The organism is Sporosarcina sp. P3 (assembly GCF_002743415.1).
GTDB classification, from domain to species: Bacteria; Bacillota; Bacilli; order Bacillales_A; family Planococcaceae; genus Sporosarcina; species Sporosarcina ureae_A.
In genome coordinates this window covers 173,014-222,088 of sequence record NZ_PDZE01000006.1, presented here as the reverse complement: position 1 = coordinate 222,088, position 49,075 = coordinate 173,014, and the positions used below count along the sequence as shown (strand labels likewise).

Annotated in this window: 42 protein-coding genes and 1 other annotated feature (1 of these 43 cut by a window edge); of the genes, 33 read left to right on the top strand and 9 right to left on the bottom strand. The window is 41.2% G+C overall.

All coding sequences use genetic code 11. The features are described from left to right. Nucleotides 1-263: 263 nt before the first annotated feature. Nucleotides 264-1,745 carry a GGDEF domain-containing protein gene (locus CSV61_RS09965; RefSeq protein WP_158233827.1) on the top strand — a complete coding sequence of 494 codons (1,482 nt, stop codon included), beginning with the start codon at nt 264-266 and terminating at the stop codon, nt 1,743-1,745. A 59-nt stretch (nt 1,746-1,804) separates the two neighbouring features. Here the strand turns inward: CSV61_RS09965 and CSV61_RS09960 are convergent, their stop codons facing one another. Then, the gene (locus CSV61_RS09960) at nt 1,805-3,496 is read right to left on the bottom strand and encodes a M3 family oligoendopeptidase (RefSeq protein ID WP_099639091.1); all 1,692 of its coding nucleotides are present in this window, start codon (nt 3,494-3,496) and stop codon (nt 1,805-1,807) included. A 169-nt stretch (nt 3,497-3,665) separates the two neighbouring features. Between CSV61_RS09960 and CSV61_RS09955 the strand changes: the two genes are divergently transcribed. Beyond that, a complete protein-coding gene (locus tag CSV61_RS09955; RefSeq protein ID WP_099639090.1) occupies nt 3,666-3,953 on the top strand; it encodes a DUF6509 family protein in 288 nt (95 codons plus the stop codon). Nucleotides 3,954-4,061: 108 nt separating this feature from the next. After that, nucleotides 4,062-5,045 (top strand): NAD(P)/FAD-dependent oxidoreductase, encoded by a 984-nt coding sequence (locus CSV61_RS09950; RefSeq protein WP_083032182.1) that lies wholly within the window; start codon nt 4,062-4,064, stop codon nt 5,043-5,045. A gap of 117 nt (nt 5,046-5,162) precedes the next feature. On the opposite strand, the gene CSV61_RS09945 is transcribed toward CSV61_RS09950, so the two are convergent. Next, nucleotides 5,163-6,191 carry an NADP-dependent oxidoreductase gene (locus CSV61_RS09945; protein WP_233193571.1) on the bottom strand — a complete coding sequence of 343 codons (1,029 nt, stop codon included), beginning with the start codon at nt 6,189-6,191 and terminating at the stop codon, nt 5,163-5,165. 176 nt (nt 6,192-6,367) lie between these two features. Continuing rightward, entirely contained in the window at nt 6,368-7,342 is a 975-nt protein-coding gene (trhO, locus tag CSV61_RS09940) for an oxygen-dependent tRNA uridine(34) hydroxylase TrhO (protein ID WP_099639089.1), read from the bottom strand. 401 nt (nt 7,343-7,743) lie between these two features. On the opposite strand from trhO, the gene CSV61_RS09935 reads away from it, so the two are divergent. Further along, nucleotides 7,744-9,120: a polysaccharide deacetylase family protein gene (locus CSV61_RS09935; protein WP_099639088.1), complete on the top strand. Its 1,377-nt coding sequence runs from the start codon at nt 7,744-7,746 to the stop codon at nt 9,118-9,120. A 190-nt stretch (nt 9,121-9,310) separates the two neighbouring features. After that, nucleotides 9,311-10,126 (top strand): DUF368 domain-containing protein, encoded by an 816-nt coding sequence (locus tag CSV61_RS09930; protein ID WP_099639087.1) that lies wholly within the window; start codon nt 9,311-9,313, stop codon nt 10,124-10,126. Nucleotides 10,127-10,176: 50 nt separating this feature from the next. Here CSV61_RS09930 and CSV61_RS09925 read toward each other — a convergent pair whose 3' ends face one another. Then, nucleotides 10,177-11,601, bottom strand: a complete 1,425-nt coding sequence (locus CSV61_RS09925; protein WP_233193573.1) for a catalase — start codon at nt 11,599-11,601, stop codon at nt 10,177-10,179. A 335-nt stretch (nt 11,602-11,936) separates the two neighbouring features. On the opposite strand from CSV61_RS09925, the gene CSV61_RS09920 reads away from it, so the two are divergent. The 5 genes from CSV61_RS09920 (at nt 11,937) to cydC (ending at nt 18,779) form a co-directional block, all read left to right on the top strand. After that, nucleotides 11,937-12,431 (top strand): hypothetical protein, encoded by a 495-nt coding sequence (locus CSV61_RS09920; RefSeq protein WP_099639085.1) that lies wholly within the window; start codon nt 11,937-11,939, stop codon nt 12,429-12,431. Between the two features lie 496 nt (nt 12,432-12,927). Beyond that, nucleotides 12,928-14,331 carry a cytochrome ubiquinol oxidase subunit I gene (locus tag CSV61_RS09915; protein ID WP_099639104.1) on the top strand — a complete coding sequence of 468 codons (1,404 nt, stop codon included), beginning with the start codon at nt 12,928-12,930 and terminating at the stop codon, nt 14,329-14,331. Further along, a complete protein-coding gene (gene cydB / locus CSV61_RS09910; RefSeq protein WP_099639084.1) occupies nt 14,318-15,334 on the top strand; it encodes a cytochrome d ubiquinol oxidase subunit II in 1,017 nt (338 codons plus the stop codon). The genes CSV61_RS09915 and cydB overlap by 14 nt, the downstream gene beginning before the upstream one ends. Beyond that, nucleotides 15,334-17,055 (top strand): thiol reductant ABC exporter subunit CydD, encoded by a 1,722-nt coding sequence (cydD, locus tag CSV61_RS09905; RefSeq protein WP_099639083.1) that lies wholly within the window; start codon nt 15,334-15,336, stop codon nt 17,053-17,055. The genes cydB and cydD overlap by 1 nt, the downstream gene beginning before the upstream one ends. Next, on the top strand, nt 17,052-18,779 hold the full coding sequence (gene cydC, locus CSV61_RS09900; protein ID WP_099639082.1) for a thiol reductant ABC exporter subunit CydC: 1,728 nt from the start codon (nt 17,052-17,054) through the stop codon (nt 18,777-18,779). Before cydD ends, cydC begins: the two co-directional genes overlap by 4 nt. Nucleotides 18,780-18,908: 129 nt before the next feature. Here the strand turns inward: cydC and CSV61_RS09895 are convergent, their stop codons facing one another. Together CSV61_RS09895 and asd are read right to left on the bottom strand one after the other, a co-directional pair. Then, a complete protein-coding gene (locus CSV61_RS09895; RefSeq protein WP_099639081.1) occupies nt 18,909-19,397 on the bottom strand; it encodes a DedA family protein in 489 nt (162 codons plus the stop codon). Between the two features lie 17 nt (nt 19,398-19,414). Further along, nucleotides 19,415-20,194 carry an archaetidylserine decarboxylase gene (asd, locus tag CSV61_RS09890; protein WP_099639080.1) on the bottom strand — a complete coding sequence of 260 codons (780 nt, stop codon included), beginning with the start codon at nt 20,192-20,194 and terminating at the stop codon, nt 19,415-19,417. Nucleotides 20,195-20,250: 56 nt separating this feature from the next. Here asd and pssA point away from each other — a divergent pair, with 56 nt between their 5' ends. The 3 genes from pssA to recQ all read left to right on the top strand — a co-directional run bounded on the left by pssA (nt 20,251) and on the right by recQ (nt 23,113). Continuing rightward, the gene (gene pssA / locus CSV61_RS09885; RefSeq protein ID WP_099639079.1) at nt 20,251-20,784 is read left to right on the top strand and encodes a CDP-diacylglycerol--serine O-phosphatidyltransferase; all 534 of its coding nucleotides are present in this window, start codon (nt 20,251-20,253) and stop codon (nt 20,782-20,784) included. Between the two features lie 107 nt (nt 20,785-20,891). Then, a complete protein-coding gene (locus tag CSV61_RS09880; protein WP_099639078.1) occupies nt 20,892-21,311 on the top strand; it encodes a hemerythrin domain-containing protein in 420 nt (139 codons plus the stop codon). Between the two features lie 29 nt (nt 21,312-21,340). Then, nucleotides 21,341-23,113 (top strand): DNA helicase RecQ, encoded by a 1,773-nt coding sequence (gene recQ, locus CSV61_RS09875; RefSeq protein ID WP_099639103.1) that lies wholly within the window; start codon nt 21,341-21,343, stop codon nt 23,111-23,113. A gap of 250 nt (nt 23,114-23,363) precedes the next feature. Here the strand turns inward: recQ and CSV61_RS09870 are convergent, their stop codons facing one another. Continuing rightward, nucleotides 23,364-24,530, bottom strand: coding sequence for an MFS transporter (locus CSV61_RS09870; RefSeq protein ID WP_099639077.1), 1,167 nt, complete (start codon nt 24,528-24,530; stop codon nt 23,364-23,366). Between the two features lie 156 nt (nt 24,531-24,686). Between CSV61_RS09870 and CSV61_RS09865 the strand changes: the two genes are divergently transcribed. The 5 genes from CSV61_RS09865 to CSV61_RS09845 all read left to right on the top strand — a co-directional run bounded on the left by CSV61_RS09865 (nt 24,687) and on the right by CSV61_RS09845 (nt 30,329). Continuing rightward, nucleotides 24,687-25,673: a diaminopimelate dehydrogenase gene (locus CSV61_RS09865; RefSeq protein ID WP_099639076.1), complete on the top strand. Its 987-nt coding sequence runs from the start codon at nt 24,687-24,689 to the stop codon at nt 25,671-25,673. A gap of 47 nt (nt 25,674-25,720) precedes the next feature. Continuing rightward, nucleotides 25,721-26,806: a M42 family metallopeptidase gene (locus tag CSV61_RS09860; RefSeq protein ID WP_099639075.1), complete on the top strand. Its 1,086-nt coding sequence runs from the start codon at nt 25,721-25,723 to the stop codon at nt 26,804-26,806. Nucleotides 26,807-26,954: 148 nt separating this feature from the next. Next, complete coding sequence (gene argF / locus CSV61_RS09855) at nt 26,955-27,920, top strand: ornithine carbamoyltransferase (RefSeq protein ID WP_233193570.1); 966 nt, start codon at nt 26,955-26,957, stop codon at nt 27,918-27,920. A 106-nt stretch (nt 27,921-28,026) separates the two neighbouring features. Continuing rightward, nucleotides 28,027-28,482 (top strand): small multi-drug export protein, encoded by a 456-nt coding sequence (locus CSV61_RS09850; protein ID WP_099639073.1) that lies wholly within the window; start codon nt 28,027-28,029, stop codon nt 28,480-28,482. Between the two features lie 224 nt (nt 28,483-28,706). Further along, nucleotides 28,707-30,329 carry a long-chain fatty acid--CoA ligase gene (locus tag CSV61_RS09845; protein WP_099639102.1) on the top strand — a complete coding sequence of 541 codons (1,623 nt, stop codon included), beginning with the start codon at nt 28,707-28,709 and terminating at the stop codon, nt 30,327-30,329. 139 nt (nt 30,330-30,468) lie between these two features. On the opposite strand, the gene sspI is transcribed toward CSV61_RS09845, so the two are convergent. Further along, on the bottom strand, nt 30,469-30,684 hold the full coding sequence (sspI, locus tag CSV61_RS09840) for a small acid-soluble spore protein SspI (RefSeq protein ID WP_099639072.1): 216 nt from the start codon (nt 30,682-30,684) through the stop codon (nt 30,469-30,471). An 83-nt stretch (nt 30,685-30,767) separates the two neighbouring features. Here sspI and CSV61_RS09835 point away from each other — a divergent pair, with 83 nt between their 5' ends. The 3 genes from CSV61_RS09835 to pheT all read left to right on the top strand — a co-directional run bounded on the left by CSV61_RS09835 (nt 30,768) and on the right by pheT (nt 35,362). Next, nucleotides 30,768-31,538, top strand: a complete 771-nt coding sequence (locus CSV61_RS09835) for a TrmH family RNA methyltransferase (protein ID WP_099639071.1) — start codon at nt 30,768-30,770, stop codon at nt 31,536-31,538. A gap of 53 nt (nt 31,539-31,591) precedes the next feature. Beyond that, nucleotides 31,592-31,828: a binding site (T-box leader), on the top strand. A gap of 72 nt (nt 31,829-31,900) precedes the next feature. Beyond that, entirely contained in the window at nt 31,901-32,938 is a 1,038-nt protein-coding gene (pheS, locus tag CSV61_RS09830) for a phenylalanine--tRNA ligase subunit alpha (protein ID WP_099639070.1), read from the top strand. A 12-nt stretch (nt 32,939-32,950) separates the two neighbouring features. After that, complete coding sequence (gene pheT / locus CSV61_RS09825) at nt 32,951-35,362, top strand: phenylalanine--tRNA ligase subunit beta (RefSeq protein ID WP_099639069.1); 2,412 nt, start codon at nt 32,951-32,953, stop codon at nt 35,360-35,362. Nucleotides 35,363-35,425: 63 nt separating this feature from the next. On the opposite strand, the gene rnhC is transcribed toward pheT, so the two are convergent. Beyond that, nucleotides 35,426-36,355 (bottom strand): ribonuclease HIII, encoded by a 930-nt coding sequence (rnhC, locus tag CSV61_RS09820; RefSeq protein WP_099639068.1) that lies wholly within the window; start codon nt 36,353-36,355, stop codon nt 35,426-35,428. A gap of 176 nt (nt 36,356-36,531) precedes the next feature. On the opposite strand from rnhC, the gene zapA reads away from it, so the two are divergent. From zapA to uvrC, 12 genes are all read left to right on the top strand, one after another. Next, nucleotides 36,532-36,792: a cell division protein ZapA gene (zapA, locus tag CSV61_RS09815; protein WP_083032103.1), complete on the top strand. Its 261-nt coding sequence runs from the start codon at nt 36,532-36,534 to the stop codon at nt 36,790-36,792. 10 nt (nt 36,793-36,802) lie between these two features. After that, the gene (locus CSV61_RS09810) at nt 36,803-37,342 is read left to right on the top strand and encodes a CvpA family protein (RefSeq protein ID WP_099639067.1); all 540 of its coding nucleotides are present in this window, start codon (nt 36,803-36,805) and stop codon (nt 37,340-37,342) included. Between the two features lie 86 nt (nt 37,343-37,428). After that, nucleotides 37,429-39,135, top strand: coding sequence for a DNA polymerase/3'-5' exonuclease PolX (gene polX, locus CSV61_RS09805; protein WP_099639066.1), 1,707 nt, complete (start codon nt 37,429-37,431; stop codon nt 39,133-39,135). A gap of 16 nt (nt 39,136-39,151) precedes the next feature. Then, complete coding sequence (locus CSV61_RS09800; RefSeq protein WP_099639065.1) at nt 39,152-41,509, top strand: endonuclease MutS2; 2,358 nt, start codon at nt 39,152-39,154, stop codon at nt 41,507-41,509. 63 nt (nt 41,510-41,572) lie between these two features. After that, nucleotides 41,573-41,986, top strand: a complete 414-nt coding sequence (locus CSV61_RS09795) for a DUF350 domain-containing protein (RefSeq protein WP_083032091.1) — start codon at nt 41,573-41,575, stop codon at nt 41,984-41,986. Between the two features lie 389 nt (nt 41,987-42,375). After that, the gene (locus tag CSV61_RS09790) at nt 42,376-44,079 is read left to right on the top strand and encodes an AMP-binding protein (protein WP_083032088.1); all 1,704 of its coding nucleotides are present in this window, start codon (nt 42,376-42,378) and stop codon (nt 44,077-44,079) included. A gap of 90 nt (nt 44,080-44,169) precedes the next feature. Next, nucleotides 44,170-44,754 carry a fatty acid metabolism transcriptional regulator FadR gene (locus tag CSV61_RS09785; protein WP_083032085.1) on the top strand — a complete coding sequence of 195 codons (585 nt, stop codon included), beginning with the start codon at nt 44,170-44,172 and terminating at the stop codon, nt 44,752-44,754. Between the two features lie 26 nt (nt 44,755-44,780). After that, the gene (locus CSV61_RS09780) at nt 44,781-45,554 is read left to right on the top strand and encodes an enoyl-CoA hydratase (protein ID WP_099639064.1); all 774 of its coding nucleotides are present in this window, start codon (nt 44,781-44,783) and stop codon (nt 45,552-45,554) included. A gap of 23 nt (nt 45,555-45,577) precedes the next feature. Further along, the gene (locus CSV61_RS09775; RefSeq protein ID WP_099639063.1) at nt 45,578-46,351 is read left to right on the top strand and encodes an electron transfer flavoprotein subunit beta/FixA family protein; all 774 of its coding nucleotides are present in this window, start codon (nt 45,578-45,580) and stop codon (nt 46,349-46,351) included. Between the two features lie 36 nt (nt 46,352-46,387). Further along, entirely contained in the window at nt 46,388-47,362 is a 975-nt protein-coding gene (locus CSV61_RS09770) for an electron transfer flavoprotein subunit alpha/FixB family protein (protein ID WP_099639062.1), read from the top strand. 85 nt (nt 47,363-47,447) lie between these two features. Further along, nucleotides 47,448-47,762 (top strand): thioredoxin, encoded by a 315-nt coding sequence (gene trxA / locus CSV61_RS09765; RefSeq protein WP_029052960.1) that lies wholly within the window; start codon nt 47,448-47,450, stop codon nt 47,760-47,762. A gap of 52 nt (nt 47,763-47,814) precedes the next feature. Then, on the top strand, nt 47,815-49,075 hold the 5' portion of the coding sequence (gene uvrC, locus CSV61_RS09760) for an excinuclease ABC subunit UvrC (protein WP_099639061.1). Its footprint extends 542 nt past the window's final position; 1,261 of the gene's 1,803 nt are visible here — the first part of the coding sequence; its start codon is at nt 47,815-47,817; its stop codon lies beyond the right edge, outside the window.

Sequence of the window (49,075 nt, the reverse complement as noted above, 5' to 3'; positions counted from 1 at the left end):
ACATACTACAATCATCATCGTGCTCAGTGGAATTTAAAAAAGCTGCCGCCTGCAAAATACAGACAACAGCTTCAACTAATAGCCTAGACTTTTTTATCATTGTCCTTTACAAAGGGTACACTTCAATTATGGCTTTTTGCTTTTTTTATAATAAGAAGTAAAAAAGTAAATAAATAACACTGCACACGGTTCTAATGGCCTATTTTTATGGTATACTATTACTAGATGTTTTGACGAGTGAAATCATGAAGGAGTGCCATGAAGTGGATAAAAATTTTCGTTTAAAGTTAACTGGCATCCTGATTTCATTCACGTTGCTATTGTCTTTGATTATTGTTGTGGCAGACTATATTCGACTGAAAAAGAATGTAGAGACAGGTTTAGAAATACAAATTCAAATGGCGGAAGATGAGATTATAACGAGCCTGGCTACGGTCGATAAAGTATATAATTTACTAGATATAGAACGCGCAGAAAGCATGAAAGAATACTCACAAACTTTACTAAAGAAATACGAGAAACAACCTGACTTCTCAAAATGGGATTTTCAATCATTGAAAACGCAAAGTGGTATGGACGTCTTTATTATAGATAGAAATAACGAAGTGATCGCAAGTAGTTATACACCGGATATTGGATTAAACTTTAATGAATGTTGCCCAAAGTTCAGTTCTTTATTAACGGAACGAAGGAAACTTGGGATATTCTCTCACGATGCACTTGATATTCACCAAGAAACAGGTGAATTTAAGAAATTCAGCTATATGCCAACACTGGATAAGGATTACATAATCGAGTTAGGCTATTTCTTGGAAGATAAATTGGTCTTTCAGGAATTCAATTTTTTAGATACGATGAATAGATTAGAAAATGAAAATGAACAAATTAAGTCGATAAATGTCTATAATTATTTAGGGTTGTTGTTGGGTGAGCGGGGAGTAGGCAAAGAAGACAAAATCAATGCTTCTAGAAGAGCGGTCTTTAAGGCATCCTACAAAGATTTCGAAATAAAAGAAACGACTGTAAAAGAAGATGGTACACTCATAACCTATAGATATATTCCGTATAAAGCGGATACAGTACCTGGACTATCGATGAATAGAGTGGTCGAAATTGCATATCATGATGTTCCTTTCTCAAGTGTTCTCACTTCGTACCGAAATCAATTTCTTTTCCAAACGGTAGCCATCTCTTTTATCACCGTGATCATGTCTATTATTTTAGCCAAAATGATCGCAAGACCTGTTTACCTGGCATTCCATGATGTGTTGACAGGATTAAAAAACAGGGCGGCTTTTGAAGATGCTGCGGTGAAATGGCTTCACCAAAAAAGAGGTCCATTACAGTTGATGATTATTGATTTAGATAATTTTAAAACTGTAAACGATTCTTTGGGTCACGGAGAGGGCGATAAAATACTAGTCCAAGCGGCTAAAATTATTGATCATGAAAGCGGGAAAGATCATTTGGCTGCTCGAATCGGTGGTGATGAATTTGTAGTTTTATTCTCACATATGACCGAGGAACAAGTTATAGAGCGGGCGAACAGTATGCTTGAAAAAATGAGAGAATCGTTCAGCTATTTGGAAGAGGACCATATTCATTTATCTGTAAGTATTGGAATTGCAACAGCTGAAAAGAAGGATACCATGCATACGCTTTCTCATAAAGCGGACTTAGCTTTGTATGACTCAAAGAAAAAAGGCAAAGATCAATATTCTATATATCATTCGGTTGAATCATAAAAAGGATGTACAGAACGTCATTAACATGACATTCTGCACATCCTTTTGTATGCCTTATATTAAAAAATCTTATGATCAACAAGCCATTGACTAATGAAATCCATGATCGATTCAACAGTCCCATCTTCAAATGGCGATCTCAAATTGGCCGTTGCAACGAGCTCTAAAAATGATTGACTTCCACCCAATTGACACAGTGCCAAATAATCTGTCCATGCATCTTCAAAGTCGTTTAATGAGCGTTGCCAAAACTGGAGAGCACAGATTTGTGCTAAAGCATAATCAATATAATAAAACGGTACTTCATAGATATGACCTTGTCTCTGCCAAAAACCGCCTTGTTCCAAATAAGGATGTCCGTCATAATCCCGGCTAGGTAAATAGATGTTCTCAAGATCTTTCCATACGGCTTTACGTTCACTTGGAGTCATTTCAGGCTGGTCATAGATGCGTTGTTGAAACTCGTCGACTGCCACTCCATAAGGTAAAAACAGTACACTCTCAAGTAAGTGTGCATAGCGATATCGTTCTGCCTCGTTACCAAAGAAGCGATCCATCCAAAACCAAGTAAAGAACTCCATACTCATAGAGTGAATTTCCGCCGCTTCAGTCGTTGGCCAAATATATTCAGGGATCCCAATTGAACGACTAGAATACACTTGGAAAGCATGGCCTGCCTCATGTGTCAAAACATCAATATCACTTGAAGTTCCATTGAAATTAGAGAAAATAAACGGTGAATCGTAATTGTCTATGAATGTACAATAACCGCCTGCTTCCTTGCCTTTTTTCGCCACCAAATCCAATAAGTTTTTACGTTTCATATAATCAAAAAAACGTCCGGTTTCACGCGACAACTCTTGATACATTTTTTGGCCATTTTCCAAAATCCATTCAGGAGAACCTGTAGGTTGAGGATTACCCTCTGCATAATGTAATGGTTCATCATAAAATTTCATTTGCGAGATGCCTATTCTACGACTTTGCATTCCTCGAATCTTCCCTGCTAGAGGCACCACATGCGTACGAATCTGATGACGGAAGTTTTCCATCATAGGTGCATCATAGCCGATCCGGTCCATACGTATGTATCCCAGTTCTGTAAAGCTTTTAAACCCAAGTGTCGTAGCGATTTCATGACGTACTGCAACAAGACGATCAAAAATTCTATCGAAATCCTCTTCATGCGAAGCGAAAAAATCAGCAGTGGCATTCATTGCATCTTTTCTAACGGAACGATCGAGTGACTCCTTAAATGGTCCAAGTTGTGCCAAAGTCAGCATTTCGCCTTGGAACTCGATTTGTGCTGAGGCGACGAGCTGTGCGTACTCGGAAATAAGTTTATTCTCTTGCTGTAAAAGTGGTAAGACTTCGTCGGAATAAGATTGGACGGCATTCTCTGCAAGTTTAAATAGCTGAGGGCCCCATCTGTCTTCCAATTGAGCTCGAAAAGGCGTCGAGATAACAGCTTGGTAGTAATCGCTTTGCAAAGCTTGGAATTGAGGTCCAATTTCATCAAAATACTCTCGTTCCTCTTGATAGAAGGGGTCATTCGTATCAATCGAAGAGCGGATATACATAATGTTTTCCTCTGTACTGTAATCACTCGTCAACATGTTGATATGCTCAATAATTTGGGCTTGCTCCTCGAATGAGTTTGCTTGCTTAAACTGTCCAAGTGCAGCCTGGAATTCTATTTTTAGCTTATCGATATCCGGGCGAGTATACTCATAATCTTCAAAAGTCAGCATTGTACTCCTCCTAGTTCGTATGTATTGGGCTATCCCCTCATTTTCTAGCAACCAGTAATAAAAAGCAAATAATTTATTAGTAATGACGTTCATAAATTGCCACATACTTATAAAATGATGTAGGATAGAGAGAGTAAACTCTAAGTGAGCGGGAAGAAGGAGAAATTGAATGCAAATAATCAATCATACAGTACAAGAACTGGTCGATCCGACAGGTATTATCGATGGTCAGCGCTACGAATTCCTATTGACAGTTAAGTTTGATGAAGAAGATGAACTGTTCAATGAAGAGGGTACTGGCTTACGTATGTTATATTCTGCGAAGGATGGCCAGCGAAAGATGTTAACCTACCAATTTTATGAATTGGCAACGGAAAGTCCATTTGACGTTGAATGGGACGAAGAAGAACAAACGTCAGCAGAGCAATACTGCATGGAACATTTTCCTGAGATCTGAATACAAAATAGATGTTATTCTCTTTAGAATAGGGGATAATAGACTAGAGAAACACAAGTGGTACACCCAAAGCATTTCATCAAAGAATTAAATATAGGAGTGTTTTAAATGAATCATGAAATAGTGGATATTACGATTATCGGCGGAGGTCCAACTGGATTATTTTCTTCGTTCTATGCAGGCATGCGTGAAATGTCTGTTAAAATTATCGATAGTTTGCCGCAGCTTGGTGGCCAATTGATCGAGCTATATCCAGATAAATATATTTATGATGTTGGCGGATTCCCTAAAATTTTGGCAAAAGATTTAGTGGCAAACTTAGTAACACAAGCGCACTATGCAAAACCTGAAATTTGTTTAGGGGAAGCGGCAATGTCCATCGAAAAGAAGGACGATCACTTTGTTTTAACGACGGATAAAGGTCAGCATTTGACACGTACTATTTTATTGACTGCAGGAATCGGTGCTTTTCAACCACGTAAAATTGGATTGAAGGAAGAACCTACTTTTGAAGGCAAAACATTACACTATGGTATAAAAGACTTGTCTATGTTTAAAGATCAAAACATTTGTGTGTGTGGTGGGGGAGACTCTGCACTGGACTGGGCATTGATGCTTGAAGATATCGCAAGCCAAGTTACACTAGTTCACCGTAGAGAACGTTTCACTGCGCATGAAACCAGTGTGAATCAACTTCGCGAATCTAGTGTCAATATTTTAACTTCGCATGCTGTCAGTGAATTACAGGGTGACGGAGACACATTGGATAAAGTGATATTGAAAGAAAAAGATGGTAGCGTGAAAGAACTTGAATTCGATCATGTTGTAGTGAACTACGGCAATATTTCTTCACTCGGCCCATTGAAAGACTGGGGCTTAGATATGGAGCGTAATTCTATTGTAGTCAACTCTCGTATGGAAACGAATATCGAAGGCATTTATGCAGCTGGTGATGTCACAACATACGACGGCAAAGTGAAATTGATTGCGGTAGGTATGGGCGAAGCACCGGTTGCCATCAGCCACGCGAAAGCGTTCCTAGATCCGAAAGCTAAAGTGCAGCCATTGCACAGTACGAGCATATTCGGTTAATAGAATACTATGCACCTTGTATGGAGAGTTTTTTCACTGTACAAGGTGTTTTATGTACGTAATATAAAAGGCTATCTCAAGAGAAATCTCGAGATAGCCTTTTTCATTGAAAACCAATTATCGCTTTGTTGTTTCATAATCAGCGACTTTGACTAGTTGCTTACCTAAATTTGTTCCATCGAATAAACCAAGAAATGCATGTGGAATATGGTCGAAGCCTTCTACAATTGTTTCTTCATACTTCAATTGGCCTTCTGATAGCCATTTACCTAAATCAGCAGATGCAGTAGCGAAGTCTGTTGCATAATCTCCTACAGTAAAGCCTTTCATCAACGCGCTCGTTTTGATCATCGTAGATTGAAGACGAGGCCCTATATCTTGCTCTTCTTTATTGTAAGATGAAATAGCGCCACATAGTGCAATTCGTGCGTGTTTATTGAGTAATGTAAAGACAGCATCCGTCACTTCACCACCGACATTGTCGAAATAGACATCTACACCGTCAGCTGCAGCTGTAGCTAAGTCTTCTTTAAAGCTATCCAGTTTATAATTGACTGCCTCGTCAAAGCCGAGTTCATTTTTTACGTACTCGATCTTCTCTTGTGAACCTGCAATTCCAATTACTTTGGCACCTTTCATTTTAGCGATTTGGCCCACTACTGAACCAACTGCCCCAGCAGCACCGGAAACGACGACTGTTTCTCCTTCTTGAGGTTTACCGATATCGAGTAACCCGAAGTATGCAGTGAGGCCTGTCATGCCGAGGATACCTAAATGTGTAGTAATTGGTGCGATATGTGGATCAATTTTACGTACTTCTTGCTCAGCAGCTGCCGTATATTCTGCCCAATTCAAGTTCCCTACAACAAAATCTCCGGGTTTGAATGAATCAGAAGTAGATTTTGTGACCTCACCCACAACTCCACCGGTAATCACTTCATTCAGTTTAAATGGGGGAATATAAGATTTTGCATCTATCATTCTTCCTCGCATGTAGGGATCAACCGATACATATAGCGTGCGAACAAGAACTTGATCGTCTTGTAGTTCAGGCATCGGTTTTTCCACAAAATCGAACGTTTCCATAGTAGGCAAGCCTTTCGGTCGGTTAGCTAAATGAATTTCTCTGTACATCTCTTGTGTCATACAAACTCCTCCTATTTTTACATCATATTTATATACAAACTTACTAATAGTAAGCTTAAGTTTAAGGGTACTAGCATGCAGTATTAATGTCAATTAATTGCGTTGATGAGAAGTAGACGCTCTTGATAGAAATAAAAAAGCCAGCTTCCTATAAAAGGAAGCTGACCGTTTGTGTTTTAAGAAATTGTTTCGCTTGCACGTGAAGCTTCAATTTTCGCCATTCGTGCGTCGTATTCATCCACTGTCATGTCATGTTCCACAAAATAACGATTACGAGGATGTGTACGGCAATCGTCTGAACAACTGCGCATATAGAAATGTTCATTTTCTTCTGAACATAGAATTTTCGCATTGCACTCAGGATTTGCACAGTTTACATAGCGCTCACAAGGTGTGCCGTCAAAATGATCGCGTCCTACGATGACATGCTCTACTTGGTTGATTAGAACTGCGATCCGCTCATCAAATACGTAGCATTGACCGTCCCATAACTGTCCTTTTGCTTTAGGGTCTTTACCGTAAGAAACAATACCGCCGTGCAAATGCGCTACATCTTCAAAACCTTCGCGTTTCAACCAGCCAGTGAACTTCTCACAACGAATTCCACCCGTACAATACGCAAGAATTTTCTTACCTTCAAGCTGTTCTTTATTTTCAATTACCCATTCTGGAAGATCACGGAAGTTTTCAATATCCGGGCGAATCGCACCACGGAAATGACCTAGGTCATACTCATAATCATTACGAGCATCTAATACAACGGTGTTTTCATCTTGCATTTGCTGTAAGAACTCTTCAGGTTCTAAATATTCACCTGTAAGTTCTAACGGATTCACATCTTCAGGTAAGCTAAGATTGACAATCTCCGGACGGAAGCGAACGTGCATTTTTTTGAATGCGTGGCCATCTGTTTCATCAATTTTAAACCATACATCAGCAAAACGTGGATCAGCTTTCATATGTTCCATATACGCGTCTGTTTGTTCAATTGTTCCGGAACAAGTACCATTGATGCCTTCAGCACCTACAAGAATACGCCCTTTTAATCCAGTTTCTTTACAAAATTTCAAGTGTGAAGCCGCAAACTCTTCAGGCTCCTCAATCGTTACATACTTATAAAACAATAATACTCGATAGTCTTTCTTTTCCATATAAATTACCGCCTTCTGTTTGATCTTTGCAATAGACAACAGCCGAGATCGGTGTGTACAAAGGGATCGTGCGTCCCTTGAACCCGAATTTGCAAGAATCGAGCCCTGAATAGTATAGCATAATTTTATTTTCGAGAAAAGGAATCAAAACGGTATTTCACTTAAATGCCTTTTATTAAAGCAAAACGTGATTACACCTGGCTTTGTATCATGACTGATTTGTTGTATACTAAGAGATGGAAATACTTTCATACATATCAGTGGTAAGTGGAGATAGTTGATTGTGAAAAATATAAGTAGCATACAGAATACTTTTGAACGTGAAGGGTATAGTGGACCTGTTGCTAGTAAAATGTAATGTACAATCAATGCTAGGCAGTGTGAAGTAAAGGAGTCTTTTCATGAAAGATACAAATAAAAAACGTCGATCAGTTTGGATCGATCGTGCATTAATTATTACAATCATATCATTGGTATCTATTACGCTACTATTAATTGTAAATGTTATGAAAAATAAAGAAGCTAGCCCTGCTAAACAGGTAACACATGAAGTCATTCCTGCACCGAAACAGGAAGTGTCGGTAGAGTCAAGCACATCTCCTTACCCAGGCATTAAAATGTTGACAGAGAAAACAGATGACTCGCAGTATCCTTTTGTCATTCGTTATCCGGAAACAGAGTACGATCCCTTTAATCAGCAGGTGTTAGACTATGTTGATGAATTGAAAACGACATATGCCGCCCAGCAACAAAAGAAAAACAGAGTGTCCAAGTTAGATGTGTCTTTTGAAACGCTACAGCATCTATCGGGGAATTATTCTTTTGTCATGCAAGCCGTTACGTACTTTGCTGATCAAGATAGTCAAACGGAAATCCAAACATTTCATATCAATCCTGAAACAGGGAACGAGCTAACAATTGAAGATATTGTGGATCATAATCTGGAGAAACTCAAACGGATGGCGAGTGTCGTGCGTGACGAAATACATCATAGTCCTTCTTTAGAAGATGATGTGATTACGAAAAGTGTTTGGCATCCTACTGAGCCGATGTGGATTAACTATCGTAACTTCGCCTTAACAGACGATACACTCAATCTTTATTTTGGTACTGGTGAATTCACCAAAAGGCAAGCTGGACCGGCAACAGTAGAAATCCCGCTACGAAAATTGAATCCATACTTAGCAAAGGAATTCCAAGTAGCAACAGATGATGCTGAAAAGGAAAAAACCATTGCTTTAACGTTTGATGATGGTCCGGATCCAAATTATACGATAAGGATTTTAAAAACACTTGAGAAATACGATGCAAAAGCTACATTCTTTATGCTCGGTAATCGAGTAAATGCCTACCCTGACATTGCCAAGAAAGTAGCCGAAGCGGGTCATGAGATAGGTAATCACTCATGGAATCATCCTTCATTAACAGGTATACCCGATGAAGTTCTTCAAAGTGAGGTAAAAGGTACATCGGATATTATTGAAGCGGTAATTGGGCAGCCGGCAACTGTGTTTAGGCCTCCATACGGTGCGGTAGATGATCGCGTGCGAGAAAGCACAAAATTACCTGTAGTGTTATGGAATGTAGATACTTTGGACTGGGAGCATCATGATCCGGAGCTGTTATTAGAACATATTGTAGAAGATACACGTGCAGGTAGTATAATTTTGATGCATGATATTCATGAATCCACGGCAGAAGGACTGGACGCGGTACTTGAAAATTTGCAGTCTCAAGGCTATAAATTCGTGACTGTATCTGAAATGGATGATTATTAATAGGAAGTTGTTCCATTGTTTTGTTTAACAATGGAACAACTTTTGTTTTGTACAGTCCTATATACATACGGCTGTTCATAAACTGTTCAAATAGCTGTAACATGTAATGAAAAAAATAGTGATGAACTGTAATTAGTGAAACACAGCATGATATACTAAACCGAATGAAATCATTGGAGGAACGACGAGCATGGAATGGAGAAATTTATACCGTGGATTTTTGATGGGCATCAGTGACCTAGTTCCTGGCGTAAGTGGCGGAACGATTGCATTTATATTAGGGGTCTATGATCAGTTGCTTATTTCAATCAGCGGATTTTTTAGTAAAGAGTGGAAGAAACATATTGGATTCCTCGTACCTCTTGGTATCGGAATGGGCGCAACGATCATTCTATTTAGTAAAGTGATCTCGTATTTACTGAAGCATTATCATGAACCTACGCAATACTTCTTTTTAGGGTTAATTGTAGGTGTCATTCCATTTGTTTCTAAGCAAGCTGGATTGAGAAAGAGCTTTAAATTTCATCATATTATTCTCATGTTAGTAGTCGCAGGCGCACTAGCTTCTACTGCTTTTATAAATCCTATTGATCCCATAACGATTACACATCTGACAGTTAAAAATACCATTATTTTATTCTTATCTGGTTGGGCAGGTAGTATGGCGATGCTGTTGCCAGGAGTGAGTGGATCTTTTGTTTTACTATTGATAGGTGTTTATGCAACAGTCATTACGGCTATTTCAGACTTTAATATACCGATTATTATCGCCACAGGATGTGGGATAGCTTTTGGATTTATAATTAGCAGTAAATTAATACGCTACCTACTTTCCAATTTCCATACCGGAATGTTTGCCGTAATCATGGGATTAATCATCGGATCGGTTTTTGTGATTTTCCCAGGCATGCCTGAAAGTGGTACGCCGTTTGTCATGAGTGTGATTGCCATTATCCTTGGTCTATTGATTGCCAATATATTAAATGGTGTAGGCGAAAATGCGTAGAATGTAAAAACCGCTTGGAGTGAATCTCCAAGCGGTTTTTGTATAGGATTTTACTCCTCCACAATCGTTGTGGTATTTTCAATATCTACATCAGCCATTGGGATATCCAATGCTTTTGCTACACCTTCACCGTATTGAGGATCCGCTAAGTAGCAGTGACGGATATGCTTGATTTTGATCTCTTTTGGAGCGTCACCCATATTACGTGCAGTATTTTCGAATAAACGCTGTTGCTCTTCCGTGTTCAAAATGTTGAACAACTTACCAGGCTGTGTGAAGTAGTCATCGTCATCTTCACGGAAGTCCCAGTGGTCTGCATCGCCATGAATTTTTAGTGGCGGCTCTTTAAAGTCTGGTTGTTCTTGCCACTCACCATAGCTGTTTGGCTCGTAGTGAGTAGTAGAGCCCATATTGCCATCAACACGCATTGCACCATCGCGGTGGAAGCTGTGGAATGGACATTTTGGTGCGTTAACGGGAATCTGGTGATGATTGACACCTAGACGATAACGTTGTGCATCGCCATAAGAGAATAGACGGGCTTGCAACATTTTATCAGGTGAGAATCCGATACCCGGAACGACAGCTGCTGGTGTAAACGCAGCTTGTTCTACTTCAGCAAAGTAGTTTTCAGGGTTGCGATTTAATTCGAATTCACCGACTTCAATTAAAGGGAAGTCTTTTTTATACCAAACTTTTGTTAAATCGAATGGATTGTATGGCATGTTCATTGCTTCTTCTTCTGTCATCACTTGAATATACATTTTCCATTTAGGGAAATTACCTTCATCGATATTACTTAGCAAATCGCGCTGTGAACTTTCACGATCTGTTGCAATGGTTGCCGCAGCTTCTTCATCTGTTAAATTCTCAATACCTTGCTGGGAACGGAAATGGAACTTCACCCAGTGACGTTCATTGTTCTCGTTGATCATGCTAAATGTATGGCTACCGAAACCATGCATTTCACGGTATGAACGAGGAATACCGCGATCGCTCATTATGATAGTGATTTGGTGTAATGCTTCAGGTAGTCCAGTCCAAAAATCCCAGTTGTTTTTCGGGCTACGCATATTTGTACGAGGATCACGTTTTACTGCGTGATTCAAGTCAGGGAATTGCAATGGATCGCGGAAGAAGAAAACAGGTGTATTGTTTCCGACCATGTCCCAGTTTCCTTCTTCTGTATAGAATTTCAAAGAAAATCCACGGATATCGCGCTCCGCATCAGCTGCACCACGTTCGCCTGCAACAGTGGAGAAGCGTGCGAACATTTCCGTTTGTTTACCAATCTCGGAAAATAGCTTTGCTTTCGTATACTTTGTAATATCATGCGTGACAGTAAAAGTACCGTATGCTCCTGATCCTTTTGCGTGCATACGACGCTCGGGAATGACTTCGCGATCAAAGTGCGCTAACTTTTCAAGTAACCATACATCTTGTAATAGAAGCGGACCTCTTGGACCAGCGGACATAGAGTTTTGGTTATCAACTACAGGTGCACCTGCAGCGGTTGTTAATTTTCTCTTTTGAGAATTGTTCTCATTTTTATTCAAAATATATTCCTCCTCAGTTGTGGGTTCGTAACCTATGAATAGTATTATACCAGAGCTTAATCGAAAAATAAAGCTTTAATTATAATAATTATCATCTAACAATAATTATTAGTAAGTACAGGTTATTATGTACTGTGTATTTATCATAATTTGTCGCTAACTATTTGTCTAGAAATACGATTTAGATTAAGTATCATTGTAGAATGATGTATACTAACAGTAGAAAATGTTTTGTATAGAAAGGATATCAATATATGAGCACTATGAAAAAATGGATTCTTTACGCCATAGTACTGAGCAGTTTATCATTAGTATTAGTCGCATGTAGCGATGAAGAAGAAACAGCACCGCTAGAAAAAACACCTGAACTGACTCCTGAAACTCCAGAAGAAGAGGAAGTCGTTGTGGCAGCTGTGACAGACGAAGAGTTATATCAAAACGTAGTAAGTCGGCTGGAACAGGCGGGTTTAACGGTAAGTGAACCAGCAGAAGCTGCACTGGATATGTTTAAAGCAGAAAGTGGCATGATAGTCACGATCAATGGGGATACGTTACTTCCATTACATCTTTATAAATTGAATCCATCTGACGAGCGTCTTGGAATAGTAGAAGAGACAGGCACTCTTCCAGTGTATATCGGTAGTAAGACAGAGCAGTTAGCCGTGAAAAAAATAGATCACTTCATTATCTATCTTCACAAAGGACATCCTGACTACGATAAAGTTATGAAAATAATAGATACGTTATAAGTAAAACGACTTGCTTCCTTAAAGGAGGTAGGTCGTTTTTTTGTATATTCGAAGATTGACATATTGGATGAAGGGCTTAGTCATTTAGCAAATGATCATAACAGCAGCTCAAACGCTCATACCTTTCGTCAGGCGCTCATAGTTCATGCATACCCGCTCTATAGCATGTTCTAAACGCTCATACTTACAAAGCACCCGCTCTATCATACTCGTTAACCGATCAAAGTAGTCATCCGCCTGATACTACACATACAAAATCCGTCCTACCAATAGGAATCTCAGCCTACAAACCACGAAGCGTAGGAGAAAAACCACCGAAACTCAGTCAAACCGTCATTTTTCACGTGTTGTTACAAAGCCGCCATAACTTTTAGACAGTTTCGTCATAAGTTTGCAGGTTTGTAACAGGAATATCGTACATAGTTCACGAACTAATTTTTGTTCTGCGTTACTCTAGGTAATAGAGACACAGTTCGAAAGGAGATCAACAAAAATGTTGGAAGAAGTCTTATTAGCGAGAATCCAATTCGCATCAACTACATTGTTCCATTTCATTTTCGTCCCTTTATCCATCGGCCTAGCACTGATTATAGCGATCATGCAAACGATGTATGTAGTGAAGAAAGATGAAATGTACTTGAAAATGACGAAGTTCTGGAGTGTGTTTTTCCTAATTAACTTCGCGATCGGCGTAGTGACCGGAATCATTCAAGAGTTTCAATTTGGAATGAACTGGTCGGCGTACTCTAGATTTGTTGGGGACATCTTTGGTGCGCCACTAGCAGTTGAAGCTTTATTAGCGTTTTTCCTAGAATCTACATTTATCGGAATTTGGATATTTGGTTGGAATAAGCTTCCGAAGAAATTACATTTAGCTTGTATCTGGTTAGTATCAATCGGAACGGTTATGTCCGCATTCTGGATTTTGGCAGCTAATTCATTCATGCAAAATCCAACAGGCTATGTACTACAAAATGGCCGTGCGGAAATGAATGATGTAGTCGCCTTGCTGACGAATGAAAAACTATGGGTTGCATTCCCGCATACGATCTTTGGAAGTTTCGCTACGGGTGCATTCTTCGTTGTCGGTGTCAGTGCGTGGTATTTGATCAAGAAAAGAAAAGTAGACTTCTTTAAAAAGTCTTTGAAGATTTCATTAGTCGTTGGTATGTTGTCAGGTCTCGGTATTGCATTTACAGGTCACGCTCAAGCTCAATACTTGATGCATGCACAACCAATGAAGATGGCTGCGGCAGAAGCGCTTTGGGAAGATAGTGGCGATCCGGCTGCATGGACGTTGTTTGCCAAGATTGACGTGGAAAATAGAGAGACAACAAAGCGTATCGATATACCTTACATGTTGAGCTATTTAACATACAGTGAGTTTAAAGGGAAAGTACAAGGTATGAATGCATTAGAACAACAAATGATTGACCAGCATGGGGAAGGAGAATATCTTCCACCTGTTAAAACGACATTTTGGAGCTTCCGTATAATGGTGGTCACAGGCGGTACACTACTTGGATTAGGCGCACTTGGTTTGTTCCTCATGTTCCGAAAGAAAATTATGGAGTCCGTTTGGTTCTTACGACTTCTAATAGTGGGGATTTTCCTACCGTTTATAGGTAACTCATTTGGTTGGATTATGTCTGAAATGGGACGGCAGCCATGGGTAGTAAATGGCCTGATGAAAACAGTTGATGGGATTTCACCAAACGTCTCAGCAGGACAGATTCTATTTTCACTTATTTCCTTTTCTACCATCTATACGATCCTCGGTATCATCATGGTCGTATTGTTCGTAAAATTCATCCAGCGTGGCCCCGAAGAACAACCGGAAGAGGATGTATCGGCAACAGATCCATTTGAAACTGGAGGTGTAGGACATGCCATTAAGTGATATTTGGTTTATATTGATCGCTGTCCTATTCATAGGATTTATCTTCTTAGAAGGATTTGACTTCGGCGTTGGAATGAGCACGAAGTTCTTGGCGCGAAATGATTTGGAGAAACGTATTGTCATGAATACGATTGGACCTGTGTGGGATGCGAATGAAGTCTGGTTGATTACGGCGGGTGGTGCGATGTTCGCTGCATTCCCACACTGGTATGCGACCGCTTTTAGTGGTTTCTATTTACCATTTGTTGTCTTATTGTTAGCCTTCATCATTCGAGGTGTGGCATTCGAGTTTCGTAATAAAGTCGATTCCAACGCTTGGGTCAAGACGTGGGACTGGGCGGTATTCATTGGGAGTATCTTACCTCCATTCCTATTTGGCGTATTTTTCACGAGTTTGATTCGTGGATTACCGATTGATGCAGATATGAACATGTATGCAAGCTTTACGGACTTCGTCAATGTCTACACAGTTATTGGCGGTGTGACATTTGTCCTGTTGTCGTATCTGCATGGTTTGCTGTTTATCGGCTTAAAAACTGTAGACGAGTTACGTGAGCGTGCAAATGCCGCAGCACGTAAAGTGTATGCATTGTCTGGAGTATTCCTTGTTTTGTTTATCATCTTTACGTATTTGGATACAGACGCCTTTACAGATCATGGTACGATTCTGATCCCGTTATATAGTCTGGCGCTGGTCTTATACGGTTTACTGTTCTTCTTCTTGAAAACGAAGCGAGAAGGCCTGAGCTTTACGATGACTGGTTTAGTGTTAATCATGATTATGGCAAGCATTTTCATCGCGCTATTCCCGAATGTGATGATCAGTTCAATGGATCCTGCATTTAATATGTCGATTGCAGAGGCAGCTTCAGGAGACTATTCATTGAAGATCATGACAATCGTAGCATTTACTATGGTGCCAATCGTTTTGGCGTATACAATTTGGAGTTATTACGTGTTCCGTAAACGGTTGACAGGTGATAAGGAGCATCTAGAATACTAATGGATAAATACTTGCTTCAATACAAAGGAAGTAAACAAGTGATGGTGTTGATTGGACTACTTACTGTAGTTCAATCCATCGCCATTGTAATTCAAGCAATTTTTTTAGCGAAAGCCATTACACAATTGTTCCAAGGTGCAGACTGGAGTGAAGCACTTCGGTCATTTGTGATTTTTGTCGTCGCAAACAGTTTGCGTCATGTAATTCAATGGGCAAAAGAGCGGATTTCGTATCGCTTTGCCGATTTAACAGCAAAGGATTACGAGCAACAATTACTGAAGAAAATCTTTGATCTAGGTCCTCAAGTAGTTGGGAAATATGGGTCTGGACATTTGGTGACACTTGGTTTGGAAGGTGTCCCGAAGTTCAGAAAGTATCTAGAATTGCTAATACCGCGGACGTTAGCGATGGCTATTGTTCCGTTTGTCATTGTGGTATATGTCTTTGCATTAGATATCATGTCGGCTGTGACGCTTATTATAGTGTTGCCGATTCTAATCATTTTCTTAATACTCATTGGATTGGTTTCGAAGAAGAAAATTGATGAACAAATGGATACGTACCGTTTATTATCTCGGCATTTTGTCGATTCGTTGCGGGGGATTGTGACGTTGAAATATTTAGGACGTAGCCAAGCGCATGAGCAATCCATTGCGATAGTCAGTAATAAATATCGTGTGGCGACGAATCGTTCGTTGCGTTATGCGTTCCTGTCTTCGTTTTCATTGGATTTCTTTGCAAGCCTATCTGTAGCGGTAGTGGCGGTCGAACTCGGTCTGCGATTGATCAACGGACAAATTCTACTTGAACCGTCTCTTGCTATTTTGATTTTGGCGCCAGAATTCTTCTCTCCTGTTAGAGAGCTAGGGAATGATTTCCATGCGACCGCTGACGGTAAGGATGCAAGCTTACAAATTCACAGTATCTTGGAAGAGGAAACAACCGTTCAGCCAGTGATCGTTTCACCGATTGCCGCTTGGAACGACGAGTCGAAGATGGAATTACGCAATGTAGAAGTCAAAATCGATGAACAAACTATATTTGAAGGGTTGGACTTAGAACTGCATGGATTCACCAAAGTAGGCGTCATTGGTCATTCAGGAGCAGGAAAATCAACACTTATTGATGTTTTATCAGGTTTCACATTGCCGACTGATGGAAGTTGTGTGTTAGACGGACAAGAATTGCTGCACTTAGCTACTGCTGGTTGGCAAAAACAAATTGCGTATATCCCGCAACATCCTACGATTTTTCCCGATACGGTCATGGGGAATATTCGCTTTTATGAACCGGATGCTACATTGCAAGAAGTACAAGAGGCGGCAGAGCGTGTCGGGCTTGATCAGTTGATAGCTACATTCCCAGCAGGTTATGAAGAACGAATCGGAGCGGGTGGAAGGGTGCTGAGCGGTGGAGAAGAACAGCGGATCGCGCTCGCTCGTTCGTTACTGCAACGTCGCCAAATTTTATTATTCGATGAGCCAACTGCTCATTTGGATATTGAAACAGAGCATGAATTAAAGCAAATGATGTTACCGCTTCTCGAAGACAAACTCGTGGTGTTTGCGACGCATCGTATTCATTGGATGCAAGAAATGGATACGATTGTAGTTCTAGAAAATGGTAAAGTGGTGGAAACGGGCTCTCACGAACAATTATTGCAGCAAGACGGAGCCTATTGTCGTTTACTTGAAGCGCGTGGAAGGGGGCATGCTGTATGAACTTGTACCAACAACATATACTTCCCTACGCCCGTAAATACAATAAAACGATTTTATCGACTATATTGCTCGGAACATTGACCATTCTTTCGGCTGCGATGTTGACTTTTACATCAGGATACTTAATTTCTCGTACATCGGAAAGGCCTGAGACGATATTACTCGTTTATATACCGATCGTGGCAGTCCGGACATTTGGTATTTCGCGTGCAGCGTTACGATATGTAGAGCGCCTGCTCGGCCACAATGCCGTATTGAAGATTATTGCGGATATGCGCGTCCAGCTATATCACGTACTCGAACCGCAAGCATTATTCATTCGCTCCCGTTTTCAAACGGGCGATTTACTTGGTGCGTTAGCGGATGATATTGAACATTTACAAGATGTCTATATCCGTACGTTGTTTCCGACCGTCATCGGTTTGTTTCTATTCAGTTTTTCGGTAATTGTATTGGCCGTCTATGATTGGAAATTCGCGCTCATCATGGCGGTGTTGCTAGCGATCGTGACGTTCGTCTATCCTATGCTGTCACTCTATATGATGAAGAAAAATCAGCTGCAGTCGAAAAAACTTCACAGTCAATTATATAATACAATGACAGAAGGAATTTTTGGTTTGCGTGATTGGATCATCAGCGGAAGAAAAGAACAATTTCTTGCTTCATTCAAAGAAGAAAGTCATGCAAGTCATGATATCGATAAAAAACTGGCGTATTGGCAACAATCTCGAACGATGCAATTGCAAATTTTCTCCGGATTACTAGTTTTAGTTGTCGGTGTTTGGGCAGGACAGCAAGCGGCAACTGGTTCATTGGCACCTACGTATATCGCTGCATTTACATTGGTGACGTTGCCAATTTTGGAAGGTTTGATTCCTGTGTCATTCGCGATCGAACGTTTACCTGCTTATGAAGCATCATTGCAGAGAATTGACAACATTCATAAGCAAAACGCTGCAACGGAACAAATCGCACCGGAGCTAAATAATGTAGATGAAGTGTCTATAGTCCTCGATGATGTGAGTTATCGTTATGAAGGTGAGCAAGAACATGCGGTACGAAATATTTCACTTGTCATTCAACCAGGTGAAAAAGTTGCAGTACTTGGTAAGAGTGGCGCAGGGAAATCCACTCTTATACAGTTATTATTAGGCACTGTTCAGCCGACAAGCGGATATGTACATGTCAATGAACAATCCGCCTCACTCTATGGAGACTCTATGTATGAGATCATGAGCGTCTTAAATCAAAAGCCTTATCTTTTTGCCACAACAGTTCTGAATAACATAAAATTGGGTAAAGCGTCTGCTACTTTAGAGGACGTACAACGGGTAGCTGAACAAGTCGGTTTATATGAGTATTTGCAATCACTTCCCGAAGGCTTGAAAACTCAAATGGAAGAAACAGGACAACGATTCTCAGGCGGGGAGCGTCAACGAATTGCTTTGGCGCGAATTTTATTAAAACAAACGCCAGTTGTTATTTTGGATGAGCCGACTGTCGGTTTGGATCCGGTAACAGAGCACTCCCTTGTCGAAACGCTTCATCACTCGTTAGAAGAAAAAACGGTCGTATGGATCACACATCATTTAATGGGAATGGAAAAAATGGATCGTATTCTTTTCATGGATGACGGGGAAGTTGTCATGAACGGGACACATAAAGAACTATTAGCTACGAATGAGAGGTATCGTCAGCTGTATGCATTGGATCAAGGTATATAAATGGATTACATTATGGCGACTTGTATAAACGAAACCGACGATGTCATTTCTTTAATAGAAAAGACATCGTCGGTTTTGTTTCTGGATATAAAGAATCAGCTATTCTTATGGTGTTCATCTCATATTTGCTTAGAAAAAAGGTAGATGAATGAAATAACCGAGTAGCAAGCAAATGGTCGTGGAGACGATTACACCGGGTATAGCAAACAAGACATATCGTTTAACACTCATCCCGCTCATCCCCGAAATATAACAAATAAAATGCCGCATACCTGGAACAAAGTATCCGAATGTCACTGTCCAAGAGCCATAATTCATAAACCATCGCTCAATCTTGTGCATACGATGTGGCGTAAGGAATAAGTAATTTCCAAAACGATGAATCAATGGTTTACCAAGTTTCCTGCCGATCATATAAGTAAATAATGTGCCGACCATCACTCCAGATAGTGTGAAAATAATGGTGAATATAAACTGAAATGTACCTGCTGAAGTTAAATAACCGGCAAATGCTACAAGTACTTCATCCGGCATAGGAAGCCCGAAAATACCAAGAGCTAAAAAGAAAAATATTGAAAGATAGCCGTACTGCACTATACATTCTTGAAGATGTTCCATCCGAAAACCTCATCTACTTAAGATTGCCACTCTCCGATCCTATCACCCACTTGAACTTCTGTAAAAGGCATTTCTTCGGGCGTAAATGCATCATTCTGTTCAATGAATAAAATAACCGTGGACCCAAATGCAAAATGACCAAAATCGTGCCCCTTTACACAAGTCGTTTCAGAGCTTGCAATGCGAACACTATTTACATTTAAAGCACCAACTTTGACGATCGCGATATGTCCGAAATCCGTCGAGAGTTCCGAAATGACTCTATGGTTCGAAGAAAACACATCATGACGCATCCGAATTCCTAAATCATTTACAGGGTACGAGGTAGAACCTAATGCATAGCGGTTTACTAGCGTTCCCGAAATAGGATAATGGAAATGATGATAATGTCTAGGAGAAAGATAAAATAGATAATAATAACCATTCGTATAACGAGCGGCTTTTTCCGCATCCCCAAGCAAAGAGGTTAGACTGTATACTTTATCTTTCACACTAAATTGTTGTTGTGTATCGATACTGCCTGAGTCGCTCAAAACACCATCAACTGGAGAGATTAAAACTTTGTGATTGTGATCCATCTCTCTTTTGCCAGGCTGTAATGAACGAGTAAAAAAGTCATTAAGACTTTTATAATGTCCTATTGGGTATTCTGCTTCGTCTAGTTGAATATGATAGAACGAAGCAAATGGCTTAATTAGCGGTTGGCTAATGCGTGAGGTAGTTAGTAGTTTAAGTAAAGCCGAACTGACGGGTGATCCGGTTAATTCAACAAATGATGTAAAAATATGTTTTTTCATCTTTTCTTCCTTTCATTAAAAGCATATACTAAAGAAGTGTACGAGGAGGCCGTAACTTGTTTTCATTTAGATATTTTGATTATACTAAACTAAAATCTCAATTGGCGAATATCATCACACTTTTTAATTTGAGTTTAGGGATTATAGCGATATTACTTGTGCTTCAAGGTCATGCACATATGAGTTTAATGTTCATCTTTTTCGCTGCATTATTTGATCGGTTCGACGGAATGGTGGCTAGGCATTATCATGCAGAGTCGGCATTTGGTAAAGAACTCGATTCGCTCAGTGATTTAGTTTCATTCGGTGTCGCACCTGCTATTCTACTCTATGACACCGCGTTGACTGATACGATGTGGATTGGTTTGTCCGCTGTAATTTTTTATATTTTAGCAGGCGCTGTCCGTTTAGCCCGCTATAATGTAGAAGAATTCGATGGTTCGTATTATGGCATGCCCATAACCGCAGCTGGTGTCTTACTTACTTTGAGTTATTTTGCAGTTCCGTATTTGATTGCACCTTACATTGTGATTTATATGTGCGTACTCGCATGGCTTATGGTTAGTCGTATTCGTATAGCGAAAGTGTGAAAAGTGTCTTACAGAGAATTATTCTGTAAGGCTCTTTTCATTGTGGGAAGCTATCACTGGCATCGGAATTCTGTTATGCTTAAAGAAAACTAGAAGGAGTGGTCAGTATGTCAGGACCCGCGTTAAGGCAGCTTCATTCACATAAAGCGATTCATGAAGGTGGACTTTCTGGAGCCATAATGAAAACAGATGAGCTAATAGAATATGTAGAACAAGGTGAAACGGAAATGATTCAGCAAGCTTGCGATCATTTATTAGATTATTGGAAGACGCGCGTCATCAGTCATGCGGATGCCGAAGAAGACGGCTTTTATAAACAAGTAATGGAAGACAAGCCAGAGCTTAAGCGAGACATTATCCAGCTTACACGCGACCATGATTTGATGCGAATACTCGTTGCAGACATCGAGGCGTTACGTGAGGAAGACCCAACCGTGACACCTGAAATTATGCAGAAATTTAACGGCTTAATTGTAGTGAATGAATTACATAGCCGAGAAGAAGAGCGCTTATTATTTCAATCATAAAAACTACTAACTAAGGGAAGGTGGTGGCAATCATTCAAAATCCGTTAGATATATTGGATAAGTACTTTGGTTATTCAGCATTTCGAGAAGGGCAACGGCGAGTGATTGATCAAGTGCTACAAGGTGATGACTCACTTTGTGTCATGCCGACAGGTGGCGGTAAGTCCGTCTGTTATCAAGTACCGGCATTGGCGATGGAAGGAACCGTTCTCGTTATTTCGCCGCTGATTTCCTTGATGAAAGACCAAGTCGATGCATTGCATCAGTTAGGTATTCCAGCAGCCTATATTAACAGTACGTTATCGTCAGAAGAATACTTTGGCACAATGGATCACGCACTCGAAGGCAAGTATAAGTTGTTGTATGTTGCCCCTGAACGATTGGATTCCGAATCCTTTCTAAACCAATTGCAAAAAATGACGATTCCGCTCATTGCGATCGATGAAGCGCATTGTATTTCACAATGGGGACATGATTTTCGTCCAAGTTACCGAAATATCCACCGTATTTTTGATTACTTGAATAACCGTCCGATTGTTCTTGCACTGACCGCGACAGCAACGCCTGAAGTACAGGATGATATATGCCAGCAGTTACATATACCGCCTGTTAGCCGTGTTGTCACCGGTTTTGAACGGAGTAATCTATTATTTTCAGTGGTGAAAGCTCAAAATCGTGATCAATTCGTCAAAGAGTATACACAGAAAAACAAAAACGAAGCAGGGATTATTTACGCTGCCACGAGAAAAGCAGTCGAGCAAGTATATGCATTGCTTGAAAAAAATGGTATCCCAGTAGCGAAGTATCATGCAGGATTACCAGACTACGAACGACAACATCAACAAGATCGATTCATCATGGATGAGGCACGTGTAATGGTGGCAACTAACGCGTTCGGTATGGGAATCGATAAATCCAATATTCGCTACGTGATCCATTATCAAATGCCGAAAAACATGGAAAGTTATTATCAAGAGGCTGGGAGGGCAGGGCGTGACGGGCTCGACAGTGATTGCTATTTGTTATTCTCTTCGCAAGACGTCTTAACCCAACGCTTCCTCATCGAACAGTCTCCCGATCCTTCCCGTGTATCGAACGAAATCAAAAAGATGCAAGTGATGGTAGATTACTGTCATACAGAAGGTTGTCTGCAAACACACATCATCAAGTATTTCGGTGAAGACGATGTCGAAGATTGCGGGCGTTGCGGTAACTGCACCGACACGCGCGAACAGTTTGATGTAACGGTAGATACGCAAAAAGTGCTTTCCTGTGTGATTCGTATGGGGCAACGATTTGGTAAAACGATGGTTGCGCAAGTACTGACGGGATCGAGAAACAAGAAGCTCAAAGAACTGAACTTCGATGAACTATCAACATACGGACTGATGAAAGGCCGCCATGCAAAAGACGTGGCAGATTTCATTGAATTTTTAATTTCAAAGAATTACTTACAAGTTGAAAGTGGGCCGTACCCGACGATTTTCGTCAGTGAAGACGGGAAAGATGTCTTGCTAGGAAAAGTGAAAGTTTGGCGTAAAGGCGAGATGGTTACAACTGTTGTCGCTAAGGACGACCCGTTATTCAATGAACTACGGGCGATGCGTTTAAAACTCGCACAAGAAGCGGGTGTCCCGCCGTTCGTTATTTTCTCGGACAAGACGTTACGAGATATGGTAGCCAAAATGCCTGCCACTGATGAAGAGTTATTAACTGTGCAAGGCGTAGGCGAGACGAAACTTGAACGGTACGGGGAAGTGTTCCTTGAGATCATCGAGTCGTTTTCCACACAGCAAGCGTAAACTAAAAGATGTCCAGAAAGTCGTAAAGCTACGACTTCCTGTGACATCTCTTTTTTCATTTCTAGGTTTGTGGAGTAGAAACAGAAAGGCTTGTAGCTGTGCGGCGCGTTAGACAGGATGCTTTCCTGAGGGCCCGCCAACTACAGCTTCAATCTCCTCGTTCTACCTAATTAGAACTTACGCCACGTAAAAAGGTATGTCCGTTGAAGTCGTGTGACCTCGATGGACATACCTTTTTGCATAAAATGTATTAAGCAGGTCGACTATACTCTGTAGGCCGAGTATCTTTTCGCAGACCGATTAAAGTGAAAATAGCCGCGATCAGCAGAATGGCACTTGCCAACATAAAGGCATGATGGAATTCCAAGTCCAATACACCGATAGCGCTCGATCCTATTACTACGCCAAAGGAGAAGAATGCGTAGAAGAACCCGTACGCCTTACCTCTTGTTTCGGGTTCGGTGGAATCAATAAGCAACGAGTTGATAGAAGGAAACAAGAAGGCGAATCCAGTTCCATAGACCACCATCGCCAACATCATCCAGGATAGATCGTCAACTTGTGATAAGAACAACATACTGCCACTCATCAAAATCAAGCCGCTTGCCAATGTGACCATCGGACGGGCGATATCGAAAATACGATTGATCGGCAAAACGAAAATCAACACAGCGACTAGACCGAAAACACTTAACAGCATGCCAGTCGTTTTTGCATCAAACTGAAGGTACTCTACTTTTAGTGGAAGTACTAATGCCAACACGCCTTGTGAAAACATCAGGAAAAACGCGCCAAGAAATGCTCGTATGATACCAGGATGACGGAAAAACGCTAACGGCTTCACCGCTTTTTGTTTCGCTGTCTTCACCTTTCTTACGTATGTAAAGGAACGTAAAAATATCACAGCACCAATTGTCAGCAGAACCATAAAGACGCCATTGATGGCCATAATAGTCACAACGCTTGTCTTAACAGAAACAATTCCGCTATAAGCAGGGCCGAAAATGGCGGCAAGTCCAACAAACGCACCGGAGATTGCAGCATTTCTGCCACGCTTGGAACGTTCAGAACCGTTGGCGAGAAACGTAAAGGCTGCTGGAATAATCAAACCTTCCGTTAAACCGTGCAAAAATCGAATGCCGATTAATGACCCTGAACCAGAAATCAATCCATACGCGAACAATGACAAAGCCGAAGTGAACAAACCAAATAATAAAATATAGAATGGACCTTTGCGATCTGTCAAAATCCCTGAAATGATATTACCGAAAATATTCGCAAACGAGTAAATGCCGACAGACAATCCGACGATGAAAGCGGAAGCGCCAAGACCTGTAGCAAACGGACTCATGATCGGCAACTGTGAAAATAAATCAAAGAACGAGAAAAAAACAATTAGATAGACAAAAAAGCGCATAAAAGATCCTCACTTTACAAAAAAATCAACTACTATCTATTTTAACATGAAACTTTTCGAATTGAACCGAACTGCTCAAAGATAAATATTCGCAATCTATCATCCTTCACGGTAAAATGAAAAACGTGAGAGATAAAGCAAAGGGGATGAGTGATCTTGACGAAAGAAATTCGAGTAGGAATCGCTGGATACGGTAATTTAGGGCGAGGAGTAGAGTCGGCTATCAGTCAAAATGAAGATATGACATTAGTTGGTGTCTTCACGCGCAGGGAGCCAGAAGACGTACAACTACTCTCAGAGCAAGTACCTGTCCATAAGCTGGATGAAATTGAATCCTTTACAGAAGATATTGATGTATTGATTTTATGCGGTGGATCTAAAAATGACTTGCCAGAACAAGGGCCAGCCCTTGCAAAGCACTTCACAACGGTAGATAGTTTCGACACACATGCGAAAATTCCCGAATACTTCGCAGCAGTTGATGAAGTAGCTAAAGAAGCTGGGACTACAGCCATCATTTCTGTCGGGTGGGATCCGGGTTTATTTTCGATCAATCGCTTAATGGGTGAATCTATTTTGCCTGAAGGTGAAACGTATACATTCTGGGGTAAAGGGCTAAGCCAAGGTCACTCGGATGCAGTGCGTCGTGTGGATGGTGTAAAAGCAGGCGTTCAGTACACATTGCCAGCTGAGGACGCGATCAATCGCGTACGTAACGGTGAGCATCCTGAGCTTTCAACTAAAGAGAAACATACACGTGAATGTTATGTCGTTCTTGAAGAAGGAGCAAGTGAAGATCAAGTTCGTGAAACGATTGTCACCATGCCTGATTACTTCGTAGATTACGATACGACAGTTCACTTTATTACGGAAGAGGAACTTCGTCTGGATCATGCAAAAATGCCACATGGCGGTTTCGTCATTCGAAGCGGCAACACGGGTAAGCACACAGATCAAGTCATTGAGTTCTCACTTAAATTGGATAGCAATCCCGAATTCACATCAAGTGTCCTAGTAGCATATGCAAGAGCGGCTTATAAATTACAACAAAAAGGAGATACTGGAGCGAAAACAGTATATGACATCGCACCAGGCTTGTTATCACCTAAATCACCTGCAGCTATTCGTAAAGAATTATTGTAATACTTGATCAATATTTTGGGATGTAGAATGAGGAGGCAGAATTTTTTATGAAACTGGATAAGACATTAGAAATGCTAAAGGATTTAACAGATGCACGAGGAATTCCGGGCAATGAGCGTGAAGCACGAGACGTTATGACGAAGCACATCAAGCCCTATGCAGATAAAATCGATCATGATGGACTAGGTTCATTGATCGCTAGCAAAGACGGTGATGCAAACGGGCCGAAGATCATGATCGCGGGACATTTGGATGAAGTAGGATTTATGTTGACGCGAATCGATGACAAAGGCTTCATTTACTTTCAGACAGTTGGTGGCTGGTGGTCACAAGTTATGCTGGCGCAACGCGTTTCTATCGTGACACGTTCAGGCGAGACGATTACTGGAGTGATTGGTTCAAAGCCGCCACATATTCTGCCGCCTGAAGCTCGCAAGAAACCTGTCGATATTAAAGACATGTTCATTGATGTAGGTGCAGAATCAAAAGAAGAAGTTCTTTCATGGGGTGTTCTCCCAGGAGATATGATCGTACCGTATTTCGAATTCACGGTGATGAAAAATGAAAATTATTTGCTTGCGAAAGCATGGGATAATCGGATCGGCTGTGCCATTGCTATTGAAGTGATGAAGCAGTTGAAAGAAGAAAAGCATCCAAACCGTTTGTTCAGTGTAGGGGCTATTCAAGAAGAAGTTGGTTTGCGTGGAGCGAAAACGGCAACAAATAAAATTCAACCAGATATTGGGTTCGCAGTGGACGTAGGAATTGCAGGCGACACACCAGGGGTTACAGCAAAAGAATCTGTCGGTACAATGGGTGACGGTCCGCAGATCTTATTGTATGACGCTTCGATGGTATCTCATAGAGGATTACGCAATTTTGTCGTGGATACAGCGGAAGAACTCAATGTTCCGTATCAATTCGCGACGATGTCGGGTGGCGGAACAGATGGTGGATCAATCCATGTAAGCGGAACAGGAATCCCTACATTGGCGATCTGTATTCCAACACGCTACATTCACAGTCACGCGGCAATGCTTCATCGTCAAGACTTTGAAAACACCGTTAAATTATTGGTGGAAATTATTAAGCGTTTGGACGCGGAGACAGTGAAAAATATTACATTTGAATAAACTATACAATGACTCAGCGATGCTTAAAACGCATCGCTGTTTTTTTAATGCAATAATATGAAAAGTTATAAAAATTCATTTGACTTCATAAATATACATATGTATACTAGTTTATACATACTTCAAATGGATGGTAGGGGATCAACAAATGGTAAAGACAAATCAAGCAACTACAAGTATAGACAAAGAAAGCTTAAAAGGACGCGACTTTTTAACACTTCTCGATTATTCAAGTGAGGAGATCGCATATCTCGTGCAATTGGCATATGACATGAAACAAGATGCATTGGCTGGTAAGAAGCCCGACATCTTAGCGGGTAAGACACTGGGCATGATTTTTGAGAAGAACTCCACTCGTACACGTATTTCATTCGAAGTGGGCATGATCCAATTGGGCGGACATGGTCTATTTATGAATGCGCGGGATTTACAGATCGGACGTGGAGAGTCTGTTTCCGATACAGGAAAAGTATTATCTGAGTTTTTGGATGGTGTCATGATCCGTGCGAAATCTCACAAAATGGTGGAAGAGTTGGCGGAACATACTTCAGTTCCAATCATTAACGGATTAACTGATCTATTTCACCCGTGCCAAGCGATGGCAGATTTACTTACAATTAAAGAAGTAAAGGGCGATTTGAAAGGCTTAAAACTCTCTTATATCGGAGATGGAAACAATGTTGCGCATTCATTAGTTATTGCTGGTGCGCATATGGGCATGCATGTGTCTGTAGCGACACCTAAAGGCTATGAATACCACTCAGGTTTGTTTGAAAAAGCGAAGAAAATTGCTGAGTCTAATGGTGGAAGCGTGACGTCGACGTACGATCCGATTGAGTCTGCCACAGATGCGGATGCAATTTATACGGACGTTTGGACTAGTATGGGGCAGGAAGAAGAAGCAGCGAAGCGTCTAGTCGAATTCAAAGACTTTCAGATCAATGATCAGCTGGTCAGTCACGCGAAAAAAGATTATGTATTCTTACATTGTTTGCCAGCACACCGTGAAGAAGAAGTCTCGACTTCTGTAATTGACGGCAATAACTCGTATGTATTCCAGCAAGCAGGAAATCGTCTGCATGCACAAAAAGCCATCTTGGCATCTCTATTATAATCAATCGATTAACTGCTTTCCTTTTTATATGGAAAGCAGTTTTTTTATGTTCTGTGATCTAGCATTTGATATACTGAATGGAATCTAAAGTAGGGGAGGAAAATCGTTGATTACCTATTTACTTGTGTTTCTTGCAGGTGCAACTCCGGGATTTGAAGTATTGGTAGCAGTTCCTTTGGGGATTTTACGAGGCATGTCCCTGGCTACTGCTATTGGAGTTGGTTTTGCAGGAAACGCTTTAACTATAGTATTGGAAATTTTAATTTTTCATAGATTGAAAAAGTGGTGGGAAAGCAAAAAGAAAACGGCTGTAACGTCATCGAAGCGTACGGCACGTGCAGAGAAAATCTGGAAACGCTATGGCATACCAGGTCTAGCATTGCTTGGTCCAGTTCTGATCGGCTCCCATCTAGCAGCATTCCTAGCACTTGCTCTAGGTTCGTCCAAATCACAGACCACCATCTGGTTGCTGTTAAGTCTTGCTATTTGGTCCATTGTATTCGGCATACTAACCGTTCTTGGTGTAGATGCATTCTTTTGGACACGCCAAAAAATAGGTTAAGCGATATATTGCTGATTTTTGTAGACAGAATAGTCAGATAACATATATACTATATTCAGAAAGTAACGTCAGTAAGTATTCATAGAGTTATTCGTTTGCGCATAGAGTACATCCTGAGAATCATTCCATCTGCGCATTGATTTCATTGAAATGAATAGTACATGCTTTGGAACATGCACGACGGATTGATAATTTCACTTCTAACGAAAGAGGAGCGGATGGATATGATGCAAACACCATTGATTTTATCTACATTTATCACACGGGCAGAGCGGTTTTTTCCAAATAAGATGGTCATTTCAAGAACAGGAGAACAGCGGATACAGCGTTTTACGTATCGTGAATGGGCAAAGAGAACACGTAAACTATCGAATGCACTGACACAGTTAGGAATGGAGCACGGCACGAAAGTAGGAACGTTCGCTTGGAATCATCATCGACATTTAGAAGCTTATTTCGCAGTGCCTTGTACGGGTGCGATTCTTCATATGATCAACATTCGATTATCGCCTGAACATATTGTGTATATTATTAATCACGCAGAAGACGAAATCTTGCTAGTGGATGCAGAGTTTTTCCCCCATCTTGAAAAAATGGCACCGATGTTGAAGACGGTAAAACATTTTGTGGTCATGGGCGACAGTAAAGATATCCCTGAAACTACATTGGAAAATGTACATTCCTATGAAGCGCTGTTAGAAAGTGCGTCGGATGAGTACGACTATCCACAAGATTTGGATGAAAATACTCCAGCTGGCCTGTGCTACACATCCGCTACGACAGGATTGCCAAAAGGTGTTATGTATACGCACCGAGGATTAGTCCTGCAAAGTTATGCACTCGGATTATCCGATGCGATGGGGGTGTGTGAACGGGATATTGCCATGTCTGTTGTACCGATGTTTCACGTCAACGCATGGGGGATTCCTTTCGCTGGGGTTTTCTATGGTACGACACAAGTTTTGCCGGGACCAGGATTTAATCCGAAAGTGCTACTCGATTTAATTGAAAGCGAAAAAGTCACAATTACTGCGGGCGTTCCAACGATTTGGCTAGCTGTCCTGAAAGAGTTGGAGCAGAATCCACGAGACATCTCTTCATTGCGCGGTATTGTCTGTGGTGGCTCCGCTTCGCCAAAGGGCTTGATTCGGGCATTTGAGGAGAAATACAACGTGCCATTCATTGTCGGCTACGGCATGACGGAAACTTCGCCACTCGTTAGTTTATCGGTGCTAACTTCTTCTATGGATCATTTGACGACAGATGAAAGAATCGATATGCGTGCGTTGCAAGGGTTGGTTATGCCGGGACTTGATATTCGTGTCGTCAATGAAAATGGAGAAGTGCCGTGGGACGGCGAGACGATGGGTGAGTTGACTGTCAGAGGTCCGTGGATTGCGAGTGAATATTATAAAGACGAGCGTACAGAAGAAGCGTTTAAAGATGGTTGGTTGTATACAGGAGATATTGCAGTGATGACAGAAGACGGCTATCTAAAGTTAACGGATCGTACGAAAGATCTGATCAAAAGTGGTGGCGAATGGATTTCTTCTGTTGATTTAGAAAATGCGTTGATGTCGCATGATGATGTTTATGAGGCAGCAGTGATTGCAGTGCCGCATGAAAAGTGGATGGAGCGTCCGCTAGCTTGTGTAGTATTGAATGAGAATGTGGTGGAGGACGACGCCAAAGTACAGGAGTTGAAGGATTCGCTCAAAGTGCAGTTTGCGAGTTGGTGGATTCCAGATGAGATTTTGTTTGTCAAAGAGATTCCTAAGACGTCTGTCGGGAAGTTTTTGAAAGCTGCTTTACGTGATCAGTTGAAGGATCATTATACGCAGAAGTAAAAGACACGCGAGTGCACCGTTTCCCTGCGTTCCACTAACATTTTTTCTGAGAAGTGCGATGATAAGAAAATATAGTTCAAAAGATAAACCCTTCACACTTTAATCCATGTGAAGGGTTTATCTTTTCTTTATTGATCTTTTATTGTGCTTGTGCGAATGCTTGAGATAGTTCGTTGGTGATTTCCGCTTTTTCTTTTTCATCCGAACGCTTCCATAATTGCTCGAAAAACACACCTAACCCTGGTAATAGGTGTTCTTCTCCTCGCTGTATGGCATCGTCGATCACGCTTCGTACGTCAGTGGAGCTATTGTTTGTCATGTTTGCTGAGATTGCGTCGCGAATCTGGAAATTCATTTGTGTCAGCCTCCTTTTGTAGTATCTTTTCCACAACAGTCGCTAAATATACGTTGGTTTGGTACACTGAAAAGAAAAAAAGGATGTTCAGCCTCTTGAATAAACGAATCGAATCAACTCAGAACGCATTAGTGAAACATTGGAAGAAATTGGTTACCACTCGGAAAGAGCGAGATCAGACAAAAGAGTTCGTTGTAGAAGGATTTCACCTTGTTGAAGAAGCTCTTAAACAGCCAAGTTTAGTCATTCAGTTACTTGTGCGTGAAGACATCGAAATTCCGACACATTGGACTGCACCGATTATTGAACTGACTGCTATAGTTGCTAAGGAAATTTCTGAAACAGAACAAACACAAGGTGTTTTTGCGTATTGCAGACAGCCTCAATACGATGAAGCAGATCAGCATCAATGGAAGAAAGTGTTGCTAATTGATGCTGTACAAGATCCAGGCAATATCGGTACGATGATACGTACGGCAGACGCGGCAGGTCTTGATGCAGTAATTTTAGGTAAAGGATGTGCAGATCCATTCAACCCGAAAACGGTTCGCTCTGCGCAAGGTTCTCATTTCCATATTCCTGTCGTACGTGAAGAGTTGACTGTTTGGATAGATCGATTAAAGACCCATCAAGTTCCAATCATCGGCACAGGTTTACAGCAAGCCATTTCACTTAACGAATTAGAAGCACACTCTTCATTCGCGCTACTTGTAGGAAATGAAGGAAGTGGTGTCGACGATGAATTACTGGCGCAAGCTGATCATGTAGTGAAAATCCCGTTATACGGTCAAGCTGAATCATTGAATGTGGCAGTTGCGACTGGAATATTACTGTACACACTACGTCAGCCATGACATCGCTATTGAAGGCGTAAACGATTTACGGTATACTAGAAGGCGAATCAAAGAAAATAGCAATGACCGGGAAGAGTAAATGGCAAGGCACGTGATCAGGGATTTCACACCTCGACTGAAAGTGTGGAAAACGATGCGCCATTGAAGTTCACCCCGTGAGCTGCACGCTTGGACCAGACATGTAAAGGCGTGCCGGCATAGGACCGTTATTCCAATTTAAGTGATTTTGCATCGTCTTTTTTGATGCAAACTAATCAGGGTGGTACCGCGAAATCGACCTCGTCCCTTTTATAGGGGCGAGTTTTTTTGTTTTCGGGAAGTTTAGTGATGTAGCCGCCAAATAGAGAGAGGAGCAAGTACACATGAAGGAACAGTTGCATGAACTGAAAGAACAAGTAATGTTGAAAATCAATGAATCCCATACTGTTAAAGAGTTAAACGATGTACGCGTAGCGTATCTTGGGAAAAAAGGTCCGATTACCGACCTATTAAAAGGGATGGGTAAATTACCTGCTGAAGAGCGTCCGAAGATGGGGGCGCTCGTCAATGAAATCCGAGAAAGTGTAACGGCAATTCTTGAGGAACGTAAAGAGATCCTCGAACAGCAAGCGATCCAAGAACAACTGGAAAGTGAATCGATCGATGTTACGTTACCAGGGCGTCCAATAACACTTGGTAATCATCATCCATTAACACGTGTAGTAGAGGAAATCGAAGACTTTTTCATCAGCATGGGCTATGAAATCGCTGAAGGACCCGAAGTAGAAAAAGATTACTACAACTTCGAAGCACTGAATTTGCCAAAAGGTCACCCGGCTCGTGATATGCAAGATTCCTTCTATATTACAGAGGACATTTTATTACGCACACATACATCACCTGTCCAAGCACGTACGATGGAAGCGAAAGACGGTGCCGCTATCAAAATCATTTGTCCTGGTAAAGTATACCGACGAGATTCGGATGATGCGACGCATTCTCATCAATTCACGCAGATCGAAGGACTGGTTGTGGGCGAAAATATCCGCATGAGCGACTTGAAAGGCACACTTGATTTACTAGCGAAGAAATTATTCGGTGCTGAGCGTGAAATTCGTTTGCGTCCAAGCTTCTTCCCATTCACTGAGCCTTCAGTTGAAATGGATATTTCTTGTTTTAAGTGTGGCGGGTCAGGTTGTAACGTGTGTAAGAAAACTGGCTGGATTGAAATTTTAGGAGCGGGTATGGTCCATCCAAACGTTTTGGAAATGGCTGGCTACAACCCAGAAGAAGTTACAGGATTTGCATTCGGCATGGGGCCGGAAAGAATTGCGATGTTAAAATACGGAGTGGAAGATATTCGTCATTTCTATACAAATGACATTCGGTTTATTTCACAATTCCACCGGTCAGAGGCATAAGGAGGAATATGGATGTTAGTATCAACAAATTGGTTAAGTAATTACGTAGACTGGAATGAACTGTCCATAGAAGAACTGGCAGAAAAAATCACTCGTGCTGGTATTGAAGTAGATGGCATTATTGATCGTTCATTCGGTATGGACAATATTGTAATTGGACATGTGAATAGCTGTGTGAAACATCCTGAAGCGGATAAATTACATATTTGTCAAGTTGATGTAGGTGGAGAGATTTCGCAAATTATTTGTGGAGCTCCAAATATCGCAGAAGGACAAAATGTGATTGTTGCACGACCAGGGGCTATCTTGCCTGGTGGAATGAAAATTAAGAAAGCGAAACTTCGTGGGGAAGAATCTAACGGCATGATCTGTTCGCTGCAAGAACTCGGTATCGAAGGAAAGTTGGTTCCAAAAGCGTATGCAGAAGGAATCTATGTGTTGCCAAGTGACGTGCGTGCTGGAGATAGCGCATTGACGCATCTTGGGTTGTACGATCGTATTTTAGAATTTGATTTAACGCCAAATCGTTCGGATGCACTGAGTATGCTGGGTGTTGCGTATGAAGTAGGAGCGATTTTATCGAAAGATATTAAGCTGCCCGAAATTTCGTATGCAGAGACTGCAGAAAAAGCGCAAGACGTTTTGAAGCTTACTGTAGAAGCAACTGAAGATAATCCCATGTATGTGGCAAAAGTAGTGAAGAACGTCAAAGTGGCGGAATCACCTCAGTGGTTGCAAAACACGTTAATGTCAGCGGGTATCCGACCGCATAATAACGTGGTCGATATCACGAACTATGTATTGATGGAATATGGCCAGCCTCTTCATGCATTTGACTATGACCGTCTCGAAACTAAAGAGATTGTCGTGCGTCATGCTCGTGAAGGCGAAAAAATGGTGACGCTTGATCAAGTAGAACGTACATTAAATGGACAACAACTAGTCATAACGAATGGCAAAGAGCCAGTTGCACTTGCGGGTGTCATGGGCGGCGCTAATTCAGAAGTGTATGAAGGTACTTCAACTGTTGTGATCGAGTCAGCATATTTTGCACCAGGTTCTGTTCGACAAACATCTAAAGAAGTGGGCTTACGCAGTGATGCTAGCACACGCTTTGAAAAAGGTGTAGATCCGAATCGCGTAGCAGAGGCAGCAGAGCGAGCAGCACAATTGATGGCTGAACTGGCAGGTGGAGAAGTACTTGAGGGGTCGGTTACGTTCGACGAACTTGACAAAACACCTGAGAGAATCATTCTCTCACCAGACTACGTAAATAATCGTCTAGGCATGAAGATTGCTATGGATGAAATGAAATCCATTATGGACCGTTTGCAAATCCCGACGGAATTAATCAATGGCCAACTCGTGATGGATATCCCGACGCGACGACAAGACTTGAAAATCAAAGAAGATATGATTGAAGAAATTGCACGTCTATACGGCTATGATGAGATCCCAAAAACATTGCCAATCGTAGAAAGTACACCAGGTGGTTTGACTCCATATCAAACAAAGCGTCGCATTGTCCGCAGATACCTTGAAGCCGCAGGTCTATCGCAAGCTTTAACGTATTCATTGGCTTCACCAAAAGATGCGCAAGCTTTCGCATTGGAGACAGCTCCTGTAACAAAATTGCTTATGCCGATGAGTGAAGAGCGCAGTATTCTTCGACAAAGCATCATTCCACACCTTCTCGACGCTGCAACGTATAACGTAGCTCGCCGCAATGATTCAATTGCACTTTACGAAACAGGATCAGTTTTCCTCGGTATCGAAGAAGACGGTTTACCGAAAGAAGTAGAACATGTTGCAGCCGTATTGACTGGTAAATGGGTTTATCATGCATGGCAAGGCGAAACGAAAAAAGTGGATTTCTTCGTTATGAAAGGAATTGTAGAAGGATTATTTGAGCAGTTAGGTTTGCTCGAACGACTACAATTCACAAAAGCGACGGTGGAGCAAATGCATCCAGGTCGTACAGCTACAATATGGTTAGATGATCAGTCAGTAGGGATCATCGGTCAAGTACACCCAACTGTGCAAAATCATCGTGACTTGCAAGAAACGTATGTCATGGAAATGAACTTGCAGTCTATTATGCAAACTGCGACGGAAGAGCTGTTGTATGAAGCGGTTCCGCGCTATCCTTCCATCTCTCGTGATATTGCTCTAGTTGTTGATCGAGACACATCCGCTGCAGACTTGGAGAAAATTATCGAGCAAGCAGGCGGGAAATTACTGAAGAAAGTTCAGTTGTTTGATTTATATGAAGGGAAGAACGTGGAAGAAGGAACAAAATCCGTTGCGTTCTCTCTAACATACTTCGATCCTGAGCGTACGTTGACGGATGAAGATGTCGTCAAAGCGCACAGTAAAGTATTGGACGCGTTAACTGTGCAAGCAAACGCACAGCTTCGCTCCTAATAAATAAGCAGGCTACCTGTCAGTTTTGTGACGGGTGGCCTGCTCTGTTTTCGTGCCATCTTCTTATTTTTTATAGGCGAGTTTCAATGCCTTTTGTGTATTGGCGAAATGTACTTTCGTAATAGAGTGTAGAAATGGCTCTCCCTTTTTACGGATAACTTGACAAGCTACTTGATCAACTTTAGGACCGGCACCTTTAGGTAATGTGACACCAGCTTGACTACTTAGTTGATCCATTGCTTCAAGGAATGCAACCCGCGCGAGTATAGAGGCTGTCGCTACCGATACATGAAGGTTTTCAGCTTTTGTTGAAAACAGAACTTTGTCTTGAATGATACTAGATTCATCTTTTAAGTAATTATAGTAAACACGCCGCTCTGCAAACTGGTCAATGAGAGTATATTCCGGTAAAACAGGACGCATCTGATCGAGTACTTCCTGAAGGGCTTGGTTATGAAGAATAGCTTTGATTTTGCCTTGCGACCATCCTTTACCTTGGATTTCATTATATTTGACGTTATCAAGCGTCAACACGGAGTAAGTGACAACTTGTTTCAAATCCTCAGCGATTTGCTGCATATACGCATCTGTAAGTTGTTTGGAATCTTTTACTCCTAGTTCTTTCACCAATTCAATCTGCTCACTACTAACAAAACAAGCAGCTACAGTGATAGGACCGAAGAAATCTCCAGTACCTGTCTCATCTGAGCCAAGTACAGATAACGATGCGAAGTTTGCGGGTAACGTATCTCCTTTTGCTCCAGAAGGTGTTACTTTTGCTACAGTTCCTATGTTTCCCCAGCGTGCGGCTTCTCTGTCAGCGCCTGCTCCTTGAAACAATACTTTACCTGACCGGTAAGCAGTGATAGATGTATCAGCAGTTTTGGCTGCGAAAACGACACCTGGTGCATTACGGATGACTTTATTTGTTTCATAGAAGCGAATGACTTCCGGCATTTCCTTTTCAGATAGAACGATGACTTGATTACTCACTTTTTTACCCACTCCTCGAAATGATCTAGTACTCAGTATACCTGAAACTAGAATTTCTACCGAAAAAATAATGTCTGAAATTCGAATCTCGTGTCCATATGAGGCGTAATTGATTCACAAGTAATTGATTTTCATGGTATGATTATAAAAGGGTTTTTAAGAGGGAGGGCGTAAAAATGGCGGACAAAAAAAGAGCAAGAGTGACAGTTGATATCTACGGACAAACATATACGGTTGTTGGTACGGAACCATCTGCACATGTACGTTATGTAGCCTCGCTCGTTGATGAAAAAATGCGCGAAATCAGTAAGCATAATCGACACCTCGACAGCAAGAGGATTGCTGTTCTGACAGCGGTAAATAGTGTCCACGAATTTCTGAAACTACAAGACAGAGTAAAAGAATTAGAAGAAGAAGTGAAAAACATGAAGGGTTGAGGGGCGAAATATGATAGATTTACTCATTATTTTACTGCTTGTAGGCGGCCTGATTGCAGGCTTTAGACGCGGATTCATCGTACAGCTCATCCATATGTTAGGATTGATTGTATCGGTAATCGTAGCGTATAAATTCTACAAGCCATTTGCAGAAAAATTAATACTATGGATACCTTATCCAGGGGCGACTGCAGCCGATTCACTGAGCTGGACGTTCGATAACTTGGATTTGGATATGACGTTTTACCGGTTGATCGCATTTATCCTGATTTTTGTCGGAATGAAGTTAGTTTTGCAATTAGTAGGTTCCATGCTAGACTTTATCAAGCATATTCCGATCCTTGGTTTTGGCGCACGTCTGATTGGTGCTGGACTAGGCTTTATTGAATTCTATGTCATCATCTTTTTCGTTTTATCTTTACTGGCGATGCTTCCTGTTGAAGTCATCCAAAACTCATTAGGTCATTCATTGCTGGCGAAAGCGATGTTCGAACATACGCCAATTATTTCCTCGGCAATAAAGAATTGGTGGTTCGTTTATATAGGCTAACGCTTGTAAATAATGTACTGTACATATGAACTAAAAGCTTCCCGAACGCGTGGAAGCTTTTTTAACAGAGTGGGGAGGATACTGACGTGAATAAAAAGACGATAATCCGTACATTTGAAAAAATTGCCTTATACATGGAGCTACTTGGAGAAAATCATTTCAAGGTAGCAGCATTTAGAAAAGCCGCTTCGACTTTAGAATTGGACACGAGAAGTCTTGCGGAGATGGATGATATCTTGTCATTGAAGGGAATCGGCAAAGGGACCGGTGCGGTCATTGTGGATTTGATGGAGAAAGGAACTTCAGATGTCTTGACGGAGCTTGAAGAGAAAGTTCCGAAAGGATTGATTCCTCTCTTGAATATCCCTGGACTTGGCGGAAAGAAAATAGCCAAACTACGAGAAGCGTTAAACATTGATTCGATTGAATCACTTCAAGCGGCTTGCGAACGACAAGAGGTAAGCAAAATTCCTGGATTCGGTAAAAAGACAGAAGAAAATTTATTGCGTGAAATTGAAATACTCGCAAATCGTTCCGGTAAGACACCGATTTGGCAAGTGACTAAAGTCGTTGAGATCGTGCAAGCTGAATTAGAGTTGATCGATGAGATTCAAAAGTATCAAGTAGCAGGGAGTTATCGCAGGCGGGAAGAAGAAAGTTCAGATGTGGACTGGATTCTCGTAACTGAAGAACCGCAAATCGTTCGGGAAAAAATATTGGCTGCTTTACCGATCGAAAAAGTGATTGCAGCAGGGGACGCGAAACTGTCGATTTCACTGGACACAGAAAACCCTATCGATGCAGATTTCCGTTTTGTCACGGAAAACCAATTCGCGACTGCGCTTCATCATTTTACTGGCTCCGCCGCACATAACATACGGATGCGTCAGTTGGCTAAAAATCGCAAACAGAAAATTAGTGAATACGGTGTGGAAGACGAAACAGGACATGTGCAGACATTTTCTAGTGAAACGGAATTCTTTGCACACTTTGATTTGCCGTTTATTCCTCCAAGTATTCGTAAGGACGGAACGGAGCTTGATCGAGCAGAAGAAATCTCTACACTTGTCACACCTGATTTGATTCGTTCTGATTTGCATATGCACACTACTTGGTCAGATGGCGGTCATTCCATTGAAGAAATGGTAGAAGCCTGTCGTGCAAAAGGTTATTCACATTTGGTCATCACCGATCATTCGCATTATTTAAAAGTAGCAAATGGTTTAACACCTGAGCGTTTATTGAAGCAAATAGAAGAAATTCGTGCAGTGAACGCGAAGTACGATGATATTGAGGTGTTCTGCGGAACGGAGATGGACATTCTGCCAGATGGGAAGTTAGATTTTGAAGATGAGATTCTAGAGCAACTTGACTTTGTCATTGCGTCTATTCACTCTAGTTTCAATCAACCACAAGAGCAAATTATGGAGCGTCTACATGCCGCGTGTAAAAATCCGCACGTACACATGATTGCCCACCCGACAGGTCGTATTATTGGTCAACGCGAAGGGTATAATCCGGATATCGAGCAGCTCATTAAGTGGGCGAGCGAATATGGCAAAATACTAGAAGTGAACGCCAGTCCATATCGTTTGGATTTACGCACAGAACACATCATGCAAGCAATAGAAGCTGGTGTCAATATTGCAATCAATACAGATGCGCATGCGACTGAACAGCTTGATATTATGCCGATTGGCGTAGAATACGCACAAAAAGCTTGGCTTGCTGCTGAACAAGTAGTCAATACATGGCCGCTTGAGACATTTATTGAGAAAGTGATCCGTAGATGAAAGGGAGTGTAAGACATTGGAAAAGCGTGTCTTGAAAACACTTGAATTTGATAAAATCATTCAACAAGTAGCGGCACAATGTACGTCCATCGCGGGCCGTGCACATATAGAACAGTTAGTACCTTCAACAAACCTCGAAGATGTCAATCGGTTACTTGAGGAAACAGATGAAGGATTAGCACTTTTACGAATCCGCGGGAATGTCCCAATGGGTGGAATCCATGATATTCGATCCCATGCGAAACGAGCGCAAATTGGCGGCATGTTAAGCGCAATGGAATTAGTGGAAATTGCTGACACGATCCGGGCCAGTAGAATTCTTCGTCAGTTTTTAGAAGCGGTTACAGCTGAGGACGAGATTACTATTCCTCATTTAATCGCACGTAAGGAAGCGATGCCGATCCTGACGGCAATCGAACATGAAGTCAATGCAGCGATCGATGACAATGGTCGAGTGATGGACAGTGCTTCATCCGGGTTACGTTCGATCCGTCAAAGTTTACGTATCCAAGAAAGTCGTGTGCGTGAACGTCTTGAAAGTTATACGAGAGGGAAAAATGCATCGAAAATGTTGTCTGATGCAATCGTCACAATGCGAAATGATCGTTATTGTATTCCCGTTAAAGCAGAATATCGTTCACACTATGGCGGTGTAATTCACGATATGTCATCATCTGGCCAGACGTTATTCATCGAACCGGATGCAGTCGTACAAGCGAATAACGAGATTCGTGAATTGAAAGTCAAAGAACAGGAAGAAATTGAAAAGATTTTGCTTGCCTTATCTGCAAGTATTCAAGAAATCGCCCATGAGCTATTTACATTGGTGCAGCTATTGGCAGAAGTAGATGTCATTTTAGCAAAAGCTAAGTATGGTACTGCAAATAAATGTACAAAACCAGCAGTTAACGCAGATGGCTATATGCGACTGTCTAAAGCGCGTCACCCGCTCCTACCGATTAATGAAGCGGTAGCGAATACGATTGAATTTGGCGCCGATGTCACAACCATTGTGATCACAGGTCCAAATACAGGTGGTAAAACAGTTACACTAAAAACAGTTGGCCTTTGCACGTTGATGGCACAAGCAGGTCTACCTATTCCAGTACTTGATGGCTCTGAAGTCGCCGTCTTTGATTCGATTTATGCAGATATCGGTGATGAGCAATCAATCGAACAGAGCTTGAGTACGTTTTCATCTCATATGGTCAACATTGTGAATATATTGAAGAAGTTCGATGAACGTTCTCTATTATTATTCGATGAATTAGGTTCAGGGACAGATCCTCAAGAAGGTGCTGCTCTTGCCATATCCATTTTGGATGAAGTGCACGGCACGGGCGCACGTGTGATGGCGACCACTCACTATCCCGAATTAAAAGCGTATAGCTTTAACCGAACAGGTGTAGCCAATGCGAGTGTTGAATTTGACATTGACACATTGAGCCCGACTTATCGTTTACTGATCGGTGTACCAGGACGAAGTAACGCGTTTGAAATTTCCAAACGACTAGGTTTACAAAGTCATGTAATCGATCGCGCAAAGAGTTTCACAGGAGAAAATCGCGGAGAAGTAGATTCCATGATTGCCTCTCTTGAAACGAGTCGTGTACAATCCGAAAAAGATGCTGAACGTACACATGACGTACTTTTGGAAACTGAGAAGCTGAAGAAAGAATTGCACGATAAATTACAAGAATTCGAAGAGCAAAAAGACCGTTTAACGGAAGCGGCCAAAGAGAAAGCGAAAAAAATCGTAGATCAGGCTAAAACAGAATCCGAAGCGGTTATTTCAGACTTACGTGCTCTACGAATGAATGCAGGAGCCAGCGTGAAGGAGCATGAGTTAATCGAAGCTCGAAAGCGTTTGGAAGGCGCTGCACCTGAAGAAAAGAAAAAGAAAGCCATTAAAGCTCAAGCAGGACCTCGTCCGTTACAACAAGGAGACGAAGTGAAAGTACTTGCCTATGGACAAAAAGGAACTCTTGTTGAAAAAGTATCAGACAAAGAGTGGGTCGTTCAAATTGGTATTTTGAAGATGAAATTACCGGAATCGGGATTGCAATATACGAAACCTGAAAAAGAAAAGAAACAAACCACAGTTTCAGCAGTAAGAGGGCGTTCGGGGCATGTTAAAATGGAGCTTGATTTACGTGGTGAACGATATGAAGATGCCCTAGCGCGAACCGAGAAGTATATTGATGACGCGTTACTGTCTAACTACCATCAAGTGAACATTATTCACGGTAAAGGAACGGGTGCACTTCGACAAGGTGTTCAACAATATTTGAAAAAACATTCACGCGTTAAATCCTATCGCTTTGGTGAAGCGGGCGAAGGTGGAAGTGGCGTGACTGTAGTAGAATTAAAATAAATGAAACCTTTCAGCTGCTTGGGCCGTATGACAAGCAAGAGAACATAAAGAAGGTGTGGCGTTATGAATCATACGGGATTTTGGAGTCATCCATTAGTTGAGACGGCCGGGTATTTCAGTGTCGTTACACTGTGCTTGATCGTCTCAATGGTACTATTTGAAATCGTAACAAAATATAAAAACTGGGAAGAGATCCGTAAAGGGAATTTGTCAGTGGCGATGGCAACAGGCGGAAAGATATTTGGTGTCGCTAATATATTCCGTTATTCTATCGAGCAGCATAATAGCCTGCCGCAGATGATGGGCTGGGGCTTATACGGTTTTGTGCTTCTCGTCTTCGCCTATTTGCTGTTCGAATTCCTAACACCGAAATTTAAAGTGGACAAGGAGATCCAGGCTGACAACCGCTCCGTAGGATTTATTTCGCTCTGTATTTCGGTAGGTCTGTCATTCGTCATCGGCGCCAGTATTTCATAGGAGATCGCATATTATGGAAAGATTAATTAAGATACTATTAGTAGTCTGTGTACTTTTCGTCCTCGTCGGCGTGTACTGGCTCTTCAACAACACACCATGACCTCGGTCTTGGTGTTTTTTGTATGTAAAATGCGGGAGAGGAATGATGCTCTAGCTGGCCGACGCCCATGGGCTCGCGTTCCCTCTGTAGCGGAAAAGCATTTATATCTTATATTCAGCTTCTCAATTTTTAGAAATGAATATAAGTACTGTCTCTCACATAGACTAAGAGGTATGTATGCAAAAGAATAAAGCGCTTTCATATTTATCTTGTAAACTAATTAGTTTATCGATATACTAATGAATAAGGAATGTTCTAACAATTACATGAATGTAAAGGAGTTGTAAAGATGACAAATAAACCTTGGCTTGCTGCATATCCGAAAGAAATTCCGACTACTTTAGAATACGAAAATATTCCATTGCAAGACTATCTAACAAGGTCTAGCAAAAAGTATTCAACTAACACAGCCATTCATTTTATGGGGAAAGACATCACGTTCAAAGAATTTCACGAGTCTGCTCTAAAATTTGCTAGCTACTTGCAAAAATTAGGAGTTGTAAAAGGTGATCGCGTAGCCATCATGCTTCCAAACTGTCCGCAAAGCGCCATCGCATACTTTGGTATTCTTTATGCAGGTGCAATAGTAGTCCAAACTAATCCATTGTATACAGAGCGTGAATTGCATTATCAACTCTCTGATTCGGGTGCAAAAGTCATTATTTCACTTGATATCCTGTTTCCACGGGTTACGAAAGCAATGAATGGAACTGCGCTTGAAAATATTATCATTACGGGAATCAAAGATTATCTTCCATTTCCCAAAAATCTAGTTTATCCTTTCATTCAGAAAAAAGAGCATAAGTTGACTGTAAAAGTAGAACATCGTGGCATTCATCATTTATATACCGAAATCATGAAATCAACAAAACCTGATCCGATTCATATAGCTTATGAGAAAGGCGATATTGCCTTATTGCAGTATACAGGAGGAACGACAGGCCCTCCGAAAGGTGTAGAACTGACACATTCCAATTTAATCAGCAATACTGAAATGTGTAGTGCTTGGTTATATAAAACAACGGATGGCGAAGAAACGATTATGGGTATTCTACCGTTCTTCCATGTCTATGGGATGACGACAGTTTTGATTTTCGCTGTAATGAAAGGTCATAAGATGGTGTTGATTCCTAAATTTGATTTCAAGACTGCATTACAAGATATTGACAAACAAAAACCTACGTTATTCCCAGGTGCACCTACGATCTATATTGGACTGTTGAATCATCCTGATTTAGAAAAATATGATCTATCTTCTATTAAAGCTTGTATCAGTGGATCTGCCGCATTACCAATTGAAGTGAAAGAAAAGTTTGAAGCAGTAACAGGTGGCAAACTTGTAGAAGGATATGGCTTAACAGAAACATCTCCTGTTGCTATGGCGAACTTTGTGTGGGATGGATTGGAAAAGCGTGGCTCTATCGGAGTTCCATGGCCAGATACGGATGGATGTGTGCTGGGGCCTGGCTCATCAGAACCGTTACCAGTAGGAGAAATTGGAGAGATTGCAGTCAAAGGACCTCAAGTTATGACAGGTTATTGGAATAGACCTGACGACACACAGGAATCATTCCGTGATGGATGGTTTTTGACAGGGGATCTAGGGTATATGGATGAGGACGGATACTTCTATGTTGTCGATCGCAAAAAGGATATGATTATCGCAAGCGGCTTCAATGTCTACCCACGTGAGATTGAAGAAGTCCTATATGAACATCCAGCCATTCTAGAATGTATCGTAGCTGGTGTACCAGATCCATATCGCGGTGAAACAGTTAAAGCTTATATTGTGTTAAAAGAAGGATATTCCATAACAGAAAAAGAATTAGATACGTATTGCAGAAAACAGCTTGCTGCATTTAAAGTTCCAAAGCATTATGATTTCCGTGAAGATCTTCCCAAAACAGCAGTAGGTAAAATTTTGCGTAGAACATTAGTTGAGGAAGAGCGAAAAAAATTAACGGAAGTGCAAAATTCATTAAAAAGTTCGTGACAAAATGCTTGACTATAACTCAAAAGAATATTAATATGAAAATATGAATGAATCATCATTCATATTTTTCTTTTTGGTGGTGAAACATTAATGAAGCGAACAAAACCTAAATATAAACAAATTGTAGATGCTGCAGTAATCGTGATTGCAGAGAATGGATACCACCAAGCACAAGTCTCAAAAATTGCTAAAGAAGCTGGAGTTGCGGATGGAACAATTTATTTATATTTTAAAAATAAAGAAGACATCCTCGTATCTGTATTCAGAGAAAAAATGGAAATATTCGTAGAAAACATTAAAGAAATATTAAAAAGAGATCTTCCCATTGCAGAAAAATTGCAATTGGTTGTAGAAAACCATTTTACCGTCCTACAAGAAGATCCTCACTTAGCGATCGTCACACAATTGGAACTCAGACAGTCAAATAAAGATCTGCGATTCCAAATCAATAATGTGTTGAAAGAATATATGGTTTTGTTGGATACTTTGCTTGAAGAAGGGGTAGAGAAAGGAGAGTTGTCTCCCAATCTTGACCTGAGACTAGCAAGGCAGATGTTATTTGGCACAATGGACGAGACCATTACCTCTTGGGTGATGAACGAACAGAAATTTAATTTAGTTAGATTAGCACCTAAAGTTAGTGACATGCTATTGCATGGTTACAAACTACAGTAAGCATTGTATTAAAGGAGAGATCGTAGATGACATTGATTAACTTGGAGAAAGACGGACATGTCGCATTAGCGAAAATTGACCATCCACCAGCGAACGCACTGTCTTCGAAACTGATTGAAGAAGTGGATCAGCTATTAACTAGTGTAGAGCATGACGACGATGTCCGCGTTGTGGTTCTGTACGGTGAAGGTCGATTCTTCTCAGCGGGTGCTGACATTAAAGAATTTACAACAGTGGATACAGGGGCGGCGTTCTCAAAGCTTTCTAGTAAAGGACAAGAAGTTTTCGAGCGTTTAGAGAATTTTCCTAAACCTGTAATCGCTTCCATTCATGGAGCGGCACTTGGCGGTGGGTTAGAGCTTGCTATGGCTTGCCATATCCGTTTGGTTACAAAAAGTGCAAAACTAGGCTTGCCTGAATTACAACTAGGTCTCATTCCTGGATTTGCGGGCACACAACGTTTACCACGACTAGTTGGTGTAGCGAAGGCAGCAGAAATTATGTTGACTAGCGATCCAATCTCAGGCGAAGACGCAGTACAGTGGGGGCTTGCAAACCATTCATATTCGGATGAAGAACTCTCGGCTGAAACATTGAAGCTTGCAAAGAAGATTTCTCAAAAGAGTCCAATTGCAGTGAAACATGCTTTACGTATGCTTTCATACTCAAAAGATCAGTCGTTTTATGAAGGTGTCGAAGAAGAAGCTAAGTCATTTGGAGATGTTTTCGTCTCTGAAGATGCAAAAGAAGGTATTCAAGCATTTATCGAAAAACGTCAACCTACATTTACAGGGAAGTAATTATCGAATAGGAGGTTCTATTAATGAACATTTATGCATTAGTAAAAAGAACATTTGATACGGAAGAAAAAATCTCAATCTCAAACGGTGCGATTGCTGAAGATGGTGCAGAATTCATCATTAACCCATACGATGAGTACGCAGTAGAAGAAGCTATTAAACTACGTGACGAACACGGTGGAGAAGTCACTGTATTATCAATCGGTGACGAAGATTCCGAGAAACAATTGCGTACAGCATTGGCGATGGGTGCAGACAAAGCAGTACTCATCAATATTGAAGACGACATTGATGATATCGATGAATATACGTCTGCGAAAGTTATTGCAGATTACTTGAAAGATAAAGATGCTGATCTGATTCTAGCAGGTAACGTCGCAATTGATGGCGGGTCAGGACAAGTAGGACCTCGTGTAGCAGAATTACTAGGCATTAACTACGTCACGACAATTACTGAGTTAACAATAGACGGAACGAACGCAACAGTGGTACGCGATGTAGAAGGGGACTCGGAAACGATTGAAACGTCCCTACCACTTCTAGTAACAGCACAACAAGGTCTAAACGAACCGCGTTATCCTTCTTTGCCTGGAATTATGAAAGCTAAGAAGAAACCTCTGGAAGATCTAGAGTTCGATGATCTAGACCTAGATGAAGATGACGTAGAAGCGAAGACGGAAACGAAAGAAGTCTTCCTACCACCGGCTAAAGAAGCGGGACGTGTACTTGAAGGAGAGCCGGCAGATCAAGCGGCTGAACTGATAAAATTATTGCGTAACGAAGCGAAAGTAATTTAATTCATATAGAGAACCGTAATTAGGAGGGACTACATTATGTCAAAGAAAATGTTGGTTTTAGGTGAAGCACGTGATGGAGAACTACGTAACGTATCATTTGAAACAATTGCAGCAGCAAAAAATATATCAGATGGCGGAGAAGTTGTCGCTGTTCTTATAGGAGATCAAGTTCAGTCACTTGGCGAAGAAATGATTCATTATGGAGCGGATCGTGTAGTAACGGTTGAGCACCCACACTTGAAGCACTACACGCCAGACGGCTTTGGACAGGCATTCCTAGCAGTCTATGAAGATGAATCTCCTGATGGTGTCGTATTCGGGCACACAGCTATGGGTAAAGATTTATCACCAAAAATTGCAAGCAAACTTGGAGTCGGATTGATTTCAGATGTTACGAAGATTGAAGGAGAAGGCGATGATGCAGAATTCATCCGCCCGATCTATTCTGGTAAAGCGTTCGAAAAAGTAGAAATTAAAGAAGGCTTACAATTTATCACAATCCGTCCGAACAACATTGAGCCGTTAGCGCATGACGCAGGCCGCTCAGGTGACGTAACAGCGAAAACTGTAGAAATTACAAATCTTCGTTCCGTTATCAAAGACGTAGTACGTAAATCAACAGAAGGCGTAGATTTATCTGAAGCAAAAGTTATCGTAGCGGGCGGGCGTGGAGTTAAAGGGCCTGAAGGATTTGAGCCTTTAAAAGAGTTAGCAGATCTTCTAGGCGGCGCAGTTGGTGCTTCACGTGGAGCATGTGACGCGGACTACTGTGACTATTCACTACAGATTGGTCAAACAGGTAAAGTGGTTACTCCAGACTTGTATATCGCAGCTGGAATTTCAGGAGCGATCCAGCACGTAGCAGGTATGTCCAACTCGAAAGTTATTGTAGCCATCAACAAAGATCCAGAGGCGAACATCTTTAAAATTGCCGATTACGGTATCGTAGGTGACATCTTCGAGATTATTCCTATCATGATCGAAGAAATTAAAAAAATCAAAGTCAGCTAAAGAATGAAGATAGGCATTATTTTAGCTCCTTCTATACCTCCATGATATAATACGAATATAGTTAAAGACTAAGGAGGAAATTAGAATGGCAATTATTAATGCAACGGATTCAAACTTTGCTGAAAACGTAAAAGAAGGCGTAGTACTAGTGGACTTTTGGGCACCTTGGTGCGGACCATGTAAAATGATCGCTCCTGTACTTGAAGAACTTTCAGGTGAACTTGAAGGAAAAGCGAACATTGTAAAAGTAAACGTGGATGATAACCAAGCAACTGCTAGCCAGTTCGGTATCATGTCGATCCCAACACTACTTCTCTTTAAAGATGGAGAAGTGGCTGAAAAAGTAGTAGGTTTCCAACCAAAAGAAGCACTTGCACAACTAGTAGAAAAACACGCATAAATATAAAAGACCGGGCCGCAAGAGCAGCTCGGTCTTTTAGTAGGTGAAAATAATGAATGAAATCATTGAACATAAACTTTCAATCCTTCCCGATTTGCCGGGTTGCTATTTAATGAAGGATCGTCAAGGTACTGTCATTTATGTCGGGAAAGCAAAAGTGTTGAAAAACCGTGTGCGTAGCTATTTTACGGGTTCCCATGATGGCAAGACCCAGCGATTGGTCGGGGAAATAGAGGACTTTGAATATATAGTTACCAATTCTGAAATTGAGGCATTGATTTTAGAATTAAACATGATTAAGAAATACGATCCGAAATACAATATTATGCTTAAAGATGACAAAACATATCCTTACTTAAAAATTACGAATGAACGTCATCCAAAGTTGATCATTACACGCAAAGTCAATAAAAAATCTGGTAAATATTTCGGGCCGTACCCTAACGCTACAGCCGCTCATGAAACGAAAAGATTACTGGATCGCTTATATCCGTATCGCAAATGTCAAAGTATTCCTGCGCGGGCGTGTTTGTATTATCATATCGGTCAATGTCTGGCGCCTTGTATTAAAGAAGTGCCTGCCGAAGCGTATACCGAAATGATTGCAGATATTACTCGATTCTTAAATGGCGGGTATAAGGAAGTAAAAAAAGAACTTCAACAAAAAATGAATGAAGCAGCAGAAGAATTAGAATTTGAACGAGCGAAAGAATATCGTGATCAAATTACCAATATTGAAACCGTTATGGAAAAACAGAATATGAATGCGAATGATTTTACAGACCGTGACATTTTTGGCTATGCAGTTGATAAAGGCTGGATGTGTGTGCAAGTATTCTTTGTCAGACAAGGTAAAATGATCGAACGGGATGTATCCATTTTCCCGGCTTATCAAAACCCTGAAGAAGAATTACTGACGTATCTAGGTCGTTTCTATGGAGAAGCTCAACATTTATTACCAAAAGAAGTATTACTTCCAGAAACCGTTGATTTTGCGTTGGCAGATCAATTGCTCGATACGAATGTGTTCATACCACAACGTGGAAAGAAAAAGGATCTTGTTAAACTGGCTGCTAAAAACGCGTCCATTGCATTAAACGCGAAGTTCCAAATAATTGAACGTCAAGAAGAGCGTACCATTGGTGCGTGTGAAGAACTTGGGGAAGCGATGAATATTAGCATACCTCTTCGTATTGAAGCTTTCGATAACTCACATACACATGGCGTGGAACCTGTTTCCGCCATGATATCATTTGTAGATGGAAGACCTAATCGCAAAGATTACCGAAAGTATAAAACGAAGACGGCCGCAG

Coding starts and splice junctions, on each gene's coding strand:
- CSV61_RS09960 (WP_099639091.1), bottom strand. CDS start 3,496: ATGCTGACTTTTGAAGATTATGAGTATACTCGCCCGGATATCGATAAG.
- CSV61_RS09955 (WP_099639090.1), top strand. CDS start 3,666: ATGCAAATAATCAATCATACAGTACAAGAACTGGTCGATCCGACAGGT.
- CSV61_RS09950 (WP_083032182.1), top strand. CDS start 4,062: ATGAATCATGAAATAGTGGATATTACGATTATCGGCGGAGGTCCAACT.
- CSV61_RS09945 (WP_233193571.1), bottom strand. CDS start 6,191: ATGACACAAGAGATGTACAGAGAAATTCATTTAGCTAACCGACCGAAA.
- trhO (WP_099639089.1), bottom strand. CDS start 7,342: ATGGAAAAGAAAGACTATCGAGTATTATTGTTTTATAAGTATGTAACG.
- CSV61_RS09935 (WP_099639088.1), top strand. CDS start 7,744: ATGAAAGATACAAATAAAAAACGTCGATCAGTTTGGATCGATCGTGCA.
- CSV61_RS09930 (WP_099639087.1), top strand. CDS start 9,311: ATGGAATGGAGAAATTTATACCGTGGATTTTTGATGGGCATCAGTGAC.
- CSV61_RS09925 (WP_233193573.1), bottom strand. CDS start 11,601: ATGTCCGCTGGTCCAAGAGGTCCGCTTCTATTACAAGATGTATGGTTA.
- CSV61_RS09920 (WP_099639085.1), top strand. CDS start 11,937: ATGAGCACTATGAAAAAATGGATTCTTTACGCCATAGTACTGAGCAGT.
- cydB (WP_099639084.1), top strand. CDS start 14,318: ATGCCATTAAGTGATATTTGGTTTATATTGATCGCTGTCCTATTCATA.
- cydD (WP_099639083.1), top strand. CDS start 15,334: ATGGATAAATACTTGCTTCAATACAAAGGAAGTAAACAAGTGATGGTG.
- cydC (WP_099639082.1), top strand. CDS start 17,052: ATGAACTTGTACCAACAACATATACTTCCCTACGCCCGTAAATACAAT.
- CSV61_RS09895 (WP_099639081.1), bottom strand. CDS start 19,397: ATGGAACATCTTCAAGAATGTATAGTGCAGTACGGCTATCTTTCAATA.
- asd (WP_099639080.1), bottom strand. CDS start 20,194: ATGAAAAAACATATTTTTACATCATTTGTTGAATTAACCGGATCACCC.
- CSV61_RS09880 (WP_099639078.1), top strand. CDS start 20,892: ATGTCAGGACCCGCGTTAAGGCAGCTTCATTCACATAAAGCGATTCAT.
- CSV61_RS09870 (WP_099639077.1), bottom strand. CDS start 24,530: ATGCGCTTTTTTGTCTATCTAATTGTTTTTTTCTCGTTCTTTGATTTA.
- CSV61_RS09860 (WP_099639075.1), top strand. CDS start 25,721: ATGAAACTGGATAAGACATTAGAAATGCTAAAGGATTTAACAGATGCA.
- argF (WP_233193570.1), top strand. CDS start 26,955: ATGGTAAAGACAAATCAAGCAACTACAAGTATAGACAAAGAAAGCTTA.
- CSV61_RS09845 (WP_099639102.1), top strand. CDS start 28,707: ATGATGCAAACACCATTGATTTTATCTACATTTATCACACGGGCAGAG.
- sspI (WP_099639072.1), bottom strand. CDS start 30,684: ATGAATTTCCAGATTCGCGACGCAATCTCAGCAAACATGACAAACAAT.
- CSV61_RS09835 (WP_099639071.1), top strand. CDS start 30,768: ATGTTCAGCCTCTTGAATAAACGAATCGAATCAACTCAGAACGCATTA.
- pheS (WP_099639070.1), top strand. CDS start 31,901: ATGAAGGAACAGTTGCATGAACTGAAAGAACAAGTAATGTTGAAAATC.
- pheT (WP_099639069.1), top strand. CDS start 32,951: ATGTTAGTATCAACAAATTGGTTAAGTAATTACGTAGACTGGAATGAA.
- zapA (WP_083032103.1), top strand. CDS start 36,532: ATGGCGGACAAAAAAAGAGCAAGAGTGACAGTTGATATCTACGGACAA.
- CSV61_RS09810 (WP_099639067.1), top strand. CDS start 36,803: ATGATAGATTTACTCATTATTTTACTGCTTGTAGGCGGCCTGATTGCA.
- CSV61_RS09795 (WP_083032091.1), top strand. CDS start 41,573: ATGAATCATACGGGATTTTGGAGTCATCCATTAGTTGAGACGGCCGGG.
- CSV61_RS09790 (WP_083032088.1), top strand. CDS start 42,376: ATGACAAATAAACCTTGGCTTGCTGCATATCCGAAAGAAATTCCGACT.
- CSV61_RS09785 (WP_083032085.1), top strand. CDS start 44,170: ATGAAGCGAACAAAACCTAAATATAAACAAATTGTAGATGCTGCAGTA.
- CSV61_RS09780 (WP_099639064.1), top strand. CDS start 44,781: ATGACATTGATTAACTTGGAGAAAGACGGACATGTCGCATTAGCGAAA.
- CSV61_RS09775 (WP_099639063.1), top strand. CDS start 45,578: ATGAACATTTATGCATTAGTAAAAAGAACATTTGATACGGAAGAAAAA.
- CSV61_RS09770 (WP_099639062.1), top strand. CDS start 46,388: ATGTCAAAGAAAATGTTGGTTTTAGGTGAAGCACGTGATGGAGAACTA.
- trxA (WP_029052960.1), top strand. CDS start 47,448: ATGGCAATTATTAATGCAACGGATTCAAACTTTGCTGAAAACGTAAAA.